This is a genomic window from Acinetobacter rongchengensis (assembly GCF_003611475.1).
In the GTDB taxonomy this organism is placed as follows: domain Bacteria; phylum Pseudomonadota; class Gammaproteobacteria; order Pseudomonadales; family Moraxellaceae; genus Acinetobacter; species Acinetobacter rongchengensis.
Genome location: NZ_RAXT01000020.1, coordinates 1 through 53,592, shown reverse-complemented (window position 1 = coordinate 53,592; position 53,592 = coordinate 1). Strand labels below are relative to the sequence as shown.

48 protein-coding genes and 1 pseudogene are annotated in these 53,592 nt (G+C 37.2%); 24 read left to right on the top strand and 25 right to left on the bottom strand.

Annotated elements, in window-relative coordinates:
* Positions 1-21 precede the first annotated feature (21 nt).
* Together D7V20_RS10880 and D7V20_RS10875 are read left to right on the top strand one after the other, a co-directional pair.
* Positions 22-168 (top strand): helix-turn-helix domain-containing protein, encoded by a 147-nt coding sequence (locus tag D7V20_RS10880; protein ID WP_213072510.1) that lies wholly within the window; start codon positions 22-24, stop codon positions 166-168.
* Positions 169-238: 70 nt separating this feature from the next.
* Positions 239-862, top strand: coding sequence for a LysE family translocator (locus D7V20_RS10875; RefSeq protein WP_120384313.1), 624 nt, complete (start codon positions 239-241; stop codon positions 860-862).
* 81 nt (positions 863-943) lie between these two features.
* Here D7V20_RS10875 and D7V20_RS10870 read toward each other — a convergent pair whose 3' ends face one another.
* Together D7V20_RS10870 and D7V20_RS10865 are read right to left on the bottom strand one after the other, a co-directional pair.
* Positions 944-4,120, bottom strand: coding sequence for an efflux RND transporter permease subunit (locus D7V20_RS10870; protein ID WP_120384312.1), 3,177 nt, complete (start codon positions 4,118-4,120; stop codon positions 944-946).
* Between the two features lies 1 nt (position 4,121).
* Positions 4,122-5,330, bottom strand: a complete 1,209-nt coding sequence (locus D7V20_RS10865) for an efflux RND transporter periplasmic adaptor subunit (RefSeq protein ID WP_120384311.1) — start codon at positions 5,328-5,330, stop codon at positions 4,122-4,124.
* A gap of 225 nt (positions 5,331-5,555) precedes the next feature.
* On the opposite strand from D7V20_RS10865, the gene D7V20_RS10860 reads away from it, so the two are divergent.
* Positions 5,556-5,927: a DUF4345 family protein gene (locus tag D7V20_RS10860; RefSeq protein WP_120384310.1), complete on the top strand. Its 372-nt coding sequence runs from the start codon at positions 5,556-5,558 to the stop codon at positions 5,925-5,927.
* Between the two features lie 262 nt (positions 5,928-6,189).
* Here D7V20_RS10860 and dapC read toward each other — a convergent pair whose 3' ends face one another.
* From dapC to D7V20_RS10835, 5 genes are all read right to left on the bottom strand, one after another.
* Positions 6,190-7,359, bottom strand: coding sequence for a succinyldiaminopimelate transaminase (gene dapC / locus D7V20_RS10855; RefSeq protein WP_120384309.1), 1,170 nt, complete (start codon positions 7,357-7,359; stop codon positions 6,190-6,192).
* Positions 7,360-7,424: 65 nt separating this feature from the next.
* Complete coding sequence (gene glnD, locus D7V20_RS10850; protein ID WP_120384308.1) at positions 7,425-10,091, bottom strand: [protein-PII] uridylyltransferase; 2,667 nt, start codon at positions 10,089-10,091, stop codon at positions 7,425-7,427.
* Between the two features lie 83 nt (positions 10,092-10,174).
* On the bottom strand, positions 10,175-11,395 hold the full coding sequence (gene purT, locus D7V20_RS10845) for a formate-dependent phosphoribosylglycinamide formyltransferase (protein WP_120384307.1): 1,221 nt from the start codon (positions 11,393-11,395) through the stop codon (positions 10,175-10,177).
* A gap of 212 nt (positions 11,396-11,607) precedes the next feature.
* Positions 11,608-11,949 (bottom strand): L-valine transporter subunit YgaH, encoded by a 342-nt coding sequence (gene ygaH, locus D7V20_RS10840; RefSeq protein ID WP_120384306.1) that lies wholly within the window; start codon positions 11,947-11,949, stop codon positions 11,608-11,610.
* A gap of 1 nt (position 11,950) precedes the next feature.
* On the bottom strand, positions 11,951-12,664 hold the full coding sequence (locus tag D7V20_RS10835) for an AzlC family ABC transporter permease (protein WP_120384305.1): 714 nt from the start codon (positions 12,662-12,664) through the stop codon (positions 11,951-11,953).
* Between the two features lie 126 nt (positions 12,665-12,790).
* Here D7V20_RS10835 and D7V20_RS10830 point away from each other — a divergent pair, with 126 nt between their 5' ends.
* Positions 12,791-13,273: a hypothetical protein gene (locus tag D7V20_RS10830; protein ID WP_120384304.1), complete on the top strand. Its 483-nt coding sequence runs from the start codon at positions 12,791-12,793 to the stop codon at positions 13,271-13,273.
* An 83-nt stretch (positions 13,274-13,356) separates the two neighbouring features.
* Here D7V20_RS10830 and D7V20_RS10825 read toward each other — a convergent pair whose 3' ends face one another.
* Both D7V20_RS10825 and D7V20_RS10820 read right to left on the bottom strand, forming a co-directional pair.
* Positions 13,357-13,776: a hypothetical protein gene (locus D7V20_RS10825; RefSeq protein ID WP_120384303.1), complete on the bottom strand. Its 420-nt coding sequence runs from the start codon at positions 13,774-13,776 to the stop codon at positions 13,357-13,359.
* A 215-nt stretch (positions 13,777-13,991) separates the two neighbouring features.
* Positions 13,992-14,687: a Crp/Fnr family transcriptional regulator gene (locus D7V20_RS10820; RefSeq protein WP_120384302.1), complete on the bottom strand. Its 696-nt coding sequence runs from the start codon at positions 14,685-14,687 to the stop codon at positions 13,992-13,994.
* A gap of 116 nt (positions 14,688-14,803) precedes the next feature.
* Between D7V20_RS10820 and D7V20_RS10815 the strand changes: the two genes are divergently transcribed.
* Positions 14,804-15,334: an Mpo1 family 2-hydroxy fatty acid dioxygenase gene (locus D7V20_RS10815; RefSeq protein ID WP_120384301.1), complete on the top strand. Its 531-nt coding sequence runs from the start codon at positions 14,804-14,806 to the stop codon at positions 15,332-15,334.
* A 98-nt stretch (positions 15,335-15,432) separates the two neighbouring features.
* Here the strand turns inward: D7V20_RS10815 and ychF are convergent, their stop codons facing one another.
* The 7 genes from ychF to D7V20_RS10780 all read right to left on the bottom strand — a co-directional run bounded on the left by ychF (position 15,433) and on the right by D7V20_RS10780 (position 23,460).
* On the bottom strand, positions 15,433-16,524 hold the full coding sequence (ychF, locus tag D7V20_RS10810; protein ID WP_120384300.1) for a redox-regulated ATPase YchF: 1,092 nt from the start codon (positions 16,522-16,524) through the stop codon (positions 15,433-15,435).
* 258 nt (positions 16,525-16,782) lie between these two features.
* Positions 16,783-17,442, bottom strand: a complete 660-nt coding sequence (locus tag D7V20_RS10805; RefSeq protein WP_120384299.1) for a methionine ABC transporter permease — start codon at positions 17,440-17,442, stop codon at positions 16,783-16,785.
* On the bottom strand, positions 17,423-18,493 hold the full coding sequence (locus D7V20_RS10800) for a methionine ABC transporter ATP-binding protein (RefSeq protein WP_120384298.1): 1,071 nt from the start codon (positions 18,491-18,493) through the stop codon (positions 17,423-17,425). Before D7V20_RS10800 ends, D7V20_RS10805 begins: the two co-directional genes overlap by 20 nt.
* A gap of 110 nt (positions 18,494-18,603) precedes the next feature.
* Entirely contained in the window at positions 18,604-19,467 is an 864-nt protein-coding gene (locus D7V20_RS10795) for a MetQ/NlpA family ABC transporter substrate-binding protein (RefSeq protein ID WP_120384297.1), read from the bottom strand.
* Between the two features lie 36 nt (positions 19,468-19,503).
* Positions 19,504-20,967 (bottom strand): LLM class flavin-dependent oxidoreductase, encoded by a 1,464-nt coding sequence (locus tag D7V20_RS10790; RefSeq protein WP_268877893.1) that lies wholly within the window; start codon positions 20,965-20,967, stop codon positions 19,504-19,506.
* Complete coding sequence (locus tag D7V20_RS10785) at positions 20,967-22,211, bottom strand: SfnB family sulfur acquisition oxidoreductase (protein ID WP_120384296.1); 1,245 nt, start codon at positions 22,209-22,211, stop codon at positions 20,967-20,969. The genes D7V20_RS10790 and D7V20_RS10785 overlap by 1 nt, the downstream gene beginning before the upstream one ends.
* Positions 22,212-22,254: 43 nt before the next feature.
* Positions 22,255-23,460 carry an SfnB family sulfur acquisition oxidoreductase gene (locus D7V20_RS10780; RefSeq protein WP_120384295.1) on the bottom strand — a complete coding sequence of 402 codons (1,206 nt, stop codon included), beginning with the start codon at positions 23,458-23,460 and terminating at the stop codon, positions 22,255-22,257.
* 378 nt (positions 23,461-23,838) lie between these two features.
* Between D7V20_RS10780 and D7V20_RS10775 the strand changes: the two genes are divergently transcribed.
* The 7 genes from D7V20_RS10775 (at position 23,839) to D7V20_RS10745 (ending at position 30,473) form a co-directional block, all read left to right on the top strand.
* Positions 23,839-24,603: a glutathione S-transferase family protein gene (locus D7V20_RS10775; RefSeq protein WP_120384294.1), complete on the top strand. Its 765-nt coding sequence runs from the start codon at positions 23,839-23,841 to the stop codon at positions 24,601-24,603.
* Positions 24,604-24,771: 168 nt separating this feature from the next.
* Positions 24,772-25,146 carry a hypothetical protein gene (locus D7V20_RS10770; RefSeq protein ID WP_120384293.1) on the top strand — a complete coding sequence of 125 codons (375 nt, stop codon included), beginning with the start codon at positions 24,772-24,774 and terminating at the stop codon, positions 25,144-25,146.
* A gap of 132 nt (positions 25,147-25,278) precedes the next feature.
* Complete coding sequence (locus D7V20_RS10765) at positions 25,279-25,548, top strand: hypothetical protein (RefSeq protein WP_120384292.1); 270 nt, start codon at positions 25,279-25,281, stop codon at positions 25,546-25,548.
* A 306-nt stretch (positions 25,549-25,854) separates the two neighbouring features.
* The gene (locus D7V20_RS10760; protein WP_120384291.1) at positions 25,855-28,494 is read left to right on the top strand and encodes a bifunctional aconitate hydratase 2/2-methylisocitrate dehydratase; all 2,640 of its coding nucleotides are present in this window, start codon (positions 25,855-25,857) and stop codon (positions 28,492-28,494) included.
* Positions 28,495-28,552: 58 nt separating this feature from the next.
* A complete protein-coding gene (locus D7V20_RS10755) occupies positions 28,553-29,272 on the top strand; it encodes a hypothetical protein (RefSeq protein WP_120384290.1) in 720 nt (239 codons plus the stop codon).
* Between the two features lie 602 nt (positions 29,273-29,874).
* Positions 29,875-30,078: a type II toxin-antitoxin system HicA family toxin gene (locus tag D7V20_RS10750; RefSeq protein WP_407923945.1), complete on the top strand. Its 204-nt coding sequence runs from the start codon at positions 29,875-29,877 to the stop codon at positions 30,076-30,078.
* Positions 30,079-30,080: 2 nt separating this feature from the next.
* Positions 30,081-30,473, top strand: a complete 393-nt coding sequence (locus D7V20_RS10745; RefSeq protein WP_120384288.1) for a type II toxin-antitoxin system HicB family antitoxin — start codon at positions 30,081-30,083, stop codon at positions 30,471-30,473.
* Positions 30,474-30,659: 186 nt separating this feature from the next.
* On the opposite strand, the gene mqo is transcribed toward D7V20_RS10745, so the two are convergent.
* Positions 30,660-32,303, bottom strand: coding sequence for a malate dehydrogenase (quinone) (gene mqo / locus D7V20_RS10740; protein WP_120384287.1), 1,644 nt, complete (start codon positions 32,301-32,303; stop codon positions 30,660-30,662).
* Between the two features lie 491 nt (positions 32,304-32,794).
* Here mqo and D7V20_RS10735 point away from each other — a divergent pair, with 491 nt between their 5' ends.
* On the top strand, positions 32,795-34,963 hold the full coding sequence (locus D7V20_RS10735; protein WP_120384286.1) for a TonB-dependent siderophore receptor: 2,169 nt from the start codon (positions 32,795-32,797) through the stop codon (positions 34,961-34,963).
* A 62-nt stretch (positions 34,964-35,025) separates the two neighbouring features.
* On the opposite strand, the gene D7V20_RS10730 is transcribed toward D7V20_RS10735, so the two are convergent.
* Together D7V20_RS10730 and D7V20_RS10725 are read right to left on the bottom strand one after the other, a co-directional pair.
* Positions 35,026-35,511, bottom strand: a complete 486-nt coding sequence (locus D7V20_RS10730) for an Lrp/AsnC family transcriptional regulator (RefSeq protein WP_120384285.1) — start codon at positions 35,509-35,511, stop codon at positions 35,026-35,028.
* Positions 35,512-35,722: 211 nt separating this feature from the next.
* Entirely contained in the window at positions 35,723-37,072 is a 1,350-nt protein-coding gene (locus D7V20_RS10725; RefSeq protein WP_120384284.1) for an amino acid permease, read from the bottom strand.
* A 474-nt stretch (positions 37,073-37,546) separates the two neighbouring features.
* Between D7V20_RS10725 and D7V20_RS10720 the strand changes: the two genes are divergently transcribed.
* Both D7V20_RS10720 and D7V20_RS10715 read left to right on the top strand, forming a co-directional pair.
* The gene (locus D7V20_RS10720) at positions 37,547-38,530 is read left to right on the top strand and encodes an ion transporter (protein WP_120384315.1); all 984 of its coding nucleotides are present in this window, start codon (positions 37,547-37,549) and stop codon (positions 38,528-38,530) included.
* Between the two features lie 72 nt (positions 38,531-38,602).
* A complete protein-coding gene (locus D7V20_RS10715; RefSeq protein ID WP_120384283.1) occupies positions 38,603-39,061 on the top strand; it encodes a hypothetical protein in 459 nt (152 codons plus the stop codon).
* Between the two features lie 143 nt (positions 39,062-39,204).
* Here the strand turns inward: D7V20_RS10715 and D7V20_RS10710 are convergent.
* Both D7V20_RS10710 and metE read right to left on the bottom strand, forming a co-directional pair.
* Positions 39,205-39,846 (bottom strand): annotated as a pseudogene (locus D7V20_RS10710) (hydrolase).
* A 331-nt stretch (positions 39,847-40,177) separates the two neighbouring features.
* Positions 40,178-42,469 carry a 5-methyltetrahydropteroyltriglutamate--homocysteine S-methyltransferase gene (gene metE / locus D7V20_RS10705; protein WP_120384282.1) on the bottom strand — a complete coding sequence of 764 codons (2,292 nt, stop codon included), beginning with the start codon at positions 42,467-42,469 and terminating at the stop codon, positions 40,178-40,180.
* A gap of 367 nt (positions 42,470-42,836) precedes the next feature.
* Here metE and D7V20_RS10700 point away from each other — a divergent pair, with 367 nt between their 5' ends.
* Positions 42,837-43,757: a LysR family transcriptional regulator gene (locus D7V20_RS10700; RefSeq protein ID WP_120384281.1), complete on the top strand. Its 921-nt coding sequence runs from the start codon at positions 42,837-42,839 to the stop codon at positions 43,755-43,757.
* Positions 43,758-44,008: 251 nt separating this feature from the next.
* Here D7V20_RS10700 and D7V20_RS10695 read toward each other — a convergent pair whose 3' ends face one another.
* Complete coding sequence (locus tag D7V20_RS10695; protein WP_120384280.1) at positions 44,009-44,467, bottom strand: DUF441 domain-containing protein; 459 nt, start codon at positions 44,465-44,467, stop codon at positions 44,009-44,011.
* A gap of 305 nt (positions 44,468-44,772) precedes the next feature.
* Between D7V20_RS10695 and D7V20_RS10690 the strand changes: the two genes are divergently transcribed.
* Positions 44,773-45,498: a pseudouridine synthase gene (locus D7V20_RS10690; protein WP_120384279.1), complete on the top strand. Its 726-nt coding sequence runs from the start codon at positions 44,773-44,775 to the stop codon at positions 45,496-45,498.
* A gap of 125 nt (positions 45,499-45,623) precedes the next feature.
* On the opposite strand, the gene D7V20_RS10685 is transcribed toward D7V20_RS10690, so the two are convergent.
* The 3 genes from D7V20_RS10685 to D7V20_RS10675 all read right to left on the bottom strand — a co-directional run bounded on the left by D7V20_RS10685 (position 45,624) and on the right by D7V20_RS10675 (position 47,496).
* On the bottom strand, positions 45,624-46,067 hold the full coding sequence (locus D7V20_RS10685) for a GNAT family N-acetyltransferase (RefSeq protein ID WP_120384278.1): 444 nt from the start codon (positions 46,065-46,067) through the stop codon (positions 45,624-45,626).
* Positions 46,068-46,167: 100 nt separating this feature from the next.
* Positions 46,168-46,479, bottom strand: a complete 312-nt coding sequence (locus D7V20_RS10680) for a type II toxin-antitoxin system RelB/DinJ family antitoxin (RefSeq protein ID WP_120384277.1) — start codon at positions 46,477-46,479, stop codon at positions 46,168-46,170.
* A gap of 105 nt (positions 46,480-46,584) precedes the next feature.
* Complete coding sequence (locus D7V20_RS10675) at positions 46,585-47,496, bottom strand: pseudouridine synthase (protein WP_120384276.1); 912 nt, start codon at positions 47,494-47,496, stop codon at positions 46,585-46,587.
* Positions 47,497-47,705: 209 nt separating this feature from the next.
* On the opposite strand from D7V20_RS10675, the gene D7V20_RS10670 reads away from it, so the two are divergent.
* The 7 genes from D7V20_RS10670 (at position 47,706) to tsaE (ending at position 53,544) form a co-directional block, all read left to right on the top strand.
* Entirely contained in the window at positions 47,706-48,422 is a 717-nt protein-coding gene (locus D7V20_RS10670; protein WP_120384275.1) for a YggS family pyridoxal phosphate-dependent enzyme, read from the top strand.
* A gap of 14 nt (positions 48,423-48,436) precedes the next feature.
* Complete coding sequence (locus D7V20_RS10665) at positions 48,437-48,691, top strand: hypothetical protein (protein WP_120384274.1); 255 nt, start codon at positions 48,437-48,439, stop codon at positions 48,689-48,691.
* Complete coding sequence (locus tag D7V20_RS10660) at positions 48,692-49,864, top strand: aspartate aminotransferase family protein (RefSeq protein WP_120384273.1); 1,173 nt, start codon at positions 48,692-48,694, stop codon at positions 49,862-49,864. It begins immediately after the preceding gene.
* 8 nt (positions 49,865-49,872) lie between these two features.
* Positions 49,873-50,841: a diiron oxygenase gene (locus tag D7V20_RS10655; RefSeq protein WP_120384272.1), complete on the top strand. Its 969-nt coding sequence runs from the start codon at positions 49,873-49,875 to the stop codon at positions 50,839-50,841.
* Positions 50,842-50,850: 9 nt separating this feature from the next.
* Positions 50,851-51,549, top strand: a complete 699-nt coding sequence (locus tag D7V20_RS10650) for a glutamine amidotransferase (RefSeq protein ID WP_120384271.1) — start codon at positions 50,851-50,853, stop codon at positions 51,547-51,549.
* 32 nt (positions 51,550-51,581) lie between these two features.
* Entirely contained in the window at positions 51,582-52,901 is a 1,320-nt protein-coding gene (locus tag D7V20_RS10645; RefSeq protein WP_120384270.1) for an aminotransferase class I/II-fold pyridoxal phosphate-dependent enzyme, read from the top strand.
* Between the two features lie 163 nt (positions 52,902-53,064).
* Complete coding sequence (tsaE, locus tag D7V20_RS10640; RefSeq protein WP_120384314.1) at positions 53,065-53,544, top strand: tRNA (adenosine(37)-N6)-threonylcarbamoyltransferase complex ATPase subunit type 1 TsaE; 480 nt, start codon at positions 53,065-53,067, stop codon at positions 53,542-53,544.
* Positions 53,545-53,592 lie beyond the last annotated feature (48 nt).

Sequence of the window (53,592 nt, the reverse complement as noted above, 5' to 3'; positions counted from 1 at the left end):
ATGACATTATTTCAATGAGTTATCTATTTTTGTCGTGTACAGAGCAAAAAGAATTATAATATCGCTCAATTGGCATATGAATTAGAGTTTACTGATCAAAGTCACTTTCATCGTGTTTTTAAACAATTTACAGGTGTCACACCCAAGCAATATTCAAAAAATAATTAGTTCACGCAATTTTATACAATAATTCAAAACAAAGATTATCTAAATTATTCCCAATGTAGAGGGAATGTTTATGACATTATTTTTAACAATTGCAATAACCCATTTTGTAGCATTACTTACACCTGGTGTTGATTTTTTCCTTATTCTGAAAACGTTAATGCAAAAAGGAGTAAATGCTGCAAAGCTGGTTTGTATCGGTATTGCATGTGGTAATGCCACCATATTATTCAGTATCTATTTAAGCTTATTTGTATTGGGTAAAATAGATATGAATGTTTTGTTCTATATTCAATATGTTGGGGCAATATATTTAGTCTATTTAGCATGCCAGTGTTTTTATGCCTTGTGGTTTAAAGTCCATTCCAAAGATTATTTGGATCAATCTGTTACTCTAGCTGTCAAGACTACACCTTGGAAAAGTTTGCTTCATGGTTTAAGTTCGAGTTTGTTGAACCCTAAAAATATTATGTTTTATAGTGCTTTGGTGGTTTTAATCTACCCCAAATATGATGCAATCCAAAATTTTTCCGTAAGTTTGTGGATGGTCGCTGTTGTATTATTTTGGAATTTAGGTATCGTCAAATTATTAAGTTTGGAATCTTATAGACTGTGGTTGCAGCGGAATATTCGATATTTATATTGTTTATCTGGGTTTTGTTTCTTTATATTTGCATTCATTTTAGTTTTATCATAATACTTGTTATGTGCATTTAAATAAGACAGAAAAGATGGTTAAATAACCATCTTTTCTGTAGAAAATAATAATATCTAATTTTTAAGTTTTTCCATCTATTGAAACATCCAATTTAGATTCTGACTTTCTAAAGCGATGAATTTTTTGGTTAATGTCATCAATAAATGTATATACCACAGGAATCACCAATAACGACAAGAATGTACTGGTAATTAAACCACCAATCACAGAAATCGCCATCGGTGCTCTAAAACTTGGGTCTGTACCGATACCTAAAGCAATAGGCAACATCCCTGCACCCATTGCCAATGTGGTCATAATGATCGGGCGAGCACGCTTATGACAAGCGTCCAGTAGAGCATTCATACGGGAGTAAGCTTTTTCATTTCTTGCAATAATGGCGTAGTCCACCAATAGAATAGAGTTCTTACTGGCAATTCCCATCAGCATAATCAAGCCAATCAAACTTGGCATCGAAAAACTACTTTTTGCTAGAAGTAACAGTACAAATGCACCGCCCAAAGCTAGAGGTAGAGCAACCAAAATGGTAATCGGTTGTAAGAAGTCTTTAAACAATAAAACCAAAACCACGTAAATACATAGGACACCTGTCAACATTGCCAATCCAAAACTTGCAAAAAGTTCTTGCATGACTTCAGCATCACCAATGTTGGTTCGTTTCACTGTAGGTGGAAGTTTTTGCATGGTTGGCAATTGATCGACTTTAGCTGCAATATCGCCAAGCGGTTGATCATTTAATTCAATATTAAAATTAATATTACGTAAACGGTTAAAACGGTCAATTTGAGAGGGACCACTCTCAATATTGACTTGAGCAATTGTGCCAAGCATGACAGGGCCGTGACTACCTTTCACCATTAAACGTTTAATTAAATCTTGGTCCTGACGTGCAGACAAGGGCAGTTTAATCACGACAGGAATTTGGCGTTGAGATAAGTTTAGCTTTGCTAAGTTCTGATCAAAATCACCAGCTGTGGCGATACGTAATGTTTCAGCGATATCATAAGTGGTGACGCCTAAATCTGCTGCTTTGGCGAAGTCTGGACGAATGACCAGTTCAGGGCGGATCAATGCCGCACTTGAAGTGATACTGCCAATATTTGGAATTGTGCGAATTTCACGTTCAAGTTGTCGAGCAGTCGTAATCAATGCATCAGGGTCATCACCTGAAAGTGCAATTTGGTATTGGCTATTATTGCCCGCAATTCCGACTTGGATTCTAGCGCCCGGAAGAGGTGCTAAGCGCTGTCTTATTTCATTCTCAATTTCTTGCAAACTGAGTGCGCGGTCTGAACGATCTGTGGTTTGAATCGTCAAAGTGGCTTTTCTAGGTTCGCTAGAAGCACCGCCTGCAAATGGATCTGTACCTGCAGAACCTCCACCAATCGTGGTGTAGACACTTTTTATTTCAGGGTGATCTTTAATTAAAATTCGTGCATATTCTGCCGCTTTTAAAGTATCTGCAAACTGTGAGCCGGGGGTGAGTTCAACTCTGACTTGAGTTTGTCCAGTATCGGGTGGTGGAACAAAACCTGTTGGTAGTAATGGAATCAACATCACAGAGCCAATAAAAAATGCGATTGCACTTAAAATGGTGATCCAGCGATGGTTTAAACACCACGTGACCATTCGCATATAAGTACTCATCACCCGACCATCATGCGCACGGTCATGTGCTAATCTTATTGCACCCGCATCGTGTGTGAGGTCTGTACTTTGCTCAGTAGAAATCTGATCGTTTTCAGAAAGTTGCTCTTTTTTAATCCATGGTTTGAGAATATAAGCCGACATCATTGGTGTGAGTAATCGTGCGACCAACAGCGAAGCAAAAATTGCCAAAGCAGCAGTCCAACCAAATTGCACAAAGAATTTACCAGCAATACCACTCATAAATGCAGTTGGTAAAAATACAGCAATCAATGTAAAGGTTGTTGCAATTACGGCTAGACCAATTTCATCGGCAGCTTCCATGGCAGCAGCATAGGGGGTTTTACCCATGCGTAAGTGCCGTATGATATTTTCAATTTCAACGATAGCATCATCGACTAAGATACCGACAACCAACGACAATGCCAGTAAAGTCACTGTATTGAGTGTAAAACCTAAGTAATACATGCCAATCAAAGCAGGTAATATGGACAACGGAAGTGCTGTTGCTGCGATAAGTGTTGCTCGCCAGTCACGTAAAAATAACCACACCACCAAAATGGCTAAAATTGCACCTTCATACAATAAAGACATTGAACCTTTATAATTTTCAACCACAGGATTTACAAAATTAAAGGCTTCATTAATTTTAATATCAGGGTGGCTGGCTTTGAGCTTTTCTAAAGCAGCAGTTACACCTTTTTCAACATCAACTTCACTTGCACCTTTACTCCGTGTAATTTCAAAGCCAATAACCGACTGTCCATTGAGTAATGCTGCGGAACGACGTTCTGCAATACCATCACGAATAGTTGCAACTTGATCTAGACGAATATGTCGCCCATCACTGAGTGCAATATCCATTGCACCAATTTCTGTAGCTGTTTTTACCGTTGCGATAGTGCGAATCGATTGTTCACTTCCCCCAATTTTTGTTTGACCGCCAGACGCATCTTGTTGAACTAAACGTAATTGGCGAGAAATATCGGTAGCTGTTGCATTTAAAGCCAATAATTTCTCAGGATCTAATTCGACTTCAACTTGACGCGTTACGCCACCAACCCTTGCTACAGCACCCACACCTTTAACTTGTAGCATGGCACGTGAAATGTCGTAATCTACAAACCAAGACAGCGCTTCTTCATCCATACGAGGGGATTGGATGGTATAGGTTAAAATAGGTGAACCCGAAAGGTTGATCTTGCTGACAATTGGATCACGTAAGTCAGCAGGTAGGTCTGAGCGAACTTGTGATACTGCATTGCGCACATCATCAACAGCTTCTTGTAATGGTTTTTCCAGCTGGAATTCAGCAGTAATGGTCACCACACCATCTTGAATATTGGTGTATTGATTTCTTAGACCTTGTAAAGTCGCAATTGAGTTTTCAATTTTACGGGCAACTTCAGTTTCCAGTTGCGGTGGTGCAGCACCCGGTAAAGCTGCAGTTACAGTCACCATTGGCAATTCAATATCTGGAAATTGCTGTATTTTCATCCAATGGAAACAGAGTAAACCAGCAAGTCCCAACATGATGAAAAGCAGAATACCCGGAATTGGATTTCGGATTGACCAAGCGGAGAAATTCATCTTATTTCTCCTGAGTATTTACAAGTTGCTTGCTGAGTGGTGTATCTGGAATATTGTGACCAATGCTGATGAGATCACCATCTGTTAGGAAGCCGACGCCAGATGCAACAACTTTAATATTGGTATTATTGTTTGTACTGTTACTTGGCAAATCTAGTATTTCGATACGGTCATTTAAGCGTCGTCCAACGGTTACTTTCTGTTGTGTAACACGATTATCTTTATTGACAATAAAAATATAAGAAAAACCATCACGTAACAATAACGCCGTTTGTGGGAGTGTCCAAGCAGGCTTTTCACCCAAATCAAAAGTACCTTTGACAAACATTCCCATACGTACTGCATCTGTCGTTGGAAGATCAACATAAACCAACCCATAACGTGTTTGCGGATCAATCACAGGGGCAATCATACGCACAGTACCTGTAACGGCTGGCTGTGATGGATCTGGAGAAATGATTTGAGCTTTCATTCCTTGTTTGAGTTTATATAAATCTGTTGAAGTGACTTCTGCTCGCCATTCCAAACGATCATCCCGAATCAAGCGGAACATTTCTTGCCCTGTTTGCGCCAATGATCCGACGGTCGCAGTACGAGCAGAAATCACACCATGATCAGGGGCAATAACTTGGGTCTGAGAAAGGCGCAGTTGATTACTATCAATTTGTGCTTTCGCAGCATCTAGGCGCGCATGAGCCGTATTTTGTGAGGTTTGATATTGTGTAAGTTCTTTGGCAGAAATTGCACCAGTATTTTTCAGTTGTTGAAAGCGTTTATTGTTAGCACTCGCATCTGCAAGTACGGCTTGAGCTTCTGCATAATTGGCTTTAGCTGTAGCTAAATCTGCGCGAATACTTTCACTGTTAATTTCAGCCAAAATTTGACCACGTTTAACCTGATCCCCAACATTAACATAGACTTTGCTAATTCGCTGTCCAGAAAGTTCACTGCCAATGACCACTTCTTGCCATGCAGCAATATTGCCATTGGCTGTAAAATTCTGCTTCCAGTTTTGTTGTTCTGGTTGTATCACGGTCACTGTCAAAGCAGCTTTTTGTTCTGTTGTTGTATTGTTTGAATTTTCTGACGCAGCTGTTTTGTTTGAAGCACCTGTTTTCCACAGAAGTAATCCAACAAGCAAAAGTACAATCACGATTGCCAAAATGAACCAAACTTTTTTCTTTATTTTCTTGGGAGTTTGAGAAGCCATCTTTCCATAGTCAATTTAAATTGATGACTAAGTATAGACGAAGATTTAAACGAATGGTGAAAGTGTAATTGATAATAAAGAAATTATACAAATGGGGATTTTATCGAATAAGAAAATATCGATTGTGTTGCTTTGGTACAGATATGCCTTTAAAAGAATTGACAAAAAATTATTCAAATATTAAATTAGAGTAATTACTCTAATTTAATAAAAAATATTCTCTCTATGAAAAAACTTCTTCGTTTGTTAAATGTCAGTTTCTTTGCAGGTATGGGTGTTGTGGCTTTAGTTAAGCCTACAATGATTGTAAACACTTTTGGACTAAAATATATTGATGTGGATATGCGGAATGAAGTCCGAGCAGTTTATGGTGGTTTTGGTGTTACAGTTGCAGGTCTATTGGTGGCTAGTCATCATTACCCACCAATCGAAAAAGGTATAAAACTGACAATCGCAGCGAGTTTAGTCGGTATGGCATCGGGGCGAGTGATTTCTTTCTTAATTGAAAAGCCGCAAACACAAGTGCCACTATTATTTTGTGCGTTGGAAACCGTTTTAGCCGCGACATTGATCTACAGTGTAAATGATGAGGATTAGATTCAGCTTTAAAAATAATAGTAAGTTATTTCATAGTCTAACAAATAAACAACGAGATGCAGGTGAAAGTAGTTCAATCTGTCTGATTAAAAGTATGTGAGTACATATTCATTTTATTATTATGGGGGCGTTCAGTTGGTATATACATTACTGCTCGGTGATAAACAAGTGATTCAAATACAAAACGCCCGATGAGGTGCATCGAGCGTTTTGTTGAAAATGAGTGTCAACCTATTTCAGGATTACACAATCAAAATAAAAATTATAAAATCGCTTTTAAGCGTTTAACGACTTCTTCGCATTGCGCAATATCTGCAACCAGCGCCATACGCACATGACCTTCACCCGGATTACCTTGTTCAGTATCTCGTGATAAATAGCGTCCCGGTAAAACCTTAATATTGGCTTTCTCTAACAACATCTTGGCAAAGTTTTCATCGTGATCTACTTTTAACCAATAATAAAAACCTGCATCAGGCTTTTGTAAAGGCAATAAACCACCTAACTCATTTTGAAATAAATCAAATTTGGCACGATACAGCTTACGATTTTCTTCAACATGTGTTTCATCATCCCATGCTGCAATTGAAGCCAATTGATGTTGAACTGGCATTGCCGCACCATGATAAGTGCGGAATTTTAAATAAGGTTGAAGCAAAGCAGCATCACCTGCAACAAAACCAGAGCGCATGCCGGGTAGATTAGAGCGTTTTGAAAGCGAATGAAAAACGATACAGTTTTTATAATCATCACGTCCTAACTCAGCACAGACTTCGAGTAAGCCTATAGGGGCTTCATCAAACCATAATTCTGAATAGCATTCATCAGAGGCAATCACAAAATTATATTGGTCAGAAAGAGCAATTAACTTTTTTAATTGTTCTTTTGAAAGTACTGCACCTGTAGGATTACCCGGTGTACAAACAAATAATAATGCTGTTTTTTCCCAAACCTCAGCAGGAACTGAGTCAAAATCACCTAAATAACCATTTTCTTCGGTGCAATTAATAAAATAAGGTTGAGCACCTGCTAAAAGCGTTGCACCTTCATAAATTTGATAAAAAGGATTTGGCATGACCACATAAGGTGCATCATCACGATTAATCAATGCTTGTACAAAAGAAAAAATCCCTTCACGCGTACCTGTAACAGGAAGAATATGATCATCTGCACTTATAGTATTGAGTTTAAAACGGCGGGTTAACCAATGGGCGATACTGAGCCTAAGTTCAGGTAAGCCTTTACTGTTTGGGTAAGTGGAAAGATGTTGAAAATTATCAATAATCGCTTGTTTGACAAACTCAGGTGCAGGGTGTTTTGGTTCACCAATCGATAATGGAATGAGTGGTAAATCTGCGGGTTGTACATCCTTAAAAAGTTGAGTTAACTTTTCAAAAGGGTAAGGATGTAATAAAGACAAACTCGAGTTCATGAAACAACTACCATGATATTTAAAATAAAAATATTTAAGAAAAGAATTAAAGCCAAAGATGGAACTTAACTTTGGCTAGACACTTGGTTTGATGCTTCATCCAAAGCAGCTTTCAGTTGTGCAACAAAAACTTCAGATTCAGAATCTGTTAATGGCGTACCATCTTTTTTGGTGACAAAGAAAATATCTTCTGCTTTTTCACCAAGTGTTGCAATTCTAGCGGAATGGATGTCTAAACCTTGCATCATAAATAACCCACCAATACGTGCCAATAAGCCGGGTTGGTCTAGTGTTGAAATTTCCACCATATTTTGACCTAAGGCTTCATTGAGTGTGATATCGACTGTATTTTCAATATCAAAATGGCGTAATTGGCGTGGAATACGACGTTGCATTAACCCAGGATATTTATCAGATTCACTGAGGGCTTTAACCAAGGCTGTTTTGACTGTCTCTTCACGTTCAGGATCGGTGAGTAGTGTACCAAATCGGTCTAAGACCACATACGTATCTAGACTAAAGGCTTTGGTTGCAGTGATAATTCGTGCATCTTGTACATCCAAATTCATACGATCCAAAATCGCAACAGTTGTTGCAAATAAGTTGGGCTGATCTTGAGTATAAATAAAGATTTGCACTGCATCTTGTGCTGCTTTACGGTGCGCTCGCATGAGTACTAATGGTGCGGGGTTATCACCATGCTGCAAAATAGCGCGAGTATGCCATGCAATTTCATCCGCTGACTCTTTGAGGAAGTACTCATCCCCGAGTTCTTGCCAAACTTTTTCAACTTGTTCGAGTGGAAATTCATTGACCAATACTTCACTTGCAGAAAATTTGGTATCTTCGATTAACATTTGATAATCGACAGGACGTTCTAGACCTGAACGAATCACATCACGTGCGTGTGTATACAATTGACGCATCAAAGAAGAGCGCCATGTATTCCAAAGTTTTGGATTGGTTGCATTAATATCGGCTACAGTTAAGGTGTAGAGATAATCTAAATGCTCCATATCACCTAATTTTTCAGCAAATGCCTTAACCACATCTGGGTCAGAAATATCTTTTTTCTGCGCCGTCATCGACATTAATAAGTGGTTTTGAATCAACCATGCAACTAAGTTACATTCACGTTCAGTAAAACCATGTGCTTGACAGAATTCTATCGCATCTTCTGCGCCTAGCTCACTGTGGTCTCCGCCACGACCTTTTGCAATATCGTGGAATAATGCAGCTAAAAATACGATGTCACGACGCACTAAACGTTGGAAAACTGAACTTACGACAGGGTAATCTTTAGCAAATTCAGGTTCTTTAAAACGATTTAAATTCCGAATCAGTAATAAGGTATGTGCATCAACCGTATAGATATGAAATAAATCATATTGCATGAGGCCTAAAATCTGACCAAAAGCAGGAATATAATTGCCCAATACGCCATAACGTTTCATTGCAACCATGGTTTCATATAAACGATGCGGTGAACGAATAATCGCCATGAATAAAGCTTGATTGGCTGGATTCGCCCGATAAGATTGATCGATTCGTTTTGCAGCTAAGGTCAATAATCTTAAGGTACGCGCACGAATGCCTTCAATTTCGGGACGGTTCGCCAATAAGTAGAAAATTTCTAAAATTGCACTTGGATTTTCAGAGAAAATTTTATGATGCTGAACGGCGAGTTTGCCATCAACCAATTTAAAATGTTCATTAATACTTTCGATTTTACGTTCATAGTTCGGTAAACGTGGCGTAATGACAGACTCATTAAAGTATGCTAAGAGCATTTCATTGAGTGTACTGACTTGTTGTGCAGTTCGATAGTAACGTTTCATGAACTGTTCAATTGGATAGTTTGGATGATGATCATCTTCACGGTTATAACCAAATTTTGCAGCGATATCACGTTGATAATCAAACAATAAACGATTTTCATCACGTTTTGTTAAACGATGTAAGTGATGACGAATTTCCCAAAGGAAATTTTCAGCATCTTCTAAAACACTCAGTTCAAATTCTGAAATAAAACCTAAGTGAACGAGGTCATAAATACGATTAACACGGAAATGTCGTTTGGCAATCCAACCAATTTGGTTAATATCGCGGATACCACCAGGGGCATTTTTAATGTCTGGTTCTAGATTGCTTTCTGTATTGTTATGTTGAGCATAACGACGAGCCTGCTCGTCCATTTTGGCATCAAAGAAAGTTCGATCTGTCCAAGTTTGCGAAACAATTCGTCTCGGCCATTTAATAAGATGTGGATCGCCTGTAATTAATCGAGCTTCAATGAGTGTGGTTGCAACGGTTAAATCATTGGTGGCTTGTTCAAAACACGAAGGAATTGAACGAACACTGATCCCCGGTTTGAAATTCCCCACATCCCAAAGTGATGAAATAAACGAGGTGACCTTTTTTTCTTGTGATTCGGTCAACTCATCTTTGGAAAGTACCATGATATCGACGTCAGAATACGGCAACATTTCTTGTCGTCCGTAACCACCCACGGCAAAAAGACCAAAATCCTCCTGATCAAGTTCCGCATGATTCCAAAGAAAAGTTAAAGCTTGATCGATCAAGTTTGATCGTGTGCGAATAATATCTCGAATTGGAGAACCATGATCGAAAGCCTCATTTAACTGTTGTTCGACAATACTACGCCATTGAGTAATGCCTTGAATATCGTGATTATCGTTTACATATTCCAACAGAGGAGAGGTGTTGATCATGGATATATTGTCCGAAAATGATAGGTTAATTCTTTTAGGTATTGGGCTAAAATCATTTGAATTTAGCCCACATTGCATAGCATTTATGAAATGTCAGCAGTACCTAAATGAACAGTCACTTTTGATGCAGCGTCAAAAGCAAGTTCACGTGCTTTATCTGTATTTTCAGCACGTGCAGTTGCTACGCCCATACGACGACGTTTAAAGCCTTCAGGTTTTCCAAAAAGACGTAAATCTGTATTTGGATCTTGTAATGCAAAATTTAAGCCAGAATAAGACAGATTGTTTGCATCTACACCTGCATAGATGACTGCACTTGCAGCAATACTATGGCGTTGTGTATTTACAGGTAAACCTAAAATTGCACGTGCATGTAATTCAAATTCACTTTGGAATTGCGATGCAAGCGTGACTAAACCTGTATCGTGTGGACGAGGAGATACCTCACTAAACCATACTTTATCGCCTTTTACAAACAGTTCTACACCGAAAATACCACATCCACCAAGGGCTACAGTGACTTTATTGGCAATACGTTTTGCTTCTGTCAGTGCAGCTTCGGTCATCTGTTGAGGCTGCCAGCTTTCAACATAATCGCCAGCATCTTGACGATGTCCAATCGGGTCACAATATGAGGTTTCAATTGCACCTGTTTCAGGATTTTTAGAACGGACGGTGAGCAGCGTGATTTCAAAGTCAAAATCAATTTGTGATTCGACAATGACGGTGCCTTGATTGACACGACCACCAGTTTGAGCATATTCCCATGCCGCATCAACTTCAGAAAATTCTTTAACGCGAGATTGCCCTTTACCCGACGAAGACATCACAGGTTTTACAAAGTTCGGATAACCAATGTCATCACATGCAGCACGGAAACTTTCTAAGCTGTCTGCAAAACGATATGCAGATGTCGGCAAGCCTAATTCTTCAGCTGCTAAACGACGAATACCTTCACGGTTCATGGTGAGGTTAACCGCTTTTGCGGAAGGAATGACGGTGGCAATATTTTGTTGTTCTATTTCAACAAGCACTTGAGTTGCAATGGCTTCGATTTCAGGAACAATTAAATTAGGTTTTACTTTTTCTATGAGTGCTTTTAATTCAGTAGGATCTGCCATATTTAAGGCATAAGAGAAATGCGCAACTTGCATGGCTGGTGCATTTTCATAACGATCGGCAGCGTGTACTTCAACACCAAGACGTTGTAGGGAAATGACCACTTCTTTACCTAATTCACCAGATCCCAAAAGCAAGACCTTAAAAGCTGAAGATTGAAGTGGAGTACCAATTGTAACGCTCATGCGATTCTTCCATGCTTAGAATTTATGAGGTTTAAGCATAGCAGAACTCAGGCGAGTGTTAAGAGGGAATTGAGATAAAATCTTGATATTGTCTAACAGAATATTTGATAGTCGTCTCACTTAAAAGTCGTTTGATGATCTCAGGCTTTCAATATGCTTAGCTTAGATCGGTGTTAGCATAAGTATAGACAACAACTTTTAAGTGAGTATTTTCAAACAGGTAGATAGGTATAAACCAATCCATAGGCCAAAGCGGCTGTTAAGGTCGCTAAAACAATCCGTTTAAATTTAAAATACAACCCTGTAAGGACAATAAATCCAACCAACATCGCAAGGCTTTTATTGGGTGCTTCAATCAAAGGAGGAAGTGTTGCAACGATGAGCATCGAACTGATTGCTGCAATACCAATACTACTTAAAGCGATTCTTAACCAAGTTGCACCACGCTTCTGCGTATTTTTGTGTGTTTTTTGAATTACGTAGAGTGGTCCAAAACGAGACGCAAAGTTTGCGATACCGACCAATATTCCAACCAGAATAATCTGTAAATCCATCTTAAACACTCACTTCATCATGTTGTTTGAGGACATAATATTTAAATAATCCTGCTAAAATACCCGATATAATCCCGATGAAAATAGCAGCAGACATATTGATAAAATAACAAGCGATCGCTGAAACAATTAAAGATACAGCTACAACGAAAGTATATTTTTTCTCAAATGCTGCAAGTAAAAAGCTGAGGAATAAAGCAGGAAGTAAAAAGTCTAAAGCTGCTTGTAAAAATTGAGGGAGATGACTGACTTGGTCTGCAAATAAACCACCTAACAATGAACCAAGCGCCCACGACAGCCAACTAAATAGACTCAGTCCAAGCATCCATGATTCTGACCATTCTTGGCGACGTTGTGACAGTTTAATCATACCCGCTGCAAAAACTTCGTCAGTGAGTCCCCAAGCCCAAATCGCCGTTTTCTTCATATTTAAACGGTCTTGAATTAAATTTTGTAGCGCAGGGCCATAAAGCACATGGCGAATATCTAGTGCAATCACAGTCAGTGCTGTCATCCAAATTGAAGTACCACTACCTAATAGCGCAACAACAAGGAATTGACTTGCACCTGCATACATAGAACATGATAGAAATAAAGCTTCCCATGCACTAAAACCGAATTGTGTTGCAGAAACACCAAAAGCAAAAGACACAGGTAAATATGTAAAGATAATAGATTGACTATCTTTAGCACCTTGCCAAAAACCAGCAGTCATTGCTGGGGAGTTGTGTTCAGACACGGTACACCTAAGCGAGGGAATAAAACAAAAACGAAATCAAGATTGTGTATTTTACCTGAATTTAATAGCATAGTGCCGAAATGTTTATTTAGGTGCTACTTTATGTTCGCAATTCAGTCGAAAGTTATATTGAGCATGAGTTTGATGATGAGTGCGATCATCTTGTCAGCTTGTGGAAATTCATCCACTGAACCGAAAGAAAAAGTAGAGATTAAAACAGCGCCTAAACTAACCAATGATGCAACAACATATGCCAATGAAGCTTGGAAACTGATGAACCAAGTTGATCCATTTGTATACCGTAAGCAATTGAATTTGATTCAAGAAAATGTGCGCAAACCTGTACGTAAGCTCAGTACAGACTGGCGTATCAATGTCAAAATGACTGATTCTGTGACGGAAGGGAAATATGCTTTGTGTCGCAAAGCATTGACCAGTTTAGATTCTTGGGCGAGAGCAACACTAGAAAAAGATGGGCAACTTGTCAAAACTCAACAACAATACGAACGTGATAAAGCACAGTGCAAAGATGCGATTGATCATCCGAGTTTAGGCAATACCAAAGCCAATACTAATCTTTTCTAGTTTTTGTACTTTCTTATTGATTGATTTAAAAAATGGCGAAATTCTAATTTCGCCATTTTATTTGATCATTGATTTTAGTCTGATCAAGGTTTTAAAGGATTTGTCGAAGCAGTTTTTACAGCCTTGTCTTTTGTATCTTTAGTCGCTTGTGTTTTTGTTTCTACTTTTGCCTTGGTTTGAGTTGCGGTTTTAGCTTTTGCATCCGTTTCAGCTTTCATTTTAGCGGTTGTATCAGTTTTCGCTTTTAACGCAGTGTCTTTAGACTTATCAGCGGTCGTTTTTGTTGATGTTGCTGCTTTATCTTTTGCCTTTGTCGCATCAGCTTTGGCTTTTGTTGTTTCAGTTTTTGCTTTCTGAGTTGCACCATTTGCTGCTACACATGAGCCACCTTTATGGTTTGGCCCAGTTCCACCCACCAGTGTTGTGCCTTTCGGGCATGCAAAAGCTGAAGCACTGAGTAAAGTAAAAAGTCCAGCGGTAACAAGTGTTGTGATTTTTTTCATCTTTTTCGTCTTTCGTATCATGGCATCGGTGCCTAAACAGAAATATAAATCTATTTCATGTAAAGCGGAATAGATCATTTGTATATTTTAATGATAAAAATGATTATAAATTCCAGTTGTTTAAGCCTGTTTTAATATTAACAATATTCATTTCCCAGCATTCAAAAAAGTATTCAAATATCGTGATTTATTATAAAGGCGCTAGACTAGCAAATTTACATTGCTGAATACGCCAGTGCGTGAAGCTTTTGAATATCAAGGATTTCAATTTTTCTAAAGGCAATTCTCAAAATACCTTGTTGCTCTAGTAAGTGTAATTCTTGGTTAATGGTTTGCCTTGAACACATTAGCATTTGGGCCAATTGTTCCTGTGATAGATGAATCATATGGTTTTCAATCTGCACATGATTGCCATAGCCATTCAAAATAAAAAGCAGCCGTTGAGCCAGTCTTTGACTGATGTTTAAGGTTTGAATTGCAATCAGTTCAAGAAAAGCGATCCGTAATTTTTGACTGGTTAATTGTGCAATATGAAACCAAAATTTTGGATGTTCCCTCAGTATCTCCTCAATTGCCGTACTGGAAATTTTCAGAATCGTACTTTTTTCGAGTGCAATCGCATGGTGTGAACGAGGTTGCTGATCTACTAGTGAAATTTCACCAAACCACATAATCGGTTCAGCAATTGCGGCTATGGATTCATTGCCTTCTATATCAATATAGCCTAAGCGGACTTTGCCTTGAATGACAGCATAGATTCCATCAAAAGGATCGCCATGATGAAATATGGCTTGATCACGTTCTACATATAAGTGTGTCACATGTTTGACAATAAAATCTTGAAATAGACTCGGTAGTTGTGAGTACCATACATTATTTTGTAAGACGTTGAGTTCCGTTTCCGTGAGCACATTCAATCCTTATGCTGAGTCTTAACAATCAATTATTTGTAATTGTCACTTAGCCGACAACTTACCTCGAGTTTTTTTTATATATTGAATAAAAGTATTTTACAAGGACGATTGAAATGTCAAAGCTTGAGCAGTTACTGAGTCAATATGCCGCATACCATTTAGATCATAAAAATATCATGACGCATTTTATTGGTATTCCGATGATTGTATTTTCAATCATGTGTTTAACCGCTAGAGCAGGGGTCATGATCTCAGGTTTTGAACTTACCTTAGCTTCAGTTTTAATTGTGGTAAGTGTGGTTTATTACTTAAGCCTCGATAAAATCTTTGGTCTACTTATGTTAATTATCTTTGCGATTGCATATCCTTTTGCATATAAAATTGCTCAGATGGATACGAGTACTTGGTTGCTATTAAGTATTGGTATTTTTGTGGTGGGTTGGGTATTTCAATTTGTGGGGCATTTTTATGAAAAGAAAAAACCTGCATTTGTTGATGATCTTGTTGGATTAGCCATAGGCCCTTTATTTGTTTTGGCTGAGTTTGTGTTCCTACTGGGTTTACGTAAAGATTTACAAGCGAGAATGTTAGACGCTGCGAAGAAGCAACGTGCTGAAATGGATGCTAAAGCAGTGCATGTTTAAATTGATGATTTAAATTACTAAAAATAAAAATGCCCTGAATGATCAGGGCATTTTTTTGTTTTAACTCACAAATCTATTGAAAAAAATTGATTGAGGGTTTAAACATTAAAACGGAAGTGTAAAACGTCACCGTCTTGAACCACGTAAGTTTTGCCTTCTAAGCGCCATTTACCAGCTTCTTTTGCACCAGCTTCTCCATTGAATTGAATGAAGTCATCATAAGCAATACATTCAGCACGAATAAAACCTTTTTCAAAGTCAGTGTGAATTACACCTGCTGCTTGAGGTGCAGTTGCGCCAACTTTCACCGTCCAAGCACGTACTTCTTGTACGCCTGCTGTGAAGTAAGTTTGTAGGCCAAGCAATGAATAACCTGCACGAATCACCACGTTTAGACCTGGTTCTTCCATACCCAAAGCTTCAAGGAATTCTGCACGATCTTCATCTTCAAGTAGTGAAATTTCAGCTTCGATTTGGTTACATAATGGAACAACGATTGCATTTTCTTCAGCAGCTAATTTTTTAACCGCATCTAAATGTGGATTATTTTCAAAACCATCTTCTGCAACGTTCGCAATATACATGGTTGGTTTTAAAGTCATTAAACCAAAACCACGTACCAATTTACGCTCATCATCATCTAAATCAGCAGCACGAGCAGGCTTGCCTTCATCTAGCAATGGTAAGATTTTGTCTAAAACAGCTTTAGTCGCAAGCGCTTCTTTATCACCACTTTTCGCTGATTTCGCTAAACGTGTGACTGCCTTGGTTACCGTTTCTAAGTCTGCGAGAGCAAGCTCAGTATTGATGGTCGCGATGTCATCTAATGGGTCAATTTTACCATTTACATGGATAACATTTTCGTCTTCAAAACAACGTACAACGTGAGCAATTGCATCAGTTTCACGGATGTTTGCAAGGAATTGGTTACCTAAACCTTCACCCTTAGACGCACCCGCAACTAAACCTGCGATATCGACAAATTCCATGGTTGTTGGAATAACACGCTGTGGTTTTACAATCGCTGTTAATTTGTCTAAACGTGGATCAGGTACAGGTACAATGCCTGTATTGGGTTCAATGGTACAGAATGGGAAGTTTTCCGCAGCAATAGCAGCTTTAGTCAATGCATTGAAAAGTGTAGATTTACCAACGTTCGGCAAGCCGACAATACCGCAATTAAAACCCATGAAGTAACTCACAACGTGTTATATAAAAATTGTTGCTGATTTTACATGAAAGCCATGACAAAGTCAGGTCTAAGGTACAAGTTTTAAATCAGGGCTTATAAAATTGAATAATTTACATCAAATGATTGAATGGCTAGCAAATAAAGTACTGTTAAAGTTATTTAAATCCTTTTTTGAAATTCGGCAAGTTATCAAAGTAAGCGAACTTGCCTTAAATGAAGTAGCAAAACATACGGCAATTTATACAGATGAATGCTCTTAAACCTTCCTTTTATCTAACTGGCTTGCTAAATGGTCACCAAAAGCTTGAATAATCATCACCAATGTAACCAAGACCACAATGACTGCAAACATGATTTGCATATCAAAACGTTGGTAGCCATAACGATAAGCAATATCACCTAAACCGCCAGCACCAATAGCACCTGCAATTGCAGATGAATTAATCATGGTGACAATCGTGACTGTAAAACCAGCCACGATACCCGGCAGAGCTTCAGGTAAAAGCACATGCCAAATAATTTGCTTACGATTACAGCCCATCGCTTGAGCTGCTTCAATTAAGCCCTGATCAACTTCACGTAAACTCACCTCAGCGATACGGGCAAAGAAAGGTGTAGCAGCAAGTGATAAAGGCACGACAGCCGCCCAAACACCATAACTCGTTCCTACAATCCAACGTGTTAGAGGAATGAGTGCAACCATTAAAATTAAAAAAGGAACAGAACGAGTAATATTAATGATAGAGCCTAAAATATGATGAATTTTCTGAGAAGGATAGATGCCTTGTTCAGATGTATTCACCAAAATCACTGCCAAAGGCAAACCAATCAAAAATGCAATAAATGCAGATACACTGACCATCAATAAGGTATCAATGGTACCAGTCAACAGTAAATCAATGAGTTGGTCGTGCATAGCCTAATACCTCTATTTGTGCAATGTGATGTTTTAATTGTTCTCGGAGCGATCGGATATCTAAATCTGTTTGAGCTGTGGCAATGATCAAATGACCAATCAAATGATTTTGAATATTGTCGACATGGCTTTGGTATAAATGTACTGATTTCTCAAAAATTTGAAAAATTTGAGCTAAGTCGGGTGAATGTTTCGGATCCGTTTCATAGCGCAATTTTAAAATTGTATGTGTTGAATGATCTTGTAATTCAGCATCCACAGGGAAAGGTAGATCAAGTTGTTCGAGATTTAATAACTCTTGTGTAATTTTCTGTTCAGGACGAGAAAATACAGACCAAACTTGCCCAGCTTCTACAATTTCACCCTGTTCAATCACTACAACCTGATCACAAATTTCACGAATGACTTGCATTTCATGGGTAATTAAAACAATGGTAATGCCCAATTCACGATTAATTTTTTTCAATAAAGCTAAGACGACTGAGGTGCTTTCAGGGTCAAGTGCCGAGGTAGCTTCATCACACAGTAAAATTTCAGGATGATGCACTAAAGCACGTGCAATACCAACACGTTGCTTTTGACCACCAGAAAGTTGTGAAGGGTAGTTGTGTGCTTTATTGTCCAATCCAACCCATTGCAAAACTTCATTTACACGGCTTTCTATTTCAGTTTGATCAAGATTGGCAATTTTTAATGGAAGAGCAACATTTTCCCACACAGTTTTGGCAGACATTAAATTGAAATGCTGGAAAATCATGCCAATTTTTTGCCGAATTTGAATCAGTTCAGCATGATTAGCCGCTGATAAATCCTGTTGACCAATATGAATGCTTCCCTCAGAAATGCTTTCTAAGCCATTCAATGTTCGAATAAGCGATGATTTTCCTGCACCACTTTTTCCTATGATGCCAAAAATCTTCCCTTGTGGAATATCGAGATTAATATTCTTTAATGCATGTATCTGTTGATTTTGTCCATCATAATATTTACTCAAATTACGAATTTTGATATGCGGGACTGAAAAATCAACCTGTGAACCGAAACTCACCATTTTAATTGTCCTTATTTATTCATTTAAATGCCTTTCATTCACTTATTTGCTGTGTTTGTATTGCATCGCTGTACAGAATGAAAGGCATGAAAAGCCATGATTTCTAATCTTTATTTCCAGCCTGGGAACCAAAGATTTGCACCAATATCACTATTCAAAGCCTGTTTTACTTTGTCAGAAGTTTGGTAAATTTTAATAAACTCTTGTAAATGCTTGGCTTTTTCAGGGTGTTTTTGCTCATAGTCATCTTTCACAACAAATAAAATGGCATAGCGTGTATTGGTATTGTCATCCAATAACAATGCTTTATTTGGATCGATGGTTTTAGCAAGACGTAGGTACAGCGGGTAACTAAACACGAGATCAGCATCGTCAACAGCACGAGCCGTTTGTGGGCCTTCAACTTCAATAAATTTAAAGTTTTTAGGGTTAGCCGTGATGTCTTGCAGATTGGATAAATGGTTGTTTGGATCTTTTAAAGTGATTAATTTCGCTTGTTGTAATAAAAGTAAGGCACGGCCTTGATTCACAGGATCATTGGGAATAACCACACGTGCATGCTCAGGCACAGCATCCAATGAATCATATTTTTTTGAATACAATCCCACATGTGTTGCGACACCTACATTGAGCGGCTTAAGTTTAAAATCAGTCTCTTTTAAGGCATTGCTGAGAAAGGGTTGATGTTGAAAATAGTTGGCATCGATATCACCATGATTCAAAGTAATATTTGGTGTATTCCAGTCTGAAAATTCAACCAGTTTAACGTTGATCCCTTGTTTCTTCGCTTCATCCACAGCGACTTGCAATGGTTTTGCAAAGGGAGGACTAATACCAATCGTAATAATTTCTGAGGCTGATTTTTTATGTTGGTTCCAGTAAAAAAGCCCTGCAATTACGGCAATAATGACAATGCCAAGAATAATAAATTTATGCTTCGAAGCATTGTTGGTGATTGAATTTGTTTGTGTCATGTGATGACCCCTTATAAATTAAATTTTTAAAGTTGTTTAAGCGCTTTGCTTGGATAAGTCGAATTGTTGTGCTTTTGATTGCTTTGGGTTTTGACATCGGAAATGAGCGGCAGGGTGCTGCGCCGTTAAATGATCCCCATTTTTGAAAATTTTATTTCTCAAAGAACCTTGGTGGTATTCTGTTTTAAATCGACCACGTTGCTGTAATTCAGGAATAACAAAATCAATAAAATCATGATGTGACTCAGGTGCAACAGTACGTGTTAGGTTAAAACCATCAATCCCCGTTTCATCCATCAACTGAATTAATTGTTCAGCGACAGTTTCACCACTACCGACAATCAGTGGATAACGCCCCCCTAAAATATGTTGTGCTTTTAAGTCGTTAGGCGTGATTTTCTTTTCCTTAAACTTGTGATTGACAGAGGCAATACTATTGGTCTGTTGGTAAGGAATGGCTTCATCATCGGCGTATTTCGATAGGTCGATACCCACAGAGCTTGAGTAATGTGCCAAACCTGCTTCAGGACTTGCATAGCGGATATATTCAGCCAACTTTTGTTGTGCCAATAGATCTGTTTCAGCAGTCACAACGGTAATGCCAACAAAGATTTTTACATCTTCAGGCTGACGACCTTGCTGGATCGCTAGTTCACGGATTTTATTTACCTGCTGTTTAATTTTTTCAGGTTGATCACCACCAATAAAGACACATTCTGCATGGCGTGTTGAAAAAGCCAATCCACGTGGTGAAGCACCTGCTTGGAACAATACTGGTGTTCGTTGCGGAGAAGGAGACACTTGAAATACGCCTTCGCTTTGGTAAAAACGCCCATGATGCTGAATTGAATGAACTTTGCTTGGATCTGTGAAAATACGTTTTTGCTTATCTTTTAATACCGCATCATTCTCCCAAGAACCTTCCCAAAACTTGTAGCAAAGTTCTATAAACTCTTCAGCCTGTTCATAGCGTAAATCGTGGTCTTTTAAACCTTTTTGACCGATTAAGCGTTCAGCACTGTCTAAGTAACCTGTGACAATATTCCAGCCAATACGCCCTTGAGTCAGATGATCTAAACTGCCAAAACGACGTGCAAATTGATAAGGTGTTTCATAACTTAAATTTACGGTTACTCCAAAACCTAAATTCTGTGTGACTGAAGCCATAGCAGAAACCAAAGTAGCAGGGTCGTGGCTTGGGAGTTGAATCGATTCTCTAAGCGTTAAATCGATACCATTTTGATAGACATCGTAAGTACCTGTGATATCTGCAATAAATAAACCATCAAACAGACCACGTTCTAAAGTTTTGGCTAAATCTATCCAATAATTTAACTCATTAAAACGATGTGACTCATCTCGTGGATGGGCCCATAAACCATGATTGATGTGTCCTACACTGTTCATATCAAAGGCATTTAGAAGGATCTTTTTCTTGGTATTGTTTCTTTCACGGTTAATTTTGCTTTTGATTTCAGTATTTTGAATAGGATGACTCATTACAATGTTCCTCGGCGTGGTGGAAGAATATTGTTCAAGACATAATTTCCAATAAAATAATATTTCCAGCGAGAAGCATCATGTAGCGTATGTACACGTGCATTACGCCAATGACGGTCTAAGCCATCTGCACGTTGGCTACCACGACTTCCTGCCAGTTCAATCAGTTTTGATGAGGCTTTCAAGGCTGTTTCGGTACTATGCGCACGGACTTTGGCAACATCTATTGAGGCTTTGGCAATATTTTCAGTGGTTGGATGCGGTTTTGCTGCATCAATAGCGTGTGCTGCTTGCTTTAATAGCACTTCGCTCGCTCGTACATCCGCAGCCACTTTTCCAATTTCATAAATGGTTAAAGGGTCTTGGTCGGCACGTTCTACATTGGCATCAATCCATGCGCGTGCTTGTTTGACACGTTGTAGCGTTTCTTCAAACGCAGCTCTTGCAATCCCTGTTTCAATGGCTGCATGCATTATTTGTGCAAAGGGCCCCACCAATGTCGGTTCTGAAAAAGCACGATCAAAGACAATCACATCTTCAGCATCGACAAAGACCTGATTAAATTTGACAGTACCACTGCCTGTGGTTTTTTGCCCGAAACCAGACCAATCATTAATACGCTGTAAGCCTTGCGCATCGGATGGAATAAAAGCTAAATATTCACGATCATTGGCATCGCGTACAAGGGTGGGAATACGATGTGCGAAAAGACTGCCTGTGCAATAAAACTTTTCCCCATTCACTTCAAAACCTTGTTTATCGCCACGTGTAACTTGGGTAATTTGCGTGTGTTTTTGCGCCGCAGTTTTAGTTTTAAATTCAGCCAAAGCATTACCAAAGCGCGCACCTTTTAATACTTCGCTATAGAGTTTTTGCTTTTGCGTATCTGTACCTGTATTGCGCAATACTTCTAAGGCATAAAAATGATTTTGTGGAATTTGTCCAATTGAGCCATCTGCACCACTAAACAGGGCAATTATTTTTGCAACAGTATAACTAGATACATCAGCACCGCCGTATTGTTTTGGAACGGTAATGGCCCATAAACCTGATTGGCTAAATGCTTCAATTTCTTCAAAAGGAAGCTCACGTGTGGTATCACGCAAGACTGCATTGAGTTTAAATTGTTGACTGAGTTGTGCTGCAATTTCCAATGCCTCAGCATCAGACTGGATAATATGTGCCTGCGCAAAAGCTGCATTTTCTGCATCTAAAACTTTATGAATATCTTGATAAGTTGTCATGTTATTTTCCTTGAATGTTTGTTTTGCCTGTTAAAACTGACGATTAAATCCACGCATGTCTTTGATCTTGCGTGCCATTCAAATAAAAATGACCAATTGCATAATGTTTCCAGCGCACAGGATCATGCAGGGTATGCACACGTGCATTACGCCAATGTTGATCTAAATTGTGAATTTCCAAACTGGAGCGACTACCACCTAATTCCAGAAGTTTTTCTGAAATCTGTAGTGCTGCATCATTGGCATAGACTTTGGCTTCAGCCACGATAATCGATGCTTTACTGGCTTGCTCTGGACTGACAATGTCTTGTGAATCAAGTTGATCGAGATATTCTGCAGCTTCATCTAGCAGTAGGATTGCTGTATTCAGCAAAATATCGAGTTTGCCCACTTCTTGTAGGGTATAAGCTTCAAAACTGGCTTTTTCGACATTGGCATCCACAATTGGACGTGCTTTATGAATTGCGGATAAGGTGTCTGCAAATGCTGCTTCAGCAATTCCAACATCGATTGCAACTTGAATGAGTTGAGAATATGCACCACGATATTTACGCGGGTCAGTTAGTGGTGCTTCATCCATAATCAGATCAGGATTGACCACCACATTTTTTAGTTTGACTGTTCCACTTGCGGTCGTTCGTTGCCCAAAACCGTCCCAATCATTGACGATTTCAACTCCTTCAGCTTGCGCATCTATAATATTTAAAACAGTTTTACCAGTTGAATCGATGGCACGAATCGCAAGCCAATCCGCAAATGATGCACCTGTAGAATAAAACTTTTCACCATTTAATAGATATTGACCGTTGATTTGATCTAAACGTGTAGCAATGGTTTTACTGTCTTTGCTATTGCGCTCTGGCCCACCATTGGCGAGGCGTTTGCCTTTTAAAATTTCGCTATAAATAAACTGTTTTTGCTTTTGATTGGCAATACTTTCAATCGCATTGAGTAGACCAAACTGATTCTGAGGAATCTGCCCAACACTGGCATCTGCTTTTGATAAAATACGGAAAACATGCACCAAGGTCAGATTGGAAACAGCAGCGCCGCCGTATTTTTTGGCAATACGAATTCCGCCTAATCCTTTCAGGCTCAATTGCTCAATTACATCGTGAGGTAAAATACGGCGTTGATCACGTTGATTTCGTTCAATCAAAGCAAAATCTGCAACTTGGTAAGCGGCATTTAAAGCTTGTTGATCGTTTTCGATCACAAAAGCTTGCTGAGATGTGTTTAAACTAGACATATTGGCACCATTCAGTTGATACCAAAACGCTAAGCAATATTGCGGTAAAAATTAAACGAAGTATTGTGCTTAACTTATCTAAAAAATTTTAAAATATAAAAAATGCAAATCAATGCATAAAATTTGATAATACATATTACTGATTTATAATAATTTATTTTAAAATGTTTAAGCTGGGTATGATGTTTGAGGTGTTTGATTATCACATTGCTGCATATCGTTTAAATAAACTGATATATAAAATGCATAACAAGTTTGAAGAAGTGACATGGTAAATGAATAAAAAGGACATTGTAATTTACCCGATGAATGTCTAAAGTACACCGAATTACTGGGGATTTTCTAAGGTTCTGATTAAAAGAATAATATGGAGACTACATGCGCACGTTATACCAATTTCCTCTATCACACTTCTGTGAAAAAGCACGTTGGTTGTTGGATCATAAAGAACTCGATTATGTTGCGCAGAATTTAATTCCTGGTGTACATCGTGCATTTGCTCAATTAAAAACAGGGCAAAATAAACTGCCTATTCTTAAAGATGGCGAACAATATATTGCAGATTCAACACAAATTGCTTTGTATCTTGATGAGGTTTATCCTGAACATCGTTTACTTCGTTCTGATGCTATTTTACGTGAACAAGCTTTAACGATTAATGAGATTGCCAACGAATTAGGGCTACACGTAAGACGTTGGGGCTTGGCACATGCCTTGGCTGAAAGTGATGAGTCTTTAGATATTATGATTGGTGAAAAAGGCTATTTACGCCAATTCGAGAAATTCTCAAAGCCGATTTTAAAAACCCTAGTGTCTAAAAGTTATCAACTGAATAAAGAAAAAGTTGAAGAGTCAAAATTGATTATGGATCAGATTATTGTCGATCTAAATCAAAAACTGATTGAAAATGAATGCCGATATTTGGTCGGTGACCGCCTAGGACTTGCAGATATTGCGGTGTGTTCAATGTTGTCGCCATTATTAGAATTACCTACAACTCCATGGGAAAGAGAGCATTCTGAAACAACTTCGGGTGAGGTATTCGCATATACGCAATACTTATTGGATCTGCCATTGGGGCAGTACGTAAAAAGAGTATATACAACAGAACGCAATGCACGTGTTGACTGGCGTGGTATTTAAAGATGGTTTGAGCCTTGGTTGCGAGTATTGTTATTAAGAATTTTAATAAATAATTGTTTTTAAATGTAAAAAATAAATCCTAGGTCAGTTAAAGCTGTGATTAAAAGCAAGAAAATCTTCAAATTTGCTAGAAATTAAGTATGATAGGGCTGATTTGGAGATTTTTTAATGCAGAAGTTCGTAATTTTAGGTGCAATTAGCACAGTGTTACTCATGGCAGGTTGTGCTGAGAAAAAACCTGCAACTCCTGAAGAAATTTGGAAAGGTTATTGTACCAGTATCGGTAATGCGGCACGTTCAATTACACTTGATCGTCAGAATGGGATTACCCATAAAGAAGCTGTTGATTATGCGAATAAAGTTACAGATCCGATGACCAAGCAATTTGTGACTGAATATTTAGAAAAAATCTATGCAATGCCTGATGCTGAGCTAAAAGCAGATAGAGATGCGGTACAAAGCAAATTTAAGCAACAAGCTTTCGAACAGTGTCTAAACACACCGCATGACCCGAATAAAATGCCTGATTACAAACCGTTCTAATGAACGGTTTTTTTATATTATAGATAATGAAAAATCACATATCTTTAACCACAAAAAATGATTAGCATAAAAAGTGAAAAGCATATATAAAATATAGAAATAGAAAATAAAAAGTAGCAAAGGAGCGGTAAAATGGAAGTTGTTGCATATTTACATAATGCGGATTTGCTCTTGGAAGACGAACAAGGTGTCGTGGTGATTGGTGGAAGTCACTATGTCTTAAGCTTAGGCGACCAAGTTTTCTTTCAGCAAGCCATTGACCAACAAGCTAAATTATACCAAGTCAAAATTTCCTTCGCATGTGCAGATCATGCCATGTTACATGAGGACGAAGTGCAAATGAAATTTGAAGGTTGTCGTGACGATTTTCAAAACTATATCAACAACACAACTGTCCACTAAGGTTGAATATTCTCGGTAAGAAAAGCATGGCAACATTTATGTTGCCATTTTTATGCCTACAAAATGTCGTTAAAAGTAAAGCTGATTTAGTACTAGGTTATAAAATATGATGGCTTTGAATTTGAAATAAGTGTTGAACATGAGTGACAGATATTTATTTACAAAATAATGGTCATCACGAATAAACACGAAGTTTGCATTAACTTTTGACTTGATTTTTAGTAAAATTTGACAGTCCATATTGCCCGTGAAGCTTTTGACAAGCTGGAATTCACAGGTAATTTTTTTAAAAAGAGGAATAACACCGTGCTAGAAGCTTACCGCCAACACGTTGCAGAACGTGCCGCACTCGGAGTCCCACCGAAGCCACTTGATGATGCTCAGACTGCTGAACTGGTTGAATTATTAAAAAATCCACCAGCAGGCGAAGAGGCGTTTTTAGTTGATTTGCTTGAAAATCGTGTTCCTGCTGGTGTTGACCAAGCTGCTTATGTTAAAGCTGCTTTCTTAACTGCAGTTGCTAAAGGTGAAACAACTTCTCCATTAGTTTCTAAAGAACGTGCGGTTTACTTACTAGGTACTATGCTTGGTGGTTATAACGTAGCACCTTTAGTTGAATTACTTGATGATGCTGCACTTGCTGGTTTAGCTGCAGAAGCATTAAAGAAAACTCTTCTTGTATTTGATGCGTTCCATGACGTTGCTGAAAAAGCAAAAGCAGGTAATGCAAATGCGCAAGCAGTAATGCAATCTTGGGCTGATGCTGAATGGTTCACTAGCCGCAAAGATGTTCCTGAAGAAATTAAGCTTACAGTTTTCAAAGTAACTGGCGAAACGAATACTGACGACTTGTCACCTGCACAAGACGCGTGGAGCCGTCCAGATATTCCATTACATGCAAATGCAATGTTGAAAAACGTACGTGATGGTATCAACCCAGAAGTTCCTGGGGAAGTTGGTCCATTAAACCAAATCAAAGAATTGATCGCGAAAGGCAACCAAGTTGCTTACGTAGGTGATGTTGTTGGTACGGGTTCATCTCGTAAATCTGCAACAAACTCTGTGCTTTGGTTCTTTGGTGATGAGATTGCTCACATTCCGAACAAAAAAGACGGTGGTTACTGCTTAGGTTCTAAAATTGCTCCGATTTTCTTCAACACCATGGAAGATGCTGGTGCATTACCTGTAGAGATCGACGTTGCGAACATGAACATGGGCGACGAAATCGTTCTTAAGATCGATCATGCTGCTGCTAAAGTGACTGCGTTCAAAGCAGGCGAGCAAATCGCTGAATCTGAATTGAAAACTCCAGTTCTTCTAGACGAAGTACGTGCTGGCGGTCGTATTAACTTGATCGTTGGTCGTGGCTTGACTGCAAAAGCACGTGAAGCTTTAGGTCTTCCAGCTTCTACTTTATTCCGTGCTCCAGTTCAACCTGAAAACACTGGTAAAGGTTTTACTCAAGCTCAAAAAATGGTTGGTCGCGCTTGTGGTCTTCCAGAAGGTCAAGGTGTTCGTCCAGGTACTTACTGTGAACCGAAGATGACGACTGTTGGTTCGCAAGATACCACTGGTCCGATGACTCGTGACGAATTGAAAGACTTGGCTTGCTTAGGTTTCTCTGCTGACCTTGTTATGCAATCTTTCTGTCACACTGCTGCGTATCCAAAACCAGTTGACGTTCAAATGCAACACACGCTTCCTGATTTCATCATGAACCGTGGTGGTGTTTCTTTACGTCCAGGTGACGGTATTATCCACTCTTGGTTAAACCGTATGCTTCTTCCAGATACTGTTGGTACTGGTGGTGACTCACATACACGTTTCCCAATTGGTATTTCATTCCCAGCGGGTTCTGGTCTAGTTGCGTTTGCTGCTGCGACTGGTGTTATGCCGTTGGATATGCCTGAATCTGTACTTGTGAAATTCAAAGGTAAAATGCAACCTGGTATCACTTTACGTGACCTCGTACATGCGATTCCTTACTATGCAATCAAAGAAGGTGACTTAACTGTAGAGAAGAAAGGTAAGAAAAACATCTTCTCTGGTCGTATTTTAGAAATCGACTTAACAGAAATGGAAACTGACTTAACTGTAGAACAAGCATTCGAACTTTCTGATGCTTCAGCTGAACGTTCTGCTGCAGGTTGTTCAATCACACTTTCTGAAGAGAAAGTTGCTGAATACTTGAACTCTAACATCACAATGTTGAAGTGGATGATCTCTCAAGGCTATGGCGATGCTCGTACTATGGCGCGCCGTGTAGAGAACATGGAAAAATGGTTAGCGAATCCATCACTTCTTAAAGCTGATGCAGATGCTGAATATACGAAAGTGTATGAAATCGATCTTGCTGACATCAAAGAACCTGTTCTTTGCTGCCCGAACGATCCAGATGACGCTAAACTTCTTTCTGACGTTCAAGGCGTTAAGATTGATGAAGTATTCGTTGGTTCATGTATGACGAATATCGGTCACTTCCGTGCTGCTGGTAAATTACTGGATAAAGTACCAGGTGGTTCATTGTCTACTCGTTTATGGTTGGCTCCACCAACGCGTATGGACGAGCACCAATTGATGGAAGAAGGTTTCTATAACATTTATGGTAAAGCTGGCGCGCGTACTGAAATGCCAGGTTGTTCATTATGTATGGGTAACCAAGCACGTGTAGCACCGAATACCACTTGTGTATCTACTTCTACGCGTAACTTCCCGAACCGTTTAGGTCAAGGTGCAAACGTTTACTTAGCTTCTGCTGAACTTGCTTCTGTAGCTGCAGTATTGGGTAAATTACCTTCTCCTGAAGAGTATCAACAATATGCTGCTCAAATTGACAGCATGTCTGCTGACATCTACCAATACTTGAACTTCGACAAGATGGGCGAGTATACAGATGCTGCTAAAGACATCGATACGAAGAAAATTGCTGCTGCTCAATTGTCTTAATTGAATAAGTAGTTGAAAATAAGGGCTGATTATTCAGCCCTTATTTTTGATAACAATTATGTCTAATTTTAACATTTTAAATTTATTTAAATTACTGAATGAAAATCAAGGTGTGGTGAGTTTAGCTATTTTTTTAGTTACATTACTCTTTGGCTGGTTTTCAGGCATTTTTGGTGCGCTAAGAAAGAGACCAAAATTTAAAATTGATATTATTGATGGACCTTCATTTTGTTGTACTTTTAATAATGGAAATGAATTTAATGGTCATGATACTCATATAACAGCATTTGCATTATATTTAAATATTGCAAATATTGGTTCAGCCCCATCGAGTATTCATAGAATATACATAGGTTATCATCACGATATAGATCGAATAGGTATTGATTGGCTAAAATATAAAATATTTTGGTTTTGGCTGGAAAAAGAAACAGTAATAAGCGAAGATTTCCGTGTAGATATTGGGAATAATAATATAAAAGTATTTCCATTTCTGACCCAGAAAAATAATTTATCACCAGTGAAGATCGATAAATTTTTAGAAGTGGGCAAGTCTACTAATGGTATTGTTTATTTTGAACAAGAGGAAAGTTGGGGGACATATTTTCCATTCCTTAATCATGGAAAAGTAGAAATTAAAGTGAAAATTTCTGATGTTTTTGGAAATTATCACTCAAGGAAATTTAAAATTGATTTATTAACTTTAGATGATGCTAAAAAGTTTAACCCTGCTTTTGGTAATACATATACTGAAATATCAAGAAATAGAAGTACTTGAAATACAACCTTAGATTATTGTGTAGTTAATTTAACGATATATTCAAACAATCCCGATTCCTCTGTATAAATGCAAAGACCAAGGCTAGAGCTTTGTCTGTGTTGAAAATGGGGATTAAGTAAGTAATTTACAGACTCAAATTTTACAATTCGAGATCATTTTTTCGACTTATAAAATTTTTCAAATGCATTTATATCTCTTATCCATGGTGATATTGTTTCTAAACTAGAGTTATTTATATTCTGTAATAATATAAGTCATGAAGATGAATATTTAGTTTTTTTGATTTTTTCCTGATAATTTTTTATAAATTTAAGTTCTAAACACGCCCTTGGACTGCTTTCATATCATAGCTTGAATATTGTGAGTATTTATCTAATATTCGAGTGATATCTTTTTTCATTATTCCAATAATAACCCCCCCATAAGCCCTGATTTACAATCAATCAATTTTTTAGGTAGATGCCGAATGGGAACAAACCCAAAATGGTTTAATGCTCCTGCTTGGTAAAACTTATAACCGTCGAAAGGTGATTTTTTTCACATAGAAATATACGTTAACACATAATAAGAGCAAAAATTATGCAACATTGCATAAGGTTGTGTATAATTACACAATGAATAGTAAAGACATTATTAAGCGTCTTGAGCAGGAAGGTTGGTACAAAGTGGGCGGAAAAGGTGACCATGAAAAGTACAAACACCCTGAAAAATCTGGGCATGTCGTTGTTCCTCATCCGAGGAAAGATATACCGATTGGTACTCTACGCAATATATATAAACAAGCTGGTTGGGAGTGGAGGTAAATATGTTATATCCAGTATATGTTCATAAAGATGAAAATACTGCATACGGGTTAACTTTCCCTGACTTTGATGGGTGTTTTAGTGCTGCAGATGAAATGCAAGACATTCCGCAGATGGTACAAGAAGCTGTAGAGCTTTATTTCGAGGGTGAGGACATGGCATTACCTCAACCATCAAGCCCTGAACAATGGTTAGGTGATGATCGTTTTGAAGGTGGTTATTGGTTATTGGTAAATATCGATACATCCAAGATCAACACAAAGTCAATTCGAATTAATATCAGTATGTCTGAATCTTTAGTCAATCGTATTGATGCTGTCGCTAAAAAACAACATTTGAGCCGTTCTGCATTTTTAGCCAAGAGCGCAGAATTAGCTTTAAGCGATGAATATTAATAATATCAACGACCCACTTCGGTGGGTTTTTTAATGCTCCTATACGTCCTATCACTTGTGAATTGTTTAACCATACCTACATTTAAATATTTTAGAGGTTATGCTAAGAACCGTAAAAATAATGAAAAGATACTCACACCATAAAAAGATGAGCCTAAGCTCATCTTTTTAATCTACACATTTTGATTAATTCGCATTCGCCACAGCAGGCGCTGTTGCCGTTGCATCATTAGCAGCTTTACGAGTAGGCGTATAATTTAAACCTAAAGTCGCACTGGTATAAGTACGCACTTGATCAAGTAGAGCAGGGTTAGTTCCTAAATCTTGCCCATAAGATTGGACGATTTCATGTAACTTCGGATTCCACTTACCTTTGACTTGTTCAGGGAAAGCCTTCTCCATCAAACTCAACATAATATAAGGAGAAGTCGAAGCACCTGGAGAAGCGCCAAGTAGGGCAGTTACAGAACCATCTTGAGAAGCAAAAATTTCAGTACCAAACTGTAAAGTCGCTTCTTTACCTGGAGCTTTCTTGATGATCTGAACACGCTGACCACCTTGATTCAATTTCCAATCTTCAATTTTAGCCTCAGGATAATATTTTTTAAGCTCATTAAACTGATCTTGTTTTGACATCGCCACTTGGCTAATTAAATATTCAACTAAATCTAAGTTTTCAATACCAATTGTTGCCATAGGAATTACGTTATTTTTATTGGTCGCATCAATTAAATCAAACTGAGAACCATGTTTAAGGAACTTGTTCGAATAAGTTGCAAATGGCCCAAACAATACATATTTTTTGCCATCAATATAACGCGTATCAATGTGTGGTACAGACATCGGAGGTGCACCTAATTCAGGCTTACCATATACTTTTGCAGTGTGTTGCGCTGTGACCGCTGGATTATCAGTCATAAGGAAAATACCACCAATAGGGAAGCCTGCATATTGTTTGGTTTCTTCTAAACCAGTCATTTGCAATAATCTGATTGCAGCACCGCCTGCGCCAATAAATACATGACGGGTTTTAACATGACTTTCAGCATTGGTTTTTAGATTCTTAAATGAAACTGTCCACGTTTTATCAGAATTTTGGCTAATACCCGTGACCTCAGTTGATGTCTCAAGTTTAAAATTAGCCTGTTTTTTCAAATGATCCACCAATTGTGTGGTAATAGAACCATAATTTACATCTGAACCTACATCCATACGAGTCGCAGCAACTTTCTGATTGGCATCACGTCCTTGCATGACAAGTGGTGCCCATTGCTTAATTTCAGCAGGATTTTCTGTGTATTTTAACCCTTCAAACATTGGGCTTTGAATCATGGCGTCATAACGTTTTTTCATATAATTGACGTTATCGCCCCAAACAAATGCAATGTGCGGAACAGGATTAATAAAACTAGTCGGTTGACCGAGTACGCCATTTTTAACCTGATAAGCCCAAAATTGCTTACTCACTTCAAACTGAGAAGCTGTATCGATGGCTTTTTTAATATCAACTTTACCGTCTTTTTCAGGGGTATAGTTCATTTCCATAAAGCCTGAATGCCCTGTACCTGCATTGTTCAAACCTTTTGAACTTTCTTGACCGACTTGATCCAAACGCTCATACATACGTACTTGCCATGAGGGTTCCAATTCACTCAAATAAGTTCCCAAGGTTGCACTCATAATACCGCCACCGATCAGGACCACATCCACTACGGGTTCATCGGCTTTGGTACTTACAGAACTAGACGCGATAGGTCTGAATAAAAATAGCAATCCGATCACAAATAGAAGAGCAATAATGATAAGTAGATATTTAAAGAATTTCTTCATAGTTATTCCTTTTTTACTTCAATTTATTGTTAAATAATAATGTACAAAATAAGTAAATATAGTGAACTTGTGTAAATGATTTTTTAGTTATGATAATCAATACTTATAAAGACATGTTATTGAAAATTTGGACAATAAAAAGCCCCATGGTTAGGGGCTAGTCGTATATGCATCGAGGCATATACTGTAAGAGGCTCATCTCATACTGTGCGTATTAAAACATAAAAGTAAAGCAATAAATAGCATAGAAATTATGGAAAGTTCATATTTTATATAAATCTAAATGATAATAGTTTGCATTATTATTAAAACTATACTATTTTGCGACACTATAAAACAGAAAACATATGATTGATCCTAATCTATTGATTCTCAGGGGGAGTGAGGCATACGCACAAAAGCTTTGGATCTGTGTCGAAGCGAATGTGCAATATGCGGGATTAAATATGTATTCCGTATTTTGTCTTTAAATTTTAAAACTGGAATGGTTCATGTTTAGTTCACCTTATGCTAAAAAAGCTTTGGCACTCTCGATTAAAATCGCAATACTATCTTCATTCACATCAGTTTCACTGAATGTGTTGGCTATAGAAGCGCAGCAAGATTCTAGTATTTTGGCTGAACAAGCAAATAAAACCCAACAATTACAAACTATTACTTTACAAGCAACTCAAGAAAATAGCAGCAGTGAAAACTCAAAAAGTTATACGCATCATCAAGCCAAAACAGCAACCAAACTTGATCTTGCGTTAAGAGAAACGCCACAGAATGTCAAAGTCTATACCAAAGAATATTTAGATGATCGTAACATTACATCTTTTCAATCTTTAATGAATAACATTACAGGTGTTACTGCATCACGTACCGATGAACGTCAAAACAATTATGCACGTGGTTTTGCGGTTGATTATTATTTAATTGATGGATTACCAAGTACCATGAGTTTGGGGGAAGGTGATTTAGATTTAAGTATTTTTGATCGTGTAGAAGTGGTTAAAGGTGCAAATGGATTAATGACAGGCGCGGGAAATCCTGCCATGGGTCTAAATATGATCCGTAAGCATGCCGATTCAAAAGAACTGACGGGAACATTACAAGCTTCAGGTGGTTCTTGGGACAATTATTCAAGTTCAATCGATCTTTCATCAGGTTTAAATGAGGATGGTTCATTCAGAGGGCGCGTTTTTGTAAAACACTCAGATGAAGACTCTTTTATGGATCATTATGAAAAATCTCGAAATATTGCTTATGTTGCTTTGGATTATGATGTTACAGACAGTACCAGTTTTTCACTGGCAGCAACTTACCAAGAATTAGAGCGAAACGGGATCCGCTGGGGTGGAATGCCAGCATTTTATACAGATGGGACAAAGACCCATTTTGACCGTGATTTAACGGTCACTTCAGATTGGACCTATTGGAATATTGATACACAGGCTGTATTTGCCTCGCTGAAACAAAACCTATTCAATGATATCAATTTAAATGTTGCCTACGCATACCGTCGAGATGATAAAGATACGGCATTACTTTATTTTGGTGGAAAAGTAGATAAAGCAACAGGTTTGGGCAATATCAAAGCCTCAACCTATTCAAGTCGTGCGACGACAGAAGAAAATAATGTTGATGTCTATGTAAATATGCCATTTTCAATCGCAAACCGTGAGCAAGAAATCTTGATCGGCGGTTCTTGGAATCGTAATGAGTTGTTAAAGTCTTATTATGGTAATCCTGTTATAGATAATTACATTTTAGATTTTAATGATTTAGATACATCCGTTGTTGGTTCAATCAGTACAACAAATCGGTTAAGCCCGTACCAAACGACGCAATCAGGTGCTTATGTAGCGGGTAAGTTCAGTTTACTGGATCGTTTGAAAATGGTTGCAGGTGCACGTTTATCAAATTGGGAATATGAAATTGAAACTGGCACGGGGAGTCGCGAGTTTAAAGATGAACTCACACCTTATATTGGTTTTGTTTATGACGTATTGCCTGAGCATTCCTTATATGCAAGTTATACCGATATTTTTAAACCACAAAATAATCGAACACCAACAGGTGATTATCTAGATCCTATTTTAGGCAAAAACTATGAAACAGGGGTTAAAAGTGAATTTTTTGATGGTCGTTTAAATACGGCATTATCAATATTTAGAATTGAACAGAGTAATGTTGCAGAGAAGATTGATGGTCAATTTGTTGAAACTTCAAAAACAGAGCAAGCTTATCGTGCTGTAGATGGCGTGGTCAGTAAAGGTTTTGAGTTTGAAGTCGATGGTGAAATTAGTGAACAATGGGCTGTGAATTTAGGTATCGCAAATTTTGAAGCTAAAGATGCCAAAGGTACTAAGGTAAATACCGATAATGCACGCACAATGGCCAATCTATTTGTTAAATATATGCAAAATCAATGGAATGCAGGTATTGGCTTAAATTATCGTAGTCAAGTCACCAGTGGCACTGGAGCAACAAAAATTGAACAGGGTGATATTGTATTGGCCAGTGCGATGCTAGGGTATCAAGTGGATCCAAATATTAAAGTACAGCTCAATATCGATAACTTATTCGATAAAACATATTATGAGGGTATTGGTGCTAACCGTATGAATTATGGCGCACCACGTAACACAACATTATCAGTGCAATACAAATTCTAATCAGACAGCCATTTCAATAGATCGAATAAATATACGTAAATAAACAAGGAAGGGCGCGTTATTTATTCGATCATCATCAAATCTGATTTATTTTCTAACTTTAATGGTCGTAAAGCAAAAATAGAGCGGGTATGGCGAATGCCCTTCATCGAATATAAGTTTTTACGTAAAAACCGCTCATAATGTTCAGCATTTTTTACAGCAACTTTGACTAGATAATCGTAATCGCCAGTCACTAAATGTGCTTCTACAACTTCAGGCATTTGTCCGAGTGCTTCACTAAATTGCTCTAAAATTTCATCATCATGGCGTTCTAAAGTGATTTCAATAAAGAACAATTCATTAATACCAATCGCTTTAGCATTAATTGTAGCGGTATAGCCTTCAATCACATTGAGTGATTCAAGACGTTTCACTCGCGTCCAACACGGTGAAGATGACAAACCCACCATTTCTGACAGCTGAGCTACAGTAAGCCGACCATCTTGTCTCAGGGCAGATAAAATTTTACGATCTATCTTGTCTAAATTGTAATGGCTGTCATTCATACGCTATACCTCAGAATTTTTTTCCGTAAATGAGTTGAAACATGAAATTTCATTCCGGAAAATATTTAAAACAAGAGCAAATTCGGGAAACATTTCATTGTGTGAAACGCTAAAATAATCTTATTGAATCAAAGACATTTGGGAGACTGGCTTTGATTTTATGGACAGCATCTTTAGCGGAAGGGTGCCATTAAAGATGCTGTCCATGACCTCAGACTTTTCGTACTTTGAACCAATACGCAAGACTTAAACAGGCAATCCAGATTGGAATTAAAATAACCGCAATACGCATATCGGGTGTCATCCACATGATGGCCAAAATACACAACATGAAAATCACACAAATATAATTACCCAATGGATATGCAATCGCAGGAAAAAGTGAAATTTTATTTAAAACATTCATCTTACGTTTAAATTTAAGATGGGTCAGTGAAAGTACTGTCCAATTAATTACAATCGCTGAAATCACTAGACTCATCAATAGTTTAAAAGCACTTTCTGGGAAAATATAATTTAATACTACACAGATTGCAGTCACTAGAGCTGAAGTCAAAATAGCTGTATAAGGAATACCACGTTGATTAATTTTACTTAAAAATCGTGGTGCATTGCCTTGCTGTGCCAAGCCAAGCAACATGCGACTTGTTCCATAACTTGTTCCGTTATAGACGGAAATTGCAGCGGTCAGTACGACAAAATTAAGCGCAGTTGCAACACCTTGGCTTCCAAGTGAATCAAAAATCAGCACAAAAGGGCTCCCACCTTCAGCAATTTGATTCCATGGAAAAAGTGACAGTAAAACCACGATGGTTAATACATAAAACAGCAGCACACGATAAACAATTTGATTAACCGCTTTAGGGATAGTTTGTGTTGGATTTTGAGTTTCTGCTGCTGCAATACCGACCAATTCGATCCCGCCAAATGAGAACATAATGATCGCCATTGCCATAACCAAACCCGTCAGACCATTGGGGAAAAATCCACCTAAAGCCCATAGGTTTGAAATCGATGCAGTTTCACCTGCATGACCACTGGCAAGTAACCATGAACCAAAACCAATCATGGCAATAATGGCTAAAATTTTAATGATGGAAAATAAGAATTCCATTTCACCAAAAACTTTAACATGCAAAAGGTTAATCACATTGATCAGAATAAAGAAAGCCAATGCAGACACCCAAGTTGGGATTTCAGGCCACCAATATTGAACATATAGACCAATTGCACTTAGCTCAGCCATACAAACCAAGACATTAAGTACCCAGTAATTCCAGCCTGACATAAAACCAGCAAATGGACTCCAATATTTATAGGCAAAATAACTGAATGAGCCACTGACAGGTTCTTCAACCACCATTTCACCCAATTGACGCATCATAAAGAAAGCAATGAGGCCTGCAATCGCATAGCCTAAAATAACGGATGGCCCTGCAAGTTTGATGGTTTGAGAAATTCCTAAGAAAAGCCCTGTGCCAATTGAGCCACCTAAAGCAATCAATTGAATATGACGATTGCTCAAGCCGTGTTTAAGCTGGCTGTTTTGTTGCGAAGACATCAATGATCCATATTTGAGAGTTGTACACTGTGCAAGTACGTAAACTGTGAAGTTAGCGATGCTGGAAAAAATATGTGACTAATATAATAAATTTTTATCAATTTATAAAATTTTATTTATCAGTCTTCACTACTGATGCGTTCGTAAAAAGCCAGTGTGTGATGCAATGCCAGTCAGTTAAGAGTAATTTAGTCATTACTCATCTAAGAATCTCCCCTAACCCTGAGCCATTGATGGTGCAAGGAAAAAGAGGGGAACTATTGAGAATTTAAAATAATTTTAGATTTCTTGCGCAGCAGTGCTGCTTATTCCTTCTTTATCAAAGGTGAGGAGCATGCTCCGCAAGGGGGAGGATTTAAAAAGGCTTAACTGATCAGCATTATGTGTATGATGGCGTTGTTAATCGTTTCAAGATTGTCTTTACAGGGCCTGACGTATTACTATGCAGTTTTAATTCCAATAAAAAGTGCAATGATGCGAATTACGGCATGGTATAGGTTACGGCATTTTGTCTATAACAATTTGCATAATGATGATTATGAAACGCTGTTTAGTCGGTGTATTAATTATTTTCTCATCGTATTGATTAGTGGAAATGTGGTTGCAGTATTGCTGGAATCAGTGAATGAAATTTACAATGCTTATCATGTTTATTTTAAGATTTTTGAAAGTCTTTCCATTGTTATTTTTACCGCAGAATATGTGCTTAGATTTTGGAGTGTGGTTGAGAAAAACCCCTTAGAATCTAATTCAAAACAGCGTTGGCGTTATATCACCAGTGGCGCAGCGATTATTGATTTATTGGCAATTTTACCTGCTTATATCAATTTATTTGTACATATCGATTTACGCTTCTTACGTGTTTTACGGTTACTCCGACTATTAAAATTAACCCGTTACTTTGTTTCTTTACAGATTCTTCTACGTGTCATAGAGCGTGAAAAAGGATCTTTTCAAGCCGTTATTTTTATTTTATTAATCATGATTGTCATGGCAGCAGCAGGAATCTACGTTGTAGAAAGTCGTGCCCAACCGAATGTATTTAGTTCTATTCCAGCATCGATGTGGTGGGCTGTCGTCACTTTAACAACGGTGGGCTATGGAGACGTTACCCCTATCACACCATTGGGACGTTTTTTAGGTGCGCTGATTACGATTTTAGGGGTTGGTCTAGCTGCTTTACCCGCAGGTATTTTAGCAACAGGATTGGCCAATGAATTGGAACAAAGAAAGCAGGAATTAGAGGTTAGATTTAGAGAGTTATTAAATAATAGTGAAATAAATTTAGTTGAAGATGTTGAAAAAATTGAGAGTATCCGTAAGCAAATAGGGCTTTCCACTGAGCAAACACGGGATATTATTTTGCAGTTAATTCGAGAGCGTAAAGAAGAAGAACTTGAGCATGAAAAAAATAAGTATTGTTTCTGCCCACATTGTGGACATAGGTTACCTGATTAATTCTCTTGAAAAATGGAGTAAATAATTTATATTTAAAGCGTTATTGATAATAGACCATGGATTTTAAAAAGAATGTTTAAAAAATTAGTGATTACTGGGGTTGCAGTGACGATGTTGATGAATGCGGGTTGTTCTGTCGTGATGGCAAGCAAACAACCTTCAAAAAAGAATACAACAATGTTAAATGCTGGTATACCAAGAAGTTTAGTGGTTGCAGAATTTGGTGCACCAGTGATCTCCGAAATTAAAGAGGGTAAGAGATACGAAATCTATACCTTTGTACAAGGTTATTCTACTGCTAGCAAAGTCGGTCGTGCTTTTTGGCATGGTGCAGCCGATGTTGCGACTGTGGGTTTATGGGAAATTATTGGCACACCAACGGAAACTGTTTTTAATGGTAAGAAAATGTCTTATGAGATATTTTTTGATCAAAATGACAATGTTGAAAGTTATAAATTATTGACATTAGAACAGCCTGCTGTAAAACAAGCCACAATCAAAAACGATGATGTTATGAGTATTGTTCAATAAGCAATAAATTGAGATTCTAAATTTTTAAAAGCTATTCATAATTTTTAAAAATATTATCCATAAATGAAAAATCAGGATAGATAAAACTTATTATCATCCTGATTTTATGATCATTCTTAATATTCTTAAATAGTTAAGCAAATCTATTCTGATTTATCATAAGAGAATTGAATACCTGCTGTACCACCCGTTTCAATAAATAAGTTCATAAATTGAGGAACAGTTTCAGCACGTTTCCAATCACGTTGTAACTCACAAAACAGTTGTACAACACTGATTAATTTACCACCCGCTTGTTCAATACGTCGAAGAGCTGCTTCGTGTGCTGCAACAGAAGTACCACCTACAGCGTCTACAATCACATATACTTCAAAACCTTCATTGATGGCATCTAAAGCAGGAAAGGTGAGGCAAGCTTCTGTCCAAAGTGCGGTCATAATTAGTTTTTTACGACCTGTTGCTTTTACCGCGGCTTGAAATTCTACATCTTCCCAAGAGTTAATCGTAGTACGGTCATAGGTTGGATAATCTTGTAATACCTTGCGTAGCTGAGGAATAGGGGGCTTATTTAAACCTGTTTTAACATTGACTGTTGAATGGATAATCGGAAGACCGTAGACAACAGCAGCTTAGGCTGAGCCGACAATATTATTGATCAGTAGTTGACGATCCATTGAGGCAATTGAGTTGACTTGAACGGGTTGGTAATCGATACAAATAAATGCGGCATTTTGTGGTGTAAGTAGAATATCCTTTTTAGGATCACGAATAGCTTCACTTGTCATTGTTCTACTCCTGTAAAGTATGAGCTAAATCCTGTTTATTTAGCATATGTTGCGCTCAGAAGATAAACAATTTTGAAATGTAACTGGATTAAAAAAGTCGTTCTATCTATTTTGCACCAATAAAATGTAGTGAAGTCACGTGTTATTGATCTTTAAATTTTTTATTATTGGACAGGTTTTTTAGATGATTATTTTATGCGTAAATTAATTCATTATGATTTCAAAGGTTAAAAAAATGCCCCCATGAATGGAGGCCGCTGATTTATCTAAGGTGTTGTTTTTATTATTCTAAGATTTATTATTTTAAAGTTATTTTTATACTTATTTTTCATTAAGCTGCCTCAAGCTCAGCACGTACTTGCTTGGCCATTTTTACCAAAGCGGCTAATGCTGTTTTTGTTTCAGTCCAATTACGCGTTTTTAAACCACAATCTGGATTGACCCAAAGACGTTCAGCGGGGATGGTCTTTAATGCGCCATCAATGACAGTACGCATATTGTCTACAGTTGGGGTACGTGGGCTGTGAATGTCATACACTCCTGGCCCGATTGCATTGGGATAGCCTTGCTCATGGAATACTTCTAATAGTTGTAGGCCTGAACGTGAGGTTTCGATGGTAATGACATCCGCATCCATGGCTGTGATTTGTGGCAAGCAGTCTTTAAAGTCTGAATAACACATATGGGTATGAATCTGTGTATCGATTTGGGCGCTGCTGGAACAGTGTTTGAAAGATTTCACCGCCCAGTCCCAATATTCAGCTTGATCTGCTTTGCGCAGGGGTAAACCTTCACGGAATGCAGCTTCATCAATTTGGATAATTTCAACCCCTGCATTTTGCAGATCTGAAACTTCCAGACGAATCGCTTCTGCAAGCTGTAAACACACTTCACGTCGGCTACGGTGGGCAGGTGGGAAAGACCAATTTAAAATGGTGACAGGTCCGGTCAACATGCCTTTTACAATCTTATTAGATAATGTATTGGCGTATTGAATCCACTTTACAGTCATGGCTTTTGAGCGAGTTATATCACTGACAATGATCGGTGGGCGTACGCAGCGACTTCCATAAGATTGTACCCATCCAAATCTAGATAACCAGAAACCATCCAGTAAACCCGCAAAGTATTCCACCATGTCGGTACGTTCAGCTTCACCATGAACCAAGACATCTAAACCTAATTGTTCTTGCTGTTGAATTGCATAGGCAATTTCTTTCTTCATCGCAATTTCATAAGCATCATTGGTTAAGTCGCCATTGTTCCAAGCTGAACGTGCTGCACGTATTTCAGCTGTTTGAGGAAATGAACCAATGGTTGTGGTCGGTATCAAAGGTAAGTTCAATTTTTGTTGTTGTGCTTTGAAGCGATCTTCAAATGGTTCTGCGCGTTCTTGTCCGACTAAATCAAAAGTCTTGTCTGCTGTTTTAGATAGTTTTTCATTTGGATAAATATTTCCAGATGCTAATGCCACCAATTCATTGAGTTTTTGGCGGGCAAAGGCAAGTTTGCCATTTACTTCAGCAGGAATGGTTTCAGAGCGCAAATCAACAGGTACATGGAGTAATGAACAACCGCTAGAAAGCCATAGACGATCACCTAAAGATTTTTTAGCCGTTTGAACAATCAGATTTAAATAAACCAAATCACTGGCCCAAACACTACGACCACTGATTAAACCTAAAGATAAGATTTTATCTGCAGGCAGTTGATCAATGACTTTTTTCCAAAAGAATTCACCTTGCTTTTCATGAGTGATGTCAATGTGTAAACCCGCAACAGGAAGCTGAACGGCAAGGTTTAAATTTGTCCCTAAAGTTTCAAAATAAGAGGCAATAATTAGTTTTAAACCATCGTTACGTTGTAATAAGTGATAAACATGTTCAAAAGCTGCTTGCCATTCTGGAGCAAGATCGAGAACCAATACAGGTTCATCGATTTGTACATATTCAACACCACGTATTTTTAGTTCATCGAATAAAGCTGTGTAGATGGGAATAAGGGCATCAATGAATTTTAACGTGGCCTGATCAGCAGCAATTTTAATATGATCGGTACCACATTCACATGCATGTTGTTCAGCCTTTGTATTATCTGTATCTACAATTCGAGAAAGGTATAAGAAGCTTACAAGGCCTGGAACTACAACTTTAAGGGGTTGCTTGAAGGTTTTTGCACGTTCAATTTGTGCAAATAAATCGGAAAAATCAGCTTTAAATATTTGAGTTGAATTTAATTCAGGGACAAGATAATGATAATTGGTATCAAACCATTTTGTCATTTCAAGTGCAGCAACATCTGTGCATTCAGGTGCTCGCCCACGTGCAAGATAAAACTGTTGATCCATGTGGTTCAGTCGAGTCGCTTCGACAAAACGTGTAGGAATCACACCTAAACGAACAGCATGGGTTAAAATGCTGTCGTAAAATACAAAGTCACCCACAGTCATCAATGATAAACCTGCGTCTACTTGAGCTTGCCAGTTTGCCGCTTCAACCGCTTGAGCCTTTGCTAAAAATTCAGCTTGTGTAATTTCACCATTCCAATAACGTTCTTCTGCAAACTTAAGTTCACGTTTTGCACCAATACGAGGGTAGCCAAGGATATGGGTTTTAATCGACATTCGAATCCCTCTGCAAAGATTAAATTATTTAAATTCATTTATTGATATAATCATTAAATAAAATTCATCTTTAGGCAAACTCATTAAATTCATGTTATAGTGAATTATATTCATTTATAAATGATTCCATTTGTATCTTTATGCTTTTGGAGCATGAAGAGATGAATCTAATTCGCATTTAACAATAGTGGGTTTATTGTTTGAATGATTTTTATTATGTTTTGTTTTAACTTTATTTGAAGCATGCATCTCGCTTTGTGTTCAAACAAAATTTGTATTGATTGTTCTTCTCACTTTCAACAGCGCTGAAAGCATTGTTTGTTAAAAGTCTTTGAAGAACCAAACGTTGTTTTGCTGGTCTTTACTCATGTTAGAAATTCGTCATTTAAAAACTTTAATTGCTTTACGTGAGCATGGTTCATTGGTCGCTGCTGCAGGTGATCTGTGTTTAACACCTTCAGCAATTTCCCATCAATTGAAAGAGTTAGATCATTGGTATGGGGTAGAAGTTGTCAACCGACGTACACGTCCAGTGTCATTTTCTAATGTGGGGCAACGGTTGCTTAAACTTGCAGATGATGTGCTTCCACAAATCCAAATCGCACAATCAGACATTACTAGAATTGTACATGGGCAAACTGGGCGGATTATTTTTTCTTCAGAATGTCATAGCTGCTTTGATTGGTTAATGCCTCTGCTGAATCAATATCGTTCACAATATCCCGATGTTGACTTAGATTTTGCCTCAGGATTTGAGTCGAATCCGCATGAACTTTTGCAAAATGCTGAATTTGATTTATTAATTACGGCTGATCCAATTGCCTTAAAAGGAATAGAATATTTTCCAATTTTTGAATATGAGTCACGTTTAGTACTTTCAAATACGCATCCCTTGGTTCGTGCTGAACGTATTACTGTACAAGAGTTGGCTGAAGAAACATTGATTACTTATCCTGTCGATAAGCATCGTTTAGATATCATGTCGAAGTTATTTATTCCTGCAAATATTCAACCTAAACAAATCCGAACGACTGATTTAACTCAAATGCTGATTCAATTGGTGGCAAGTGGGCGAGGCATAGCGGCATTACCTGATTGGGTTGTAAATGAATATGAGCAAAAGGGCTGGGTGACGTCACGCCGTTTAGATTGTGTATCTGCCAATGGTTTACGCCGTACTTTATATGCAGGTTATCGTATTGAAGAAAAAGAGAAAAGTTACTTCGAAGGTTTTTTAAAACAGTTAGAAAAATTCTCTCAAAAGCGTCATCATTATTATTTAGCTTAAAGCTAACATCATGCAATGTATGAATTTTTAATTCACGAAAATTCATACAGATTGAGTTTCACAAAGGGGTAACCTATACGTTTTGAGAGATGCTTTAAAAGTCTACTGTTTATATTCTCATCAAAATTTAAGTATCATTGAGTATTGAAAATACGGTCAATTGCTACCTAGCTACTATTTGTTTTTAGGTTTTGTACGAACAATCTAAACTAGCATGCGATTGAGGATATTTTCAATTTTTCATCAATCTACTAAGACTTCCCAATAAATAACGACAAAATTCCTGCTGCAATCAACGGGCCAACAGGAACGCCGCGTAATAATGCAACGCCTGCAACCGTACCAATCAGTAATCCTGCAACAACATTTGGTTGATTGGTCATTAAACTTACGCCACGCCCGCCAAGCCATGCAACCAATAACCCTATCGCAATTGCTGTTAATGATTTCCAATGCATAAACGATTTTAAAATCACTTCGCCTGGAATTTTGCCACTCGCGATAGGGGTCAATACGCCAATCGTTAGAATAATAATACCTACTTCTAAACCATGGGTTTGTAAGAGGGGGAAAAATTGGCTTAAAGGTGTGATTCTAAAAACAATCAGGACACCTGCTGCGATGGTTACAGCCGTGTTGTGACTAAAAATACCACAGGTGAGAAGAATCAGGAGAACAATTAAATTAAGGTCGAGGCTAGAAAAGCTCATCAAGGTTCATCGTTTAAAATAAAAATACCGCTGTATTATACTGAAAATAGCGTTATGGATTTTAAAATAAATCCTAATTTGGCACAGTATTTTTGTAAATGTGCTACAGTATTATTATTTATCATATTGAATTTTAAAATTAAAAAAGTTTTGATTGTCTTTTTGAGTGGTTAAATTTAATTGAAAAGTCAATTATAAAATGACCAAGAAAATATGATTTGAATCTTGAATTAGTTATTCCTTATGCATCGCTATGTTCAGTATCCTCATGTAAAATAATTGGCTTAGAAAATAGGGTGAAAGATATGTTGCTGGAAAAGATGTTGCAATCACAGGGTTTTGGATCACGAAAACACTGCCAGCAGCTGATCAAAAATGGTGCTATTTCAATTCAAGAACAGATCGTTTCAGATCCAAAATTTAAACTGAATTTACAAAATTTAGAATACTCTGTTTACGGTGAAAAGTATGTGTATCGCGAGAAAGTCTATATTGCTCTAAACAAACCGCAAGGTTATGAGTGTTCGCATCAGGCGACACACCATTATAGCGTTTTTGATTTTTTTGATGAGGTGTTGATGAATCGGGGTTTGCAATGCGTAGGACGCCTTGATCAAGATACAACAGGTTTATTGCTACTTACAGATGATGGTCAGTTTTTACAGGCTTTGACACATCCTAAAAAGCATGTTGCAAAAGTTTATCGCATGCAGACAGCAGACCCAATTCAAGTTACACAAATTCAGCAACTAGAAGCAGGCGTTGAATTGCGCAACGAAAAGGGGATTTTTGCTGCAACGGATGTGCAACAAATAACTGAACATGAATTAACCATGACGATTCATCAAGGTGTATATCATCAGGTTAAACGGATGCTCGCAGCGGTTGGCAATAAGGTTGAGCGTTTACATCGTGCTCAAATTGGTCAATTAAAATTATCGCAATTGGCCGAAGGTGAATGGATTTACTTGAATGAACAACAGATTTTAGCGGCTAAAAATCAAAATACAGCGTTAGTATTGGAAATTTAATCCAGTAAAACACTGTTTAAGAAAGGCTATTCACTCATTTGATGAACTCAAAACCTCTAATTTAGAATTCTGAAGATATATTTAACTCACCAATTGCTCAATTCCTACAGGGGTAATCTGAGGAATTATTTTAAAAAGCAATGATAAGTTTGAAATTCGTTGTCTTTTACGAAACCCATTTGTTCATACAATTGATGTGAGTGATAATTATTTTTTTGAGTTTCTAAGCTTATGCGTTGTGCATTTTGATGACGTGCAAATAAGATTGCGGTATCAATTAACTGCTTGGCTGAACCTTGTCGACGGAAAATGGGCGTGACATAAACATCATCCAAAATATAATAAGTAGAGCAAGCAACGGAGGAAAAACCTAAATATAGAAGTACAAAACCAGTAAAAACTTCATCTTTTACATGGATAAAAATGACGCTTTCTTGATTTTCATAGCGTTGAGTTAAAAAGTTAAATGATTCTTTTATATTGGAAGAAGCACCGTAAAATTGACGGTATTCATCAAATAAAACAGCAAGTTGATTTAAATCTTCTTTGGTCGCACGTCTGACGATCATTGATATACCCCTAACAATGAATTTTTATATTTCCTTGTAAAAGAGCATACCCAAAAAAATCAAAAGTAAACTTAATGAATTGTTTTAAAATGCAACACTGTTAATTTTTGTCACTTTCACCCAAGATTGCATTCAACTCCGCAAACAGATCTTCATCATCATCGACCAAGTCAGCAGTGTTATTCAACTGACCGTTTTGCTGTTCTTGCTTAATTTTTCTCAATTTTAACAATTGATCCATATTAATATTCTGATTTTCAATAGCGAAGGGGATTGATTTTGTAATCACAACTTGCTTAAAAAAAAGGCGAACTGCTTGTGCAGGGGTGATTCCCAATTGTTTAAATACAGCAAACGCCTGTTTTTTTTCTTGTGAATCAAGGCGTACTTGATAGACTTCCGTTTTTCTCATGGATTAAACCAAACAAATTTGAGTTTGAAAGTCTATTTTAATCAAAGTATTTAGAATTTCAATGTCTAATCATCAAAAAGTCGTACATTTGTCATTACATAAGAATTACAGTGTCAATTCGTATTCAGAACAAAAATGCATGTCTTGCTGTGTTACAGGGTCCTTAAATTCAATTTGTTTGGCTAAAAGTTGTAATGGTTGACTAAAATCATCTTCTTTTTTGTGTATGACTTCTGGGTAAAAAGGATCATTTTTAATCGGAATGCCTAAGCTATTTAAGTGGACACGAAGCTGGTGCTGTTTGCCCGTTAACGGTTTCAGTTGATACTTTGCCCAATATTGATCATGTGACATCATCTCAACCGTTGTTTGTGAGTTGGCAATACCATCCACCACCTGCATGGTGTAAAAAGGGTGCCCTTTTTCCATACGTAAACTGATTTCACATGGAAATGTTAAAGTGTCACGGTAAGGCGCAATGGCATGGTAAAGCTTTTGAACTTTACGTTCTGCAAACATTTGTTGATACAGGCCACGCGTAGAGGGCTGTTTAGAAATCAATACGATTCCCGCAGTTTCACGGTCTAAACGATGTATAGGGGTTAAATCTGGATTATTCGTGGTCTTTTTTAATCGAACCAATAAAGTCTCTTGAACATACTGACCAGTGGGGCTAATGGTAAGGAAATGTGGTTTATCAATCACCATTAAATCATTATTTTCAAATAGAATCTTTTCTTGAAACGGTACGTGAACTTCATTTGCCAAAAAGCGATAATAAAAAATGTGTGTATTGTGTTGGAATGCAGCAGATGAATTTAATGCATTTCCATGCAGATCCAAAATAAGTCCATCGTCAAAACGTTGCTGCCATTCATCTATAGAAATATGAGGGAATTGTTCACATAAAAAGTGAAATAAAGAAGAAGGTTCTTGTTTGAGTTTGGGTAGATAAACTTGGCTTGCATTTACGCCATTGATCATGGGTGGAATAAATTTAAAGCGAGGTTTTTTCATAAATGATTTAGATTTTAAATGCGCTATCTTAAATTAAAACATGTTTTTGCGCAGTAGATCATTTCAAATAATATTCATATAAACCTTTAAAAAATCTTTTATTGAGATCATGCATTAGAAAACTTTAGTTACATTTGTGGTTTTGAAGTGATGTCTTTTAAAAATTATTTATATTATTTTTGACCTAGGTCAAAAGTGATGAGTAAGAGATGGACGTACAGTATCTAACAAAGAATTTAGCTGATTTAGAGCAATGCATACAAAATACATGCCTCAAAACGGGGAGAAGCCCTCAACAAATCAGACTTATTCCTGTCACCAAAACCAAGCCACTTGAGACTATTCAAAATGCAATAGATTTAGGTGTGACACGGTTTGGTGAAAATAAAGTACAAGAACTCATTTCTAAAGCTGAGCAATTAAAGTCTGAAAAGGTTAACTGGATATTAATCGGTCATTTACAAACCAATAAAGTAAAACAGATTGTTCAATATATTTCCGAGTTTCATGCCTTAGACAGTATTCGACTCGCAAACAAATTGAACAATGAACTGAGTGCAATCGATAAAAAATTAGATGTTTTTATTCAAGTGAATACCTCAAATGAAGCCAGTAAATATGGCATACAGCCTCATGAATTAACCGATTTTTTAGCAGAAGTAGAAAAGCTTGATCATTTAAACATCGTCGGTTTAATGACTTTAGCTATTCATAGCCATGAAGAGCAAAAAGTGAGGAGTTGTTTTAGAACATTAAAAGAATTGTTAATCGAAACTCAGGCCAGTTATCCCGAAATTTCTAGATTATCTATGGGAATGTCAGGTGATTTTGAAATCGCAATAGAGGAAGGCGCAACGGATATTCGAGTTGGGCAAGCTATTTTTGGACATAGAAACTTACCAGATAGCTATTATTGGCCTGAATGATTAAAGAGAATCTTATGGATTATGTTTATCAAGTCGAAATTTATCATCTACAGCGTCTTTTAGGCCGATTTATTACTGGAAATAATTTTCCAGAAAAAGATTTATCTGAATTTATTCGGCTAATAGAAGGTAAAGATCAACAGATTAAAGTTTATAAAGGCACCAATGAAAAAAGGATTCTTTTGGTTGAGAATGGGACGACAAAGATTTTCTCAACGCATTATGAATTAGAACCTTATGATGATTATAACCGTACTGAGATTGTATAAATGAGTAGCTTAATTAATTTTTATCAAAAAATAGATATAAATTTTACCCAAGGTGATGGTTGTTATATTTGGGATGATGCTGGAAATAAATATTTAGATATGACCTCAGGTGTTGGTGTAAATAATCTTGGGCATAAGAATGATGAAATCAATCGAGAAATTAATCAGCAAATTGAACATTATATTCATTTATCGAATTTATTTACTCATCAATGGTCTAAAAAACTCAGTGATAAGCTGGTTGAAATATCAAATTTAAATGCGGCATTTTTTTGTAATTCAGGTACGGAAGCCAATGAAACAGCAATTAAAATTGCAAAATTATATGCACATGAAAATAAGATCAAAGACCCTAAAATTATTGTCATGAAGCATGCATTTCATGGCAGAACCATAGGTGCGTTATCTGCAACAGGCAATAACAAGTATAAACAACAATTTGGGAAACTTTTAGATGATTTTATCTTTGTTGATTTCAATGATATTGATGATCTTCAAGCCAAGTTAGAGCAGCATCATGTATGTGCAGTGATGTTGGAACCTATACAAGGTGAAGCGGGGGTAAATATTTCATCTACATTGTATTTAAAGCAATTAAGAAAGCTATGTCATCAATATCAATGTTTACTCATATTTGATGAAGTGCAATGTGGTTTAGGGCGTACAGGCTATTGGTTTTATCATCAAAAAGCTGAAATTATTCCAGATGTACTCACTTTGGCTAAAGGTCTCGCCAATGGTCTCCCTATAGGTGCATGTCTAGTAAGCGAAGAACTGAACAATCTGTTGAAACCAGGGATGCATGGTTCAACTTTTGGCGGGAATCCTTTAGTTTGTCGTGTCGCTTATAAAGTATTAGAAATAATTGAAAGAGATCAGTTTGTTCAGAAAAATAGAGAAAAAGGAGAATATTTTATTAATAAATTACAATCAAAATTTACCAGTGTGCGAGGTATTAAATCAATTCGAGGAATGGGTTTAATGATTGCAATTGAATTGGATGAAGAGGTGTTTAATATTTCAGAGAAAATGTTAATTAATCATAAGATATTAATTAATGTCACCCAGAATAAGATTATACGACTATTACCGTCATTTTTTATATCTGAGTATGATATTAATTATTTTTGCGAAAATTTGTATTGTTTCATGAAGAATAACCTTAATCTGTGAGAAAAGTAATGAACAATTTTTTAATCGATAATATCTCCAAAGATAGTAATAACTCAATTAAACTTTTATCGACTATTCACAATAGTTGGCGACAACGTTCAATGGTCGGTAAAGAAACCCCAGATTATCTAAATTATAACGTAGATAAGCCAGACTTTATTGAAGAGTTATTGCCATTTTCTGAGCATTATATTTTTAATGAGTTAGATTGTTCTGAGAAAAGCAAAATTTTAAGTTGTGGTTGGTTGGTTTATAATGAAAAAACAGTTTGTATAGAAAGTGATATCGTTACACCAAGTTGTAATGATATTTTAAATAATAAAATACCAGGATTGTCTTCTCCTATTATACATAAGTTGGTTTGTGAAACATTGGTTGATGAGGCTTACCATATATTACTCGTAAAAAATGCAAATCTAATCTGCCAATATAAACGAGATTTAAAAAATATTGATTTTGGTGAGTTTTCTCTCGCCGACAATTTAAAACGAGAACAACAAAAGCATCCTGAACAATGGAAAAAACGACTTATTCAGTTAGCGGCATCCATCGTTTCAGAGATTTTTGTTAGTGATTATTTAGAGCAGCTGAGTTCGAATAATACCATTCAGCCTTTTAATCAAGCCACGGTTGCAGCGCATAGAAATGATGAATTAGCCCATTCTAAAATTTTCACTGAAATTACCAAACAAATGATTGTGAAACTGGATGCTACGCAGAAAGAGTTCTTGGTGAGGATGTTAGCTCAATCCGTTTTATGGTTTGCAAACAAAGATTTTGATTTGTGGAGCAGAATTTTAGTTCAACTCAAAATTAGAAAAAATAAAGAGTTGATCAATGATTGCCGAGAAGACAATGAAGTCGCTTTAGACAAGATTGATTGTAGTGACTTAATTGATTTATGCAAAAGTGTGGGTTTTTTTGATCAGGCTTGGGCAATACAAATTTTTTCTGATTTAAATATTGACGTCGAATAAGGAATTTTTATGAAAACAATTCATGTGGTTCAGCATCTCAGCTTTGAGGATTTAGGTATATTCTCAGAGCTTTTAAATCATGAAGGCTATGATATTCATTATTTGCAAGCAGGGGTTGATGATTTAACCCCTGCATTTGCTTCAAAGCAACCGCTATTTATTCTTGGTGGGCCGATTGGTGTGTATGAGGTAGATACATATCCATTTTTAGCAACGGAAATTGCACTGCTCAAACAGCGCTTGGCGTTGAATTATGCAACTTTTGGTATTTGTTTGGGGGCTCAATTGATTGCTGATGCACTTGGCGCAAATGTTTATGCAGGACATCACAAAGAAATTGGTTGGGGGCGTTTGCAAATCAGTGATTTAGGTCTTGCTTCGCCACTCAGGTTTTTAGATGGTAAACATGTTTTGCATTGGCATGGAGATACTTTTGATTTGCCTATACAAGGTGCGCATTTGGCCAGTTCTGATTATTATCAGAATCAGGCCTTTTGCATAGGGCGGCAAATTTTGGCAGTACAGTTCCATCCTGAAGTTAATTATAAAGACATTGAAAAATGGTTAATCGGGCATACCTGTGAGTTAAATAAAGCCAATATTGATATTCATCAATTAAGACAAGATGCATTGACTTATGGTGAACAGTTAACCGAAGCAGGGCGACTTATGTTGAAGGATTGGTTAAATAATTTAAGTCACATATAATGTGAATATTGTTGAGCAGAATTGATATTTTTATGAGAATTCAAGGAAAGAATGCTAAAGAAATACAAGAGAGTATTCGATTTCTTATTTCACAAGGTGTTTATCAGGAAGGTGACACCTTGCCTAATATTCGTGAATTAGCAAAGCAATTAAGCGTTAACCGCAATACGATTTCTACAGCCTATACAGCATTGGCTAAACTTGGTGTGATACAAACCAATAAACGCTTAGGCACTCAAGTTCGTTATTCCAAATCACGAGGTGGCGAAGGGAGTCAGCGTAATTTAAGCCCTGAATTGATTGATATTGCACATGGAAATCCAAATCGTGATTTACTTCCAAACTTGCAAAGCGTCAATTTTCAAAATGTTCGAGCAGGTTTATATGGTGAAGATATTTATCATCAGCAATTAAAAAAGTATGCTGAGACCCAAATCTTTTCTGATATTTTCACCATTCACCCAGAAGCATGTTTAGCATTATCTTATGGTGCAATTGATGGAATAGAGCGTATTCTTTCTGCATATTTATTGGCACAAGATCATGTGGCAATTGAAAGCCCTGGATTTATAAACAGTATAAAAATTCTTGAAAATAATCATTTCCAAATACATTCAATTCAAGTCAATCATGCGGGATTTAATCTGACAGATATTGAAAATGCACTAAATAAACATGTCAAAGCATTGATTATTACACCACGGGCGCATAATCCAACGGGTTATAGTTTAAATCGTGAGGAAGCTATTTTAATCAAGAATCTTTTAGCGGCTTATCCAAACACCTTAGTTTTAATTGATGATCATTTTTCAGCCATTTCCCATGCTGAGTATTACCATATTATTCCTGAAACAACGCAAAATTGGGCTGTCCTTCGTTCTGTATCTAAATATTTAGGCCCTGATTTACGTTTTTGTTTTATTTGCTGTGATCCGCATACTTCTGCATTATTAGACAAAAAAATGAATTCTGGCACCTCATGGGTCAGTCATTTATTGCAAAATATTGTTTATCAATTACTCACGGCTGAGAAATTTGAACAACATTTAAAACAGGTCAAACAGTATTATTCAGATTTAAATCATGCTTTTGTAAATTTGATGCAGCAAAAGCAATTAAAGTGTGCCAAACAATTTGATGGTTTAAATGTGTGGTTAGAATTGGACACACCAAAATATTATGCGCAAGCATTACTCGAAAGAGGTTGGTTAGTGCGTACAGGAGAAGATTTTTTTGTTGAAAATACGCAGTTTGGGTTAAGAATTACTTTGTCGGAATTGAGTCAGCAAGATATTACGCAATTGGTGGATGATCTTGCTGATATTGTTGCTAAAAATGCTCAACATGCGTGAGTAGAAAATTTTTATCGATACAGTGTTAGCGATTTAGTGTTAACGTGATTTGGCTGAGTTTTTTGAATAATCCAATGCAAAGTTGATATTTCTGTGCATATTTTTACATTAAAAGCTTTGCAATGTTATCATAAGCATTCGTTTGAAATCTGTCGTGAGTGCTATGCAATATTCATGTAAATTAAGCCTAAGCAATGAATTAGATACCCAAAAATTAGCGCAAAAATTAGCGCAACATATTGCTGAAGGCGTAATTTATCTTATTGGTGATTTAGGTGCAGGCAAAACGACACTGAGTCGTTATTGGTTACAAAGTTTAGGGCATAAGGGTGCTGTTAAAAGCCCAACCTATACACTGGTTGAGCCCTATAATATTGCTGGGAAAGATATTTTTCATTTTGATTTGTATCGCCTAAATGATCCATATGAACTTGAATTAATGGGTATCCGTGATTATTTAGATGTTGCGCATGCTTTGTTTTTATTTGAATGGCCATCGAAAGGTGGTGAAGAAATTCCACAAGCAGACCATGTGATTGATATTCAAAAAACAGATGACGAAATGGTTCGTGAAGTCACGATCAGCAGTATTTCAGCAGAATTGATTACAGCCTTACAAGATTTTAATCATTCCGATTGTTGAAATTGAGATCGTTACTTCAATGCTATTTAACTTCGATACTATTTTAAA

Excerpts from the sequence above, each read along its gene's own strand:
- D7V20_RS10875 (WP_120384313.1), top strand. The coding sequence starts at position 239 with ATGACATTATTTTTAACAATTGCAATAACCCATTTTGTAGCATTACTT.
- D7V20_RS10870 (WP_120384312.1), bottom strand. The coding sequence starts at position 4,120 with ATGAATTTCTCCGCTTGGTCAATCCGAAATCCAATTCCGGGTATTCTG.
- D7V20_RS10865 (WP_120384311.1), bottom strand. The coding sequence starts at position 5,330 with ATGGCTTCTCAAACTCCCAAGAAAATAAAGAAAAAAGTTTGGTTCATT.
- D7V20_RS10860 (WP_120384310.1), top strand. The coding sequence starts at position 5,556 with ATGAAAAAACTTCTTCGTTTGTTAAATGTCAGTTTCTTTGCAGGTATG.
- dapC (WP_120384309.1), bottom strand. The coding sequence starts at position 7,359 with ATGAACTCGAGTTTGTCTTTATTACATCCTTACCCTTTTGAAAAGTTA.
- glnD (WP_120384308.1), bottom strand. The coding sequence starts at position 10,091 with ATGATCAACACCTCTCCTCTGTTGGAATATGTAAACGATAATCACGAT.
- purT (WP_120384307.1), bottom strand. The coding sequence starts at position 11,395 with ATGAGCGTTACAATTGGTACTCCACTTCAATCTTCAGCTTTTAAGGTC.
- ygaH (WP_120384306.1), bottom strand. The coding sequence starts at position 11,949 with ATGGATTTACAGATTATTCTGGTTGGAATATTGGTCGGTATCGCAAAC.
- D7V20_RS10835 (WP_120384305.1), bottom strand. The coding sequence starts at position 12,664 with ATGACTGCTGGTTTTTGGCAAGGTGCTAAAGATAGTCAATCTATTATC.
- D7V20_RS10830 (WP_120384304.1), top strand. The coding sequence starts at position 12,791 with ATGTTCGCAATTCAGTCGAAAGTTATATTGAGCATGAGTTTGATGATG.
- D7V20_RS10825 (WP_120384303.1), bottom strand. The coding sequence starts at position 13,776 with ATGAAAAAAATCACAACACTTGTTACCGCTGGACTTTTTACTTTACTC.
- D7V20_RS10815 (WP_120384301.1), top strand. The coding sequence starts at position 14,804 with ATGTCAAAGCTTGAGCAGTTACTGAGTCAATATGCCGCATACCATTTA.
- ychF (WP_120384300.1), bottom strand. The coding sequence starts at position 16,524 with ATGGGTTTTAATTGCGGTATTGTCGGCTTGCCGAACGTTGGTAAATCT.
- D7V20_RS10805 (WP_120384299.1), bottom strand. The coding sequence starts at position 17,442 with ATGCACGACCAACTCATTGATTTACTGTTGACTGGTACCATTGATACC.
- D7V20_RS10800 (WP_120384298.1), bottom strand. The coding sequence starts at position 18,493 with ATGGTGAGTTTCGGTTCACAGGTTGATTTTTCAGTCCCGCATATCAAA.
- D7V20_RS10795 (WP_120384297.1), bottom strand. The coding sequence starts at position 19,467 with ATGACACAAACAAATTCAATCACCAACAATGCTTCGAAGCATAAATTT.
- D7V20_RS10790 (WP_268877893.1), bottom strand. The coding sequence starts at position 20,967 with ATGAGTCATCCTATTCAAAATACTGAAATCAAAAGCAAAATTAACCGT.
- D7V20_RS10785 (WP_120384296.1), bottom strand. The coding sequence starts at position 22,211 with ATGACAACTTATCAAGATATTCATAAAGTTTTAGATGCAGAAAATGCA.
- D7V20_RS10780 (WP_120384295.1), bottom strand. The coding sequence starts at position 23,460 with ATGTCTAGTTTAAACACATCTCAGCAAGCTTTTGTGATCGAAAACGAT.
- D7V20_RS10775 (WP_120384294.1), top strand. The coding sequence starts at position 23,839 with ATGCGCACGTTATACCAATTTCCTCTATCACACTTCTGTGAAAAAGCA.
- D7V20_RS10770 (WP_120384293.1), top strand. The coding sequence starts at position 24,772 with ATGCAGAAGTTCGTAATTTTAGGTGCAATTAGCACAGTGTTACTCATG.
- D7V20_RS10765 (WP_120384292.1), top strand. The coding sequence starts at position 25,279 with ATGGAAGTTGTTGCATATTTACATAATGCGGATTTGCTCTTGGAAGAC.
- D7V20_RS10755 (WP_120384290.1), top strand. The coding sequence starts at position 28,553 with ATGTCTAATTTTAACATTTTAAATTTATTTAAATTACTGAATGAAAAT.
- D7V20_RS10745 (WP_120384288.1), top strand. The coding sequence starts at position 30,081 with ATGTTATATCCAGTATATGTTCATAAAGATGAAAATACTGCATACGGG.
- mqo (WP_120384287.1), bottom strand. The coding sequence starts at position 32,303 with ATGAAGAAATTCTTTAAATATCTACTTATCATTATTGCTCTTCTATTT.
- D7V20_RS10735 (WP_120384286.1), top strand. The coding sequence starts at position 32,795 with ATGTTTAGTTCACCTTATGCTAAAAAAGCTTTGGCACTCTCGATTAAA.
- D7V20_RS10730 (WP_120384285.1), bottom strand. The coding sequence starts at position 35,511 with ATGAATGACAGCCATTACAATTTAGACAAGATAGATCGTAAAATTTTA.
- D7V20_RS10725 (WP_120384284.1), bottom strand. The coding sequence starts at position 37,072 with ATGTCTTCGCAACAAAACAGCCAGCTTAAACACGGCTTGAGCAATCGT.
- D7V20_RS10720 (WP_120384315.1), top strand. The coding sequence starts at position 37,547 with ATGCGAATTACGGCATGGTATAGGTTACGGCATTTTGTCTATAACAAT.
- D7V20_RS10715 (WP_120384283.1), top strand. The coding sequence starts at position 38,603 with ATGTTTAAAAAATTAGTGATTACTGGGGTTGCAGTGACGATGTTGATG.
- metE (WP_120384282.1), bottom strand. The coding sequence starts at position 42,469 with ATGTCGATTAAAACCCATATCCTTGGCTACCCTCGTATTGGTGCAAAA.
- D7V20_RS10700 (WP_120384281.1), top strand. The coding sequence starts at position 42,837 with ATGTTAGAAATTCGTCATTTAAAAACTTTAATTGCTTTACGTGAGCAT.
- D7V20_RS10695 (WP_120384280.1), bottom strand. The coding sequence starts at position 44,467 with ATGAGCTTTTCTAGCCTCGACCTTAATTTAATTGTTCTCCTGATTCTT.
- D7V20_RS10690 (WP_120384279.1), top strand. The coding sequence starts at position 44,773 with ATGTTGCTGGAAAAGATGTTGCAATCACAGGGTTTTGGATCACGAAAA.
- D7V20_RS10685 (WP_120384278.1), bottom strand. The coding sequence starts at position 46,067 with ATGATCGTCAGACGTGCGACCAAAGAAGATTTAAATCAACTTGCTGTT.
- D7V20_RS10680 (WP_120384277.1), bottom strand. The coding sequence starts at position 46,479 with ATGAGAAAAACGGAAGTCTATCAAGTACGCCTTGATTCACAAGAAAAA.
- D7V20_RS10675 (WP_120384276.1), bottom strand. The coding sequence starts at position 47,496 with ATGAAAAAACCTCGCTTTAAATTTATTCCACCCATGATCAATGGCGTA.
- D7V20_RS10670 (WP_120384275.1), top strand. The coding sequence starts at position 47,706 with ATGGACGTACAGTATCTAACAAAGAATTTAGCTGATTTAGAGCAATGC.
- D7V20_RS10665 (WP_120384274.1), top strand. The coding sequence starts at position 48,437 with ATGGATTATGTTTATCAAGTCGAAATTTATCATCTACAGCGTCTTTTA.
- D7V20_RS10660 (WP_120384273.1), top strand. The coding sequence starts at position 48,692 with ATGAGTAGCTTAATTAATTTTTATCAAAAAATAGATATAAATTTTACC.
- D7V20_RS10655 (WP_120384272.1), top strand. The coding sequence starts at position 49,873 with ATGAACAATTTTTTAATCGATAATATCTCCAAAGATAGTAATAACTCA.
- D7V20_RS10650 (WP_120384271.1), top strand. The coding sequence starts at position 50,851 with ATGAAAACAATTCATGTGGTTCAGCATCTCAGCTTTGAGGATTTAGGT.
- D7V20_RS10645 (WP_120384270.1), top strand. The coding sequence starts at position 51,582 with ATGAGAATTCAAGGAAAGAATGCTAAAGAAATACAAGAGAGTATTCGA.
- tsaE (WP_120384314.1), top strand. The coding sequence starts at position 53,065 with ATGCAATATTCATGTAAATTAAGCCTAAGCAATGAATTAGATACCCAA.